The 57,671-nt window shown below is 62.3% G+C and carries 43 protein-coding genes (2 of these 43 only partly in view); 21 read left to right on the top strand and 22 right to left on the bottom strand.

The features are described from left to right. Positions 1-243 carry the 5' portion of a beta-N-acetylglucosaminidase domain-containing protein gene (locus tag EHF33_RS17600; RefSeq protein WP_124874612.1) on the bottom strand. 1,005 nt of this gene lie to the left of the window's left edge, so only the first 243 of its 1,248 coding nucleotides appear in the window; it begins with the start codon at positions 241-243; its stop codon lies off the left edge, out of view. A gap of 152 nt (positions 244-395) precedes the next feature. Continuing rightward, on the bottom strand, positions 396-1,460 hold the full coding sequence (locus EHF33_RS17595) for a tyrosine-type recombinase/integrase (protein WP_241191395.1): 1,065 nt from the start codon (positions 1,458-1,460) through the stop codon (positions 396-398). A gap of 98 nt (positions 1,461-1,558) precedes the next feature. On the opposite strand from EHF33_RS17595, the gene EHF33_RS17590 reads away from it, so the two are divergent. The 4 genes from EHF33_RS17590 (at position 1,559) to EHF33_RS17575 (ending at position 8,844) form a co-directional block, all read left to right on the top strand. Then, entirely contained in the window at positions 1,559-2,692 is a 1,134-nt protein-coding gene (locus tag EHF33_RS17590) for a PQQ-dependent sugar dehydrogenase (protein ID WP_124874610.1), read from the top strand. Positions 2,693-2,859: 167 nt separating this feature from the next. After that, complete coding sequence (locus EHF33_RS17585; RefSeq protein ID WP_164473594.1) at positions 2,860-3,633, top strand: DUF1175 family protein; 774 nt, start codon at positions 2,860-2,862, stop codon at positions 3,631-3,633. Between the two features lie 127 nt (positions 3,634-3,760). After that, complete coding sequence (locus EHF33_RS17580) at positions 3,761-8,203, top strand: alpha-2-macroglobulin family protein (protein WP_164473593.1); 4,443 nt, start codon at positions 3,761-3,763, stop codon at positions 8,201-8,203. Continuing rightward, complete coding sequence (locus EHF33_RS17575) at positions 8,200-8,844, top strand: hypothetical protein (protein WP_124874604.1); 645 nt, start codon at positions 8,200-8,202, stop codon at positions 8,842-8,844. The genes EHF33_RS17580 and EHF33_RS17575 overlap by 4 nt, the downstream gene beginning before the upstream one ends. Positions 8,845-8,903: 59 nt before the next feature. Here the strand turns inward: EHF33_RS17575 and EHF33_RS17570 are convergent, their stop codons facing one another. Beyond that, the gene (locus EHF33_RS17570; RefSeq protein WP_124874602.1) at positions 8,904-11,177 is read right to left on the bottom strand and encodes a heavy metal translocating P-type ATPase; all 2,274 of its coding nucleotides are present in this window, start codon (positions 11,175-11,177) and stop codon (positions 8,904-8,906) included. 170 nt (positions 11,178-11,347) lie between these two features. On the opposite strand from EHF33_RS17570, the gene EHF33_RS17565 reads away from it, so the two are divergent. The 8 genes from EHF33_RS17565 (at position 11,348) to EHF33_RS17530 (ending at position 21,341) form a co-directional block, all read left to right on the top strand. Next, positions 11,348-11,890: a gluconate 2-dehydrogenase subunit 3 family protein gene (locus EHF33_RS17565; protein ID WP_124874600.1), complete on the top strand. Its 543-nt coding sequence runs from the start codon at positions 11,348-11,350 to the stop codon at positions 11,888-11,890. Next, positions 11,880-13,406, top strand: a complete 1,527-nt coding sequence (locus EHF33_RS17560) for a GMC family oxidoreductase (RefSeq protein ID WP_124874598.1) — start codon at positions 11,880-11,882, stop codon at positions 13,404-13,406. Before EHF33_RS17565 ends, EHF33_RS17560 begins: the two co-directional genes overlap by 11 nt. Next, positions 13,403-14,110 carry an alpha/beta fold hydrolase gene (locus EHF33_RS17555; RefSeq protein ID WP_241191394.1) on the top strand — a complete coding sequence of 236 codons (708 nt, stop codon included), beginning with the start codon at positions 13,403-13,405 and terminating at the stop codon, positions 14,108-14,110. Before EHF33_RS17560 ends, EHF33_RS17555 begins: the two co-directional genes overlap by 4 nt. Before the next feature lie 82 nt (positions 14,111-14,192). After that, a complete protein-coding gene (locus EHF33_RS17550) occupies positions 14,193-14,534 on the top strand; it encodes a hypothetical protein (RefSeq protein WP_124874594.1) in 342 nt (113 codons plus the stop codon). Continuing rightward, a complete protein-coding gene (locus EHF33_RS17545) occupies positions 14,531-16,639 on the top strand; it encodes a transglycosylase domain-containing protein (RefSeq protein ID WP_124874592.1) in 2,109 nt (702 codons plus the stop codon). Before EHF33_RS17550 ends, EHF33_RS17545 begins: the two co-directional genes overlap by 4 nt. A 28-nt stretch (positions 16,640-16,667) precedes the next feature. Further along, complete coding sequence (locus EHF33_RS17540) at positions 16,668-17,363, top strand: VWA domain-containing protein (protein ID WP_124874590.1); 696 nt, start codon at positions 16,668-16,670, stop codon at positions 17,361-17,363. Further along, positions 17,360-18,829, top strand: a complete 1,470-nt coding sequence (locus tag EHF33_RS17535) for a hypothetical protein (RefSeq protein ID WP_241191393.1) — start codon at positions 17,360-17,362, stop codon at positions 18,827-18,829. The genes EHF33_RS17540 and EHF33_RS17535 overlap by 4 nt, the downstream gene beginning before the upstream one ends. A 235-nt stretch (positions 18,830-19,064) precedes the next feature. Then, positions 19,065-21,341, top strand: a complete 2,277-nt coding sequence (locus EHF33_RS17530; protein WP_124874588.1) for an HD domain-containing phosphohydrolase — start codon at positions 19,065-19,067, stop codon at positions 21,339-21,341. A 152-nt stretch (positions 21,342-21,493) separates the two neighbouring features. Here EHF33_RS17530 and EHF33_RS17525 read toward each other — a convergent pair whose 3' ends face one another. Together EHF33_RS17525 and EHF33_RS17520 are read right to left on the bottom strand one after the other, a co-directional pair. Beyond that, positions 21,494-22,960 (bottom strand): glutamate synthase subunit beta, encoded by a 1,467-nt coding sequence (locus tag EHF33_RS17525; protein WP_124874586.1) that lies wholly within the window; start codon positions 22,958-22,960, stop codon positions 21,494-21,496. A gap of 61 nt (positions 22,961-23,021) precedes the next feature. Then, positions 23,022-27,899: a glutamate synthase-related protein gene (locus EHF33_RS17520; RefSeq protein WP_124874584.1), complete on the bottom strand. Its 4,878-nt coding sequence runs from the start codon at positions 27,897-27,899 to the stop codon at positions 23,022-23,024. Positions 27,900-28,140: 241 nt separating this feature from the next. Between EHF33_RS17520 and EHF33_RS17515 the strand changes: the two genes are divergently transcribed. Then, positions 28,141-31,377 (top strand): diguanylate cyclase domain-containing protein, encoded by a 3,237-nt coding sequence (locus EHF33_RS17515; protein ID WP_277425557.1) that lies wholly within the window; start codon positions 28,141-28,143, stop codon positions 31,375-31,377. A gap of 28 nt (positions 31,378-31,405) precedes the next feature. Here EHF33_RS17515 and hpaI read toward each other — a convergent pair whose 3' ends face one another. The 9 genes from hpaI to hpaE form a co-directional block, all read right to left on the bottom strand. Beyond that, positions 31,406-32,212, bottom strand: coding sequence for a 4-hydroxy-2-oxoheptanedioate aldolase (hpaI, locus tag EHF33_RS17510; protein ID WP_124874580.1), 807 nt, complete (start codon positions 32,210-32,212; stop codon positions 31,406-31,408). Between the two features lie 8 nt (positions 32,213-32,220). Continuing rightward, entirely contained in the window at positions 32,221-33,027 is an 807-nt protein-coding gene (hpaH, locus tag EHF33_RS17505) for a 2-oxo-hept-4-ene-1,7-dioate hydratase (RefSeq protein ID WP_124874578.1), read from the bottom strand. Between the two features lie 10 nt (positions 33,028-33,037). Beyond that, a complete protein-coding gene (locus EHF33_RS17500; protein WP_124874576.1) occupies positions 33,038-33,421 on the bottom strand; it encodes a 5-carboxymethyl-2-hydroxymuconate Delta-isomerase in 384 nt (127 codons plus the stop codon). Beyond that, positions 33,421-34,206, bottom strand: coding sequence for a fumarylacetoacetate hydrolase family protein (locus EHF33_RS17495; RefSeq protein WP_124874574.1), 786 nt, complete (start codon positions 34,204-34,206; stop codon positions 33,421-33,423). The genes EHF33_RS17500 and EHF33_RS17495 overlap by 1 nt, the downstream gene beginning before the upstream one ends. A 28-nt stretch (positions 34,207-34,234) precedes the next feature. Further along, the gene (locus EHF33_RS17490) at positions 34,235-34,741 is read right to left on the bottom strand and encodes a flavin reductase family protein (RefSeq protein ID WP_124874572.1); all 507 of its coding nucleotides are present in this window, start codon (positions 34,739-34,741) and stop codon (positions 34,235-34,237) included. 175 nt (positions 34,742-34,916) lie between these two features. Then, positions 34,917-35,903, bottom strand: a complete 987-nt coding sequence (gene hpaD / locus EHF33_RS17485) for a 3,4-dihydroxyphenylacetate 2,3-dioxygenase (protein ID WP_124874570.1) — start codon at positions 35,901-35,903, stop codon at positions 34,917-34,919. Continuing rightward, positions 35,896-37,401 (bottom strand): 4-hydroxyphenylacetate 3-monooxygenase, oxygenase component, encoded by a 1,506-nt coding sequence (hpaB, locus tag EHF33_RS17480; RefSeq protein ID WP_124874568.1) that lies wholly within the window; start codon positions 37,399-37,401, stop codon positions 35,896-35,898. Before hpaB ends, hpaD begins: the two co-directional genes overlap by 8 nt. 1 nt (position 37,402) lies before the next feature. Continuing rightward, on the bottom strand, positions 37,403-37,777 hold the full coding sequence (locus tag EHF33_RS17475; protein WP_124874566.1) for a VOC family protein: 375 nt from the start codon (positions 37,775-37,777) through the stop codon (positions 37,403-37,405). A 1-nt stretch (position 37,778) separates the two neighbouring features. Continuing rightward, a complete protein-coding gene (gene hpaE / locus EHF33_RS17470) occupies positions 37,779-39,314 on the bottom strand; it encodes a 5-carboxymethyl-2-hydroxymuconate semialdehyde dehydrogenase (protein ID WP_124874564.1) in 1,536 nt (511 codons plus the stop codon). Positions 39,315-39,429: 115 nt separating this feature from the next. Here hpaE and EHF33_RS17465 point away from each other — a divergent pair, with 115 nt between their 5' ends. Continuing rightward, positions 39,430-40,629, top strand: coding sequence for a PucR family transcriptional regulator (locus EHF33_RS17465; protein ID WP_124874562.1), 1,200 nt, complete (start codon positions 39,430-39,432; stop codon positions 40,627-40,629). Positions 40,630-40,664: 35 nt separating this feature from the next. On the opposite strand, the gene EHF33_RS17460 is transcribed toward EHF33_RS17465, so the two are convergent. Further along, entirely contained in the window at positions 40,665-41,177 is a 513-nt protein-coding gene (locus EHF33_RS17460; protein ID WP_124874560.1) for a YciE/YciF ferroxidase family protein, read from the bottom strand. Positions 41,178-41,347: 170 nt separating this feature from the next. On the opposite strand from EHF33_RS17460, the gene EHF33_RS17455 reads away from it, so the two are divergent. The 3 genes from EHF33_RS17455 to EHF33_RS17445 are packed head-to-tail and all read left to right on the top strand — an operon-like array spanning position 41,348 to position 43,501. Continuing rightward, entirely contained in the window at positions 41,348-41,548 is a 201-nt protein-coding gene (locus tag EHF33_RS17455) for a hypothetical protein (protein WP_124874558.1), read from the top strand. 10 nt (positions 41,549-41,558) lie between these two features. Further along, positions 41,559-42,299, top strand: a complete 741-nt coding sequence (locus EHF33_RS17450) for an SRPBCC family protein (RefSeq protein ID WP_241191392.1) — start codon at positions 41,559-41,561, stop codon at positions 42,297-42,299. Beyond that, entirely contained in the window at positions 42,296-43,501 is a 1,206-nt protein-coding gene (locus tag EHF33_RS17445; protein ID WP_124874556.1) for a zinc-dependent alcohol dehydrogenase, read from the top strand. The genes EHF33_RS17450 and EHF33_RS17445 overlap by 4 nt, the downstream gene beginning before the upstream one ends. 73 nt (positions 43,502-43,574) lie before the next feature. Here the strand turns inward: EHF33_RS17445 and EHF33_RS17440 are convergent, their stop codons facing one another. From EHF33_RS17440 to paaA, 7 genes are all read right to left on the bottom strand, one after another. Then, entirely contained in the window at positions 43,575-44,963 is a 1,389-nt protein-coding gene (locus tag EHF33_RS17440; RefSeq protein WP_124874554.1) for an alpha/beta hydrolase family protein, read from the bottom strand. 138 nt (positions 44,964-45,101) lie between these two features. After that, positions 45,102-47,180 carry a phenylacetic acid degradation bifunctional protein PaaZ gene (paaZ, locus tag EHF33_RS17435; protein WP_124874552.1) on the bottom strand — a complete coding sequence of 693 codons (2,079 nt, stop codon included), beginning with the start codon at positions 47,178-47,180 and terminating at the stop codon, positions 45,102-45,104. An 85-nt stretch (positions 47,181-47,265) separates the two neighbouring features. Then, positions 47,266-47,619 (bottom strand): endonuclease domain-containing protein, encoded by a 354-nt coding sequence (locus EHF33_RS17430; protein WP_124874550.1) that lies wholly within the window; start codon positions 47,617-47,619, stop codon positions 47,266-47,268. 82 nt (positions 47,620-47,701) lie between these two features. After that, positions 47,702-48,199: a 1,2-phenylacetyl-CoA epoxidase subunit PaaD gene (paaD, locus tag EHF33_RS17425; protein ID WP_124874548.1), complete on the bottom strand. Its 498-nt coding sequence runs from the start codon at positions 48,197-48,199 to the stop codon at positions 47,702-47,704. Next, on the bottom strand, positions 48,193-48,951 hold the full coding sequence (paaC, locus tag EHF33_RS17420; protein ID WP_124874546.1) for a 1,2-phenylacetyl-CoA epoxidase subunit PaaC: 759 nt from the start codon (positions 48,949-48,951) through the stop codon (positions 48,193-48,195). Before paaC ends, paaD begins: the two co-directional genes overlap by 7 nt. Beyond that, a complete protein-coding gene (locus EHF33_RS17415; RefSeq protein ID WP_124874544.1) occupies positions 48,948-49,541 on the bottom strand; it encodes a phenylacetic acid degradation protein in 594 nt (197 codons plus the stop codon). The genes paaC and EHF33_RS17415 overlap by 4 nt, the downstream gene beginning before the upstream one ends. Next, positions 49,541-50,518: a 1,2-phenylacetyl-CoA epoxidase subunit PaaA gene (paaA, locus tag EHF33_RS17410; RefSeq protein ID WP_124874542.1), complete on the bottom strand. Its 978-nt coding sequence runs from the start codon at positions 50,516-50,518 to the stop codon at positions 49,541-49,543. Before paaA ends, EHF33_RS17415 begins: the two co-directional genes overlap by 1 nt. Positions 50,519-50,995: 477 nt before the next feature. Here paaA and EHF33_RS17405 point away from each other — a divergent pair, with 477 nt between their 5' ends. The 4 genes from EHF33_RS17405 to EHF33_RS17390 form a co-directional block, all read left to right on the top strand. After that, entirely contained in the window at positions 50,996-52,522 is a 1,527-nt protein-coding gene (locus tag EHF33_RS17405) for a SulP family inorganic anion transporter (RefSeq protein WP_124874540.1), read from the top strand. Between the two features lie 146 nt (positions 52,523-52,668). Then, on the top strand, positions 52,669-55,776 hold the full coding sequence (locus EHF33_RS17400; protein WP_124874538.1) for an alpha-mannosidase: 3,108 nt from the start codon (positions 52,669-52,671) through the stop codon (positions 55,774-55,776). A 50-nt stretch (positions 55,777-55,826) separates the two neighbouring features. After that, positions 55,827-57,134 carry an AMP-binding protein gene (locus EHF33_RS17395; protein ID WP_124874536.1) on the top strand — a complete coding sequence of 436 codons (1,308 nt, stop codon included), beginning with the start codon at positions 55,827-55,829 and terminating at the stop codon, positions 57,132-57,134. Beyond that, positions 57,135-57,671, top strand: the 5' portion of a protein-coding gene (locus EHF33_RS17390) for an enoyl-CoA hydratase/isomerase family protein (RefSeq protein WP_124874534.1). The gene runs 300 nt beyond the window's last position; the window shows 537 of its 837 coding nt (coding positions 1-537); the start codon lies at positions 57,135-57,137; its stop codon lies off the right edge, out of view.

Below are 57,671 nucleotides of genomic sequence, written 5' to 3'. Positions count from 1 at the left end.
CGGAGCCAGCGCGTAGACAAAGTCCACGCCGCGCTGCTGGGCCGCCTCGACCAGTTCACCCAGCGAAAGCCGCTCGGCTTCGGGGTACGCTTCACGCCAGCGGGCGCGGTGGTACAGATCATCTTTGGGCGCGTAGAGATACGTGTTCATGCCCCAGCCCTGCATCCAGCCGAGCAGCCGAGAGCGCTGAAACGCCGTCCAGGGGCGGCCATAAAAGCCTTCAATCACGCCGAGCAGTTGCATGGTTCGTTCCTCCTCGATAGCTTTGTCCACCTGCACTGTGGCGCTTCTGAGAACACCGTCCAACTAGCAGCGCTTCACGGAGTCTTAAATGCTGAGAGTGGGCGCTAAAGAATATATATAATAGTATTCAATAGTCTGAGTACACTCCCCTCTCACCAGTTTTCCAACTCATTCTTAAGCCCCTCATCCGCCCATTTCGCATAAATCTCCGCCGTCGCCACCGAAGCGTGGCCCAGATGGCGGGCCACATCTTGGAGTGAGCGGCCCGATTTCACGAGGCGGGTACCCGCGCTGTGACGCAAAGCATGGAGTGACAAGAAAGGAACATTCGTCTGCAGACAAACGCGGCGCAGACGCAAACGAGCCGCTTCAGGTGTGCCGCCGACAACAAGAAGGTCAGCCGATTCGGTTCGCCGCTCCAGCAGAGCCCGCTTGAGTGAAGCCGAAAGACTGACCCAACGCCGCTTGTTGCCCTTGCCCAGCACCTGTAAGCGACTGGCTTCAAGTTCTACGTCACTCCATTTGAGCTTGACCATCTCTGAAGCCCGCAGTCCAGCATGTGCACCGAGGAGAACGGTCACACGGTGGCGGGCATCACCAGTTTGCAGCAGCGCTTCGATAGCAGGTTGCGGGTACGGAAAGCGTTTATCCCAGCGGGCCACCTGATCGGCCTTGACCTTCACGTCACGGAAAGGGTCAGCGTCCGTGGCATCCGCCCAGCGCAGCGCCCGGTATAGAGCCCGCGCTCCGGCTAAATACACATTGACCGATGACGTAGACAGTGGACGCGGCCCGGACGCTGGCGTGGCGCGGCTGGTTGCCAACTTAGCATCCACTCTAGTTTTACGCTTCCGCTCAAGCACCAGCAACCCCGCCTCCAACTCGCGGGCAAACAATGAGCCTTGATCAGCTTTGGGGCGCAGCAACCCCACCGCATGCCGCTCAGTAAACAGTAGCCAGAACCGCAGACCATTGCGGTAAGTTCGCAGGGTGTGACGACTGCCTTGGCTGCTGTGCAAAGTGTGGTGGGCCACCGTCAGTGACCACAGGTTCACCAGATCACGGTCACGGGCAGCCCGCACCGCGTCGCGGCGACGTTGCTCCGGCTCCAGCCACAACCGGGCTTGACTCAGCGGCTCAGTTTCCGATAACACCAGACTGAGAGATGCAGAAGGCCGATCCGCTTGAAGTTCAAGCCAGAGATCAGGGTCGCTCATCGTTTTTGATAATAACACTTATCAAACGTCGCAGAAAGCACAGACGAAAGTATTTCCCTAAACCGACATTCAATCCCCAAGCTGTCAAGCTGGACGAGATGAATAAACGAACCTCGTACTGGCAGCGTGGCTGTCTTCTGGTCGCCGCACTCGCTATCGCGCCAGCTTTAGCTCAGAGCGGTAATCAAGTACAACTTCTCAAAGTCGGCAGCGGATTTGAGCGCCCCACCAGTATCACCAACGCTGCGGACGGTTCAGGGCGGCTGTTCGTGGTCGAACAAGGTGGACTGGTGAAGGTGCTGCGCGGCACTCGAGTCGAAGCGCAACCCTTTTTAGATGTACGCAGCTTGACCCGTGCAGGCGGTGAGCGCGGCTTACTGGGACTGGCTTTCGATCCCAAATTCAGTCAGAACGGCAGACTTTTCGTGGACTACACCAACCTCAACGGCGACACTGTTATTGCGCGGTATACCGCCGTGGGTGGCAAAGTGAATCCCGCCTCAGCCAAAGTACTGCTCACCATCAAGCAGCCGTACAGTAACCACAACGGCGGGCAGCTCGCCTTTGGGCCAGACGGCTTTCTCTACGTTGGCATGGGCGACGGCGGCAGCGGTGGCGATCCACAAAACAATGCCCAGAATCTGGGCAGTCTACTCGGCAAACTCTTGCGGCTCGACGTGCGCAGTGGGAGCTACACCGTGCCTAAAGACAATCCATTTATCAACACAGCTGGGGCACGCGGAGAGATTTTTGCTTACGGGCTGCGCAATCCTTGGCGCTTCAGCTTCAGCTCGGCCGGATTACTGATCGCCGATGTGGGCCAAAATAAATACGAAGAAATCAACTTGCTTCCAAAAGGCAGCGCGGGCGGTGAGAATTACGGCTGGCGTTTGAAAGAAGCTGCCGCTTGTTATGAACCCGCTTCCAACTGCAACTCAGCCAAAACGAAGTTACAAGACCCCATCTTGAGTTATGACCACACCCAAGGCAACTCGGTAACAGGCGGTTATGTCTACCGGGGCCAAGGTTTACCAGCCCTGCGTGGGCAATATATTTATGGCGATTTTGGCAGCGGCACCATCTGGGCTGCCGTGCCGAGCAGCGCAAAGTGGAAGACCAACAAAATGCTGGACACCGAACTGAGCATCTCGACTTTTGGGGAAAGCGAGGCAGGCGAATTATATTTGGCCGATTATGTGTCAGGGACGGTCTATCAGTTTGTGGCGAAATAAAAGGAAAAAGCGGGTACGGTGGGTGGTGAGTTAGAAAGTTTTACGGGGTAGAACCATGAGAGTTATAGGCGTGAGTGTATATATTCTAATCGAGACGTCTTCACCACTGCGCTGCCTCGCAAAAGCAGATAGCGGCCGCTGGCCGCGCGAAAAGGCATAATAGCCGGGTGATTCAGCGTCTGAGGAGCCAACTTTGGCCGGTGTGTTGCCTCGGTGTACTGCTCGGTTTGGGCGGCGGGGTCAGTGCTGCCGATCCCATTTCTACCGGCACGACGCCGCTTTCCGTGAGCAGCGTAGCCGACTCTGACCGCGACGGCTATCCCGACGCCGCCGAATTGGTGGGCCAAGACCGTGAGCGCTTCGCCGATTGGTTTGCGTCCATTGCCCAGAGCCAGTATTACGGCATGAACAAAGACTGGCTGCCCGCTGACCGCGACTGCGGCGGGCTGCTGCGCTACGCTTTCATCAATGCCCTGATGCCACATGACGCTGTATGGCGCTCCAAATTCAAGTTTCTGCCGCGTCCCCAATCGGGCGACGTGCAGGCTTTCGGATACCCTCTGCCGATCATCAGCCGCTCGGTGTTCCGCACAGCGGGCGGGGCTTATCAGGTGGGCGACATCGAAGCGGGCAAATTGGTCGGCCGCACGGGAGTGCAGTACCTCGCCAACTACTCGATGGTCAGGGTTTCGCGGGAGATGGCGGCGGCCAAACGCGGCGACCTGCTGATTTTTATTCGGCCCGACTTGCGCTCGTATCACAGCATGGTCTACTTGGGCGGCGGCAACGTCGTCTACCACACCGGGGCCAGCCCAGCCGAAGGCGGCGAGGTGCGGCTACTGACCGTGCAGAGCTTGCTGAGATATGCCGAGCGGGCTTTTCATCCAGCCAGCAGCAACCCCAACTTTCTGGGTGTATACCGCTGGAAGATTTTGAATTGACGCAGCAAGCGGATTCTCACGCCCTCTGAAATAAAGATATGAGATAAAGACTTGCTTAAGAATGCGGCGCAAGACACGCTTGGCTTACACTGAGAAAAAGCACTTCACACCGCTCAAAGGGGCAAGCATGCAAGGCAGACAGGTACAGCGCAAATGGCTCACCGGTGTTCTCCTCTCCACGGCTCTGGTGGCGGGTCTAGCGCCCGCACAGCGCAACGTATCGATTTACGGCGGCGTCTTTCAGGGGGGCCAGGCTGTCAAGGTGGAAGTCTACGCGCCTGCTGGAACGGTCTTCACTGTGCGGCGGGTACTTGACCCGGCCAGCTTGTTTGCCGCCTCGCCCGACCCGCACCAGCCCAAGCTCAGCGCTTCGCAGCAGTCCGCGCCGATTCGCAGCGTGACCTTGCGGCGCAGAGACGATTCGCTCAACCTCGGCACACTGCCCAGCGGCGTTTACACGGTAGGCACCGGCAACCTCGCCGCCGTGGTGGTGGTCAGCAATCTGGGCTTGGTCGTCAAGCGCGACCAGAACCAAGTCTTGATTTATACCGCTGACCGGGAAAGCGGCCAGACGCGGGCAGCCCAGATCAATTTGCTCGGCAGCAAACAGAGCGTGCAGGCCAGCGTGGACGGCGTGGCCCGCTTGACGCGCAAGGCCGACGCCAACAGCGACAAGGAGACCTACCTCGCCCATATCGGCAACGACTGGGCCATCAGCGGCGCGAACTGGAACAGCTACGCCGCTCCGCTGGTGCGCGGCTACGTCTACACCGACCGGCCCGTCTACCGCCCCGGCCAGCACGTGGATTTCAAGGCGGTGCTGCGGCAGGCCGGGAGCCTTAAAGCACTGGCGGGTACTTCGGTGCGGGTCGTGGTCAAGTCGCCCAACGACGACGAGGTGTTCAGAAAAACCCTGATGACCGACGCCTTCGGTTCGCTGAATGCCGGACTGGATTTGCCTGCCGGAGCCAAGCTGGGCGAGTATTATTTTTCCCTGTCACCCGAAGGAACCGACGACGACCAGACCGACATCAGCGGCAGTTTTCAGGTGGAAGCCTACCAGAAGCCCGAATACGCCGTGACCATCCAAGCCGACCGCAAAAGGGCGGTGCAGGGCGACAAGGTCAATGTCCGCATCTCGGCCCGTTACCTGTTCGGGGGCAATGTCAGCGGAGCGATTGTCAATTACAACGTGACCCGCGCTCCTTATTATCCGCCCGGCTTTGACAGCGAGTATCTGTCGCCCGACAGCGAAGGCACGGATTACGGCTCGGACTTGGTGATTCAGGATCAAACGCGGCTCAACGCCAACGGTGATTTGGATTTGACCTTACCACTGGAAAAAGACGCGAGCGGCAACCCGGTCAGCTACCGCATCGAAGCCGAGGTGGAAGACGAATCGCGCCGCACCGTCAGCGCCCAGACCCGCGTGATCGCTTTTCCGGCCAGCTTGAACGTGGAAGCCGACACCGACGGCTATGTGTACGGTGTCAACAAGCCGATTGGCATTTCGCTCGATACCCGCGACCTGAAAGACGTGGGCCGCGCCGCGCCGGTCACGTTGGATCTGGTGCGGCAGAGTTACGACTACGACAAGAAGAAAAAGACCTGGGTGCTCTCTGAAAAACGGCTCTCGCGCAGCCAGGTGCAGACTGGCGCAGACGGCAGAGCGGCCACCACCCTGAGTGCCCCGCGCGGCGGCGGCTACTTGCTGCGGGCCAGCGTCACCGACTCACAGGGGCGCGTCAGCACTTTCGAGAACTTCGTATGGGTACTCAAACCCGGCGAGGATTACGGCTGGAACTACCGCGACCTCTCGGTGAGGCTGGACAAAAAGAGCTACGCGCCGGGCGACACCGCCACCGTATTGGTGGGCAATCCGAAGCCAGGTGCGCCCGTTCTGGTGACGCTGGAAGGCGACAAACTCAGAAGCTCCACGGTGCTGCGCGGCACAGGCGCGGTGCTGACCTACTCGTTTCCGGTCACGGCGGACATGGCCCCCAACATCTACGTGGCAGCGGCGGCACTGGGTGACGGGCAACTGTATAGCAACGACGCCCACGTCAAAGTTCCGCGTGTGGGGTCGGCGCTGACGGTGAAAGTCACGCCTGCCAAAGCCCGCTACGCCCCCGGCGACACCGGCAAGCTCAGCGTGGACGTGAAGGACGCGGGTGGCAAAGGCGTGGCGGCTAATCTGGCGCTGGGCGTAGTGGATCAGGCGATTTATCTGGTGCAGCCCGACAACGCCACCCCGATTGCTCAGGTTTTTGACGCCCTGCGCGACAACGCGGTGGGCACCAATTCCAGTCTCAATTTTTATTTTTCACAGGTGGGAACCACGGCGAACGCGCCCAAACCGATGGCCATCAAGCCCGCCTTTGCTCAGGACAAGCAGGCCCGCGCCGCCGACGCCAGCACCGCCGACAGCGTGACGCCGCGCCAGGATTTCAAAGACACGATTTTGTGGCTGCCCAACCTCATCACCGACGCGCAGGGCCACGCTGAAGTGGACGTGAAATTCCCCGACAACTTGACCACCTGGATCGCCACCGCCCGCGCCCAGACCCAGCTTCCGCGCTTCGGGCAGGCGACCGCCAGCACCATGACCACCAAAGACGTGATCGCCCGCTTGACTCTGCCAACCTTTTTGGTGCGCGGCGACACGGTGACCCTTTCGGGAATCGTCAACAACACGCTGGGCAGGCCCGTGATGGGCAACGTCAGCGCTGTTTTGAATGGACTGACCCCGCTCGGCGGCGCGGCGCTGACCCCAGCTGGCGCGGCCATCAACGTGGCGGCCAACGGGCGTACTCGCAGCGACATGCAGGTGCGGGCGGGCAATGTCGGCACGGCGGACGTGACCTTCACGGCCCGGACAGGTTCCGGCAATGACGCATTGAAATTACCGCTGCCGATCAAAGCTCGCGGTTACGAGGTCAGCCAGACAGCGGTGGGCAGCGCCTCTAAGCCCAGCGTGACGCTCAACATTCCGGTGGACACCAACCTCAGCACGCTCGATCTGAGCCTGAGCCTGACGCCCTCGCTGCTCTCGGCGGTGTCGCCCGCACTGGAATATCTGGTGGGCTATCCCTACGGCTGCACCGAGCAGACCATGAGCCGCTTTTTGCCCGCGCTGCTGGCCAAGCAAAATCTGGGCAGCGCCGCTCTGCCGCAGAGTGTGACCAAGAACCTGCCGGATATCGTCAGCAGCGGCTTGGCAAGGTTGCAACTCTTCCAGCATGAAGACGGCGGCTGGAACTTCTGGCAGTGGGACGACAGCACACTGGAGATGAGCGCTTACGTGGTGGAGGGCCTCCTGCGGGCCAAGCAACTCGGCGCGGCAGTGGACAACACCATGCTGGACAATGGCCTGAAGTACCTCACTAAGAATGCCAGCAACCCCAAAGCGCGGCAAGCCGAGCGGGCCAGCGCTTACCGCGCCCTCGCGGACGCTGGACGGCTGGACTTGGCCGGACTCAACACCTTTGCTCGCCGCAAAGACCTCGCGCCCTACGCACTCGCCGAAACCGCTCTGGCGCTGCAAAAGCTGGGCCAGACTCAGGCCGCCAAAGACGTGCTCGACCGCCTCAAGGCGCAGCGCATCGGCAGCAACAACGGCTCGCTGATCCACTGGGAAACACCCAAGCGCGGCAAGACCTACTGGTACGACTTCTGGGATGACAACAGCGTGCAGGTCACGGCCACCGCCCTAGAAGCTTTGGCGCAACTGGAACCGGGCAGCCCGCTGATTCCTAATATCTCCCAGTGGCTGCTCAGCAACCGGCGCGGCCCCAAGTGGCTCAGCACCCAAGACACCACCAGCGTGATTATCGCCGCGCTCGCTCTGAAGCCGCCCGCACCCGTCAGCAGCGAAGTCAAAGTGACGTTGGACGGCCTCAGTGCCGGAAGCGCCACGCTCAGCGGCACCGAGGCGGCCACCTTGAAACTGAACACCGGCGGCCTCAAAGCCGGGCCACACACCGTCACGATGCAGGGCGCTCCGGCGGGCCTGACCTTCAGCAGTCAACTGAGTTTCAGCCGCGAACCCGCCGAACTCCACGCCGACGCCAGCAAAGGCTTTGAGCTTCGCCGCGAATACCAAAAACTCACCCCCATCTGGGACGAGAAAGGCAAGCGCTACACCTATCAGCGCACGCCACTCCTAAAGGGCGGACAGATGCAACCCGTCACGGTGGGCGACCTGATTCTGGTGACGCTGACGGTTAAGCCGTCGCAGCAAAGCGCCCGCTATCTGCTCATCAGCGATCCGATTCCGGCAGGCATGAAAGCCCAAGACGAACGCAGCCTCGCGATTGCCGGCCTCAAAGACCCTGACGAATACAACTGGGAAGATTGGAATTACTGGTACGCCGGACGCGACCTTCTCGATGACCGGGTAGACCTCTATGCCGATTACTTGTCGGGCAAGCAGACCATGACTTATGTGCTGCGTGCCCAGACGCCCGGCACCTTCACCGCCCTGCCCACCCACGCTTTCTTGATGTACGACTCCGACGTGGAAGGCTACGGCTCGGCAGCGACGTTCACGGTAAGAGACCGGGGGGAGTGAGGAGGGGGTGGGTCAAAGCGTCGTCCAAACCAAATAGGCTTATCCAGACGCTTCTCTTCGCTCTGCTGCTCTCCCCCACCGCTCAGGCCTTTCAGGTACAGCACGGCGGCCTGAGCGTCAGTTACAGCGACCCGCGTGACCGCCTGCAACTCGGCACAGTTTTTAAGGCTTGGGACGCGGCAGCCAGAGACTTGAAGGCCCTCGGGCTGCCACCGCCCACTCAGGTGCGAATTGAGGCAGCCAGCAGCGCGGCAGATTTTGCCCGGCGCACCGCCGAACCGGCCAACATTGCCGCCAGCACACAGGGCGCAGTCATCTCTACCCAGCGGCTCACCGCTTTGGCGCTCAGCGGACGGCTGCCCCTGACCATTCGCCACGAAGCGTTTCACACCGCTCAGCCTGCCGGAATCCCGCGCTGGCTGGCCGAGGGGCTGGCCCGCACGTTCAGCGGCGAGGCGGCGAGCGACCCGCAGGGGCCGACCGGACTGAGCCGCTTGAGCAGTGACGCGCTGAGTGAAGAACTGCTGGGCCGCAACCCCACTCGGCTGGCCGCCGCTTATGTGGAGGCGGCGCGGCGGACAGGGCAGTTGGTCAAGCGCAGAGGATGGAAGGAGGTTATCAAGGAACTGGGAAAACTTTGAAGGGAGCGTTTTGAATTCTGCTTCAAAAGCTCAGGAGCCAAACCGAACCTGAACTTTTATCAAGCCCCGCTGTGTAAAGCTGGGCCGCTGACGGGCACAGTCGCCGCGTCCTCTTTGCCTCGCCAACCCAGCAAACGCAGGGCGTTGGCAGTCACGATGGCAGTGGCCCCAGTGTCGGCCAGAATCGCCATCCACAGATTGGTGTAGCCGAGCAGAGTGGTGACCAGGAAAATGGCTTTGAGACCCAGCGCAAAGCCGATATTCCAGCGGATGTTGGTCATGGTGTCGCGCGAAAGCTGCACCAGATCGGCCACGCCCGAAACCCGTCCACGCAGCAAGGCGGCGTCGGCAGCTTCGAGGGCCACGTCGGTGCCGCCTCCCATGGCAATGCCGACATCAGCTTTGGCAAGCGCCGGAGCGTCGTTGATGCCGTCACCGACCATCGCCACATCGCCGTCTTGGCGCAGCTCGCCAATTAAGCGCAGCTTGTCTTCGGGAAGCAGTTCGGCCCGCACGTCCAGGCCCAACTGAGCGGCAATGGCTTTGCCGGTGCGGGCATTGTCGCCGGTCAACATCACAGTCTTGACACCCATCGCTTTGAGGCGGGCAATCGCCTGCGCCGCGTCGGGTCTGGCTTCGTCGCGAATAGCCACCACACCCAGCACCTGATCCGAACTGTGCAGCACCACCACGGTTTTCCCGGCTTCTTCAAAGGCCGTGAGGCGTTGCTGAAGATCTGGCGCGAGGTTTAAGGTGCTGGCGACATGCTTGGGCGAGCTGACAAACAGGGGGCGGCCTTCCACGGTGGCCGTCACGCCTTTTCCGGCGAGGGCGGCGGCGGCTTCAGCAGCAGGCACACTCAGGCCCGCCGACTTGGCCGCGCCGCTGATGGCCTGCGCCAGCGGATGCGAGCTTCCAGCTTCCACGGCGGCGGCGAGGCGCAGCACTTCCGACTCTGACAAGGCCGCGCCCAGCACGTCGGTGACGCGCGGCTGGCCCGCCGTCAGGGTGCCGGTTTTGTCGAAGGCCACCGTTTTGACACTGCCGATGGTTTCCAGCGCCGCGCCGCCCTTGATCAGCAGTCCGCGCCGGGTGCCCGCGCTCACGGCGCTGGTAATCGCGGCGGGCACGCTCAGCACCAAAGCGCAGGGGCAACCGATCAGCAGCAAGGTGATGCTCTTGTAAAGCCACAGATGCCACTCGGCCCCCAGCAGCAGCGGCGGAATAAGCGCCACCAGCGCCGACACCAGCACCACGCCCGGTGTGTAGAGGCGGCTGAAGCGGTCGATGAAGCGGGCGGTGGGAGCCTTGCTGCCCTCAGCTTCCTCGACCAGGTGAATGATGCGGGCGATGGTGTTGTCGGCGGCGGCCTTGTCGACCTTGACGGTCAATACACCGCTGCCGTTGATGCTGCCTGCGAACACCGCGTCGCCCACGTTTTTGTCCACCGGCATACTCTCGCCGGTTACGGGGCTGTCATCTAAGCTCGATTGACCCGCCGTGATGCTGCCGTCGGCGGGCACCCGGCTGCCGGGGCGCACCTGCACCATTTGCCCGACTTCCAGGGTGTCGGCGGGCACTTCGCGCATCTCGTTGCCGTCCATCAGGAGCGCTGTCTTGGGCGTCAGGGCCGAGAGCGCCTGAATGCCCGCCCGCGCCCGGCCCGCCGCCACACCTTCGAGGAGTTCGCCCACCGCGAAGAAGAACACCACCACCGCGCCCTCCGCCGCTTGCCCGATCAGCACCGCACCGATGGCCGCGAGTGACACCAGCAAGTTGATGCTGAAAAAGTCGCCCAACCGGGCACTCGCCACCGCACTTTTGGCCAGTGGCCAGACGCCCAGTAAGGTGGCGGCCACGTAGCCGTAGAGGGCGAGCTGAGGAGCCACGAAGCCGAACACCCACGCCAGCGCCAGCAGCACACCCGAGGTCAGCACCAATTTGCCCTGAGTGCCTTTGTACCAGAGGGTGTTGGGCGGCAGGACTTCATGGGTGTGGCCCGCGTGATCCTGTCGAGCATGGTCATGCGAGTCGTGGTCGTGGCCCGCATGACCATGCTCGGGGCTTTTGGGTTGAACGGGAGCAGCCCGCAGCGTCGGCGTGTAGCCGAGTGAACGCAAATGGGTTTCCAGGGTCTGGCGCGGAGTCTGGGCTTCGTCAAGTTCAAGGATCAGGGTCTGCTTGGTGAAACTGGTCTTGACTTCCCCGGTGCCGGGCAAACGCCCCACCACCCGCTCGACTTTTTGCACGCAACTGGCGCAGTCCATGCCCTCCACGAAGTAGGTCAGGCTAGAAGCCTCGGAGACGGAAGGCAAGGAAGGAGGACGGGTCATGTCTCAGTATACCTGAATGACTGCTCATATGTTGGTTTGAGCGTGGAAGGCCAGGTCAGCACCCGATAGCAGCCAAGATTACCAAGCGCCGCTGCAAGGTTTGACACGTTGAAGCGGATGAAAGCCTTGATTCCGTTTCCACTCGTCCAGAACCCGAAAGCGGGCCAGCCATGAGCGCCCAAGAACGCGCCGCCGTGATCGCCGCCCTCAACGGGCCAGCCGTAACAGCTCCGACCCGCGCCACCCTGCTGGAGCGGCTGGACGCCCGCTATGAGCGGCAATTTCTGAGCGAAACAGAGTTCGCTCGGCTGCGAGCGGTGGCCGTCCGACTGGTGCCGCACGACCCCGCCGAGATGGACTTGAGCGGCCTAATCGACCAGCGTCTCCACCAAAACTTATCGGACGGCTGGCGCTACGCCGACACCCCCGCTGACGGCCCGGCGTATCAGGGGCTGCTGGCGGCCTTGCCAAGCAACTTTGAAACGCTCTCCGGTGACGAGCAGGACGCCGCCATTCACGAGTTGCAAGCCAGTCAGCCGCACCCGTTTGAAGACCTTCTGGCCGAGCTGACCGAAGGTTTTATGGCCCACCCCTTGACCCAGTACCGCTTTGGCTACGCCGGATTTATGGACGCGCCGGGCTGGCCGAGGGTAGGGCCGAATGAATTGGAAGCGCGGGAGATCGCTTACGGGGAGTCCGGAAATGACCAATAATCCTGAGCTGGACGTGCTGGTGATCGGCACCGGAGCGGGCGGAGCGCCGCTGCTGGCCCGCCTGGCCGCCGCTGGGCTGCGGGTGCTGGCCCTCGAAGCGGGCGTGCGCCACCGCCCCGCCGAGATGCCCACCGACGAAGTGGCGCAGGCCGGGCTGTTTTGGATGGACGAGCGGCTGTCGGCGGGCAAAGACCCGGTGGGCTTCGGGCGCAACAACTCCGGGCGCGGAGTCGGCGGCAGCACCCTGCACTACACTGCTTACACTCCCCGCGCCCAGCCCGACGACTTTGAGCTGCTTAAGGAATTTGGTCAGGGCGTGGACTGGCCGCTGAGCTACGCCGACTTGGAACCGTATTACGACGAGGTCGAGCAGTTCCTGGGCGTGTCCGGCCCCAGCGAGTACCCCTGGGGGCCGCCCCGTCAGCGGCCTTACCCACACCCGGCCTTGCCACTCAACGGCGCGGCGCTGCTAATGGAGCAGGCCGCCCAGCAAAGCGGCATCCGCACCTCGGCGGCGGCCAACGCGGCGCTGAGCCGACCCCAGGAGCAGGAAGGTTACGGTCTGCGCCCGGCGTGCAGCAACCGGGGTTTTTGTCAAGCGGGCTGCTCCACCGGGGCCAAAGCCAGTCTGGACGTAACCTATCTGGCGCTGGCCGAGGCGAGGGGCGCAACCATCTGGGAGGGGGCACAGGTCACCAAGCTGCTGATGAAGGGAGGCCGTGTCAGCGGAGCAGAATTCGTGCGCGGCGGCAAAACCCAGACCCTGCACGCCCGGCAAGTGGTGCTGGCGGCGGGGGCCATCGAAACGCCCCGGCTGCTGCTGCTCAGCGGCGTCGGGAATAGCAGTGAGCAGGTCGGGCGCAACTTCATGGCCCACGTCGGGGTGCAGGTCTGGGGCCTGGTGGACGACGATCTGCGGCCCTATAAAGGCATTCCCGGCGGCCTGATCAGCGAGGATTTCCACCGGATACCGGGGCTGGTCGGCGGCTACCTGCTGCAATCGCTGGGCGTCATGCCAGTGACCTATGCCACCCAGTACGCACGCGGCACCGGCAAATGGGGCGCAGCCCTCAGCGAGCACCTGAGCCAGTACAACCACGTGGCGGGCATCAATGTCTTGGGCGAATGCCTGCCTTACGCCGGGAATTTCCTCGAACTGTCCAGCGAACTCGACGAGCGCGGGCTGCCCAAACCGCTGATTCACTTCAGCTTCGGTGAGAACGAGCACCGGATGGCCAAACACGCCGAAACGGTGATGCGTGACCTCTGGGCCAAGATCGGCGCACGCGAAGTCTGGGCGCTGCCCCGCGCTGCACACACCATCGGCACCGCCCGGATGGGCCACGACCCGAGCAGCAATGTGGTGGACGCCTTCGGACGCTCTCACGACACGCCGGGATTGTGGATTTGCGACAACTCCACCTTTCCCAGTTCGCTGAGCGTCAATCCGGGCCTGACCCAGATGGCGCTGAGCCTGCGAACCGCCGACGCCCTGATTGCCGAGTTGAAAGCGTGAGCGAACCGCGTCTGGTGCTGGTTCACGGCTTCGGCACTTCTGCGCATTTGTGGCGGCGGGTTCGCGCTGGGCTCGCCGCAGAGCCGCTGACCCCAGATTTGATGGGCTTCGGGGACGCGGCGGCGCTCGGAAAGCTGGGCCAGACCACCGGAGACATGGCCGGGCAATTGGCGGACGTGTTGCAGGCCGCAGGCGGCGGGCCATTCAAGCTGGTGGGGCACTCGATGGGCGGCAAAGTGGTGCTGCTGCTGGCCGCCCGATTTCCGGCGCTGGTGACCGAACTGTTGTTGGTGGCTCCCTCGCCGCCCACACCGGAGCCGATGACCGAGGAGGGCCGCGCTGAATTGCGCTCGGCTTACGGCGACTCGGCGGCGCTGGACGCGCAGCAAAAGCACATCACGCTTGAGCCGCTGGCCGAGCCAGACCGCCAGCAATTTATCCAAGACGGCCAGCGGGCCAGCCGGGACGCCTGGCAAGCCTGGCCAGACGTGGGCAGCCGCGAGGACATCAGCGGCGAGATCAGCAGGTTGACCCTGCCCATTCAGGTGCTGTTTTCGGAGGACGATCCAGCGATTGACGCAGACACCATCCGCTCTCAGGTGCTGGCGAACTTACCGGGAGCGCGGGCCACTGCCGTGCGGGGCTGCGGACACCTGATGCCGCTGGAAGCGCCGCAGCATGTCTTGACCGCTTTGAACGGCTGAACAGCGCCCCTCACGCCCTTTATGGGAATATCATCAGAAAGGCGGACGTAAAACTCAGAATTGCTTCTCTAGACTGAGCGGTATGCGGTTTGTTCGGAAGCCTAAACCTTACACCAGCGGCCCCCTGAGCGGCCTTAATTGGGGTGGCCTGAGTTCGCCTCGTTTTCAGCGCCGTGCCCAGCCACACTCCACTCAGCCCCGCCTGTCTCCGGGCAAAGCGGGCAAGCCGCGCCCCCTGTCTCAACCGCGTCCGGCCCGCGCCAGTCGGACGCCCGCCCATTGGGGCCAGCGGAGCGTGACTGCTCTGGCCGCCCTCGGCACAGTGGTCGTTTTGCTGATCGGCGGCTCGGCCCTCTACAACCAATTCAACCGCGAAGCCCAGTTCGCGGCGGTGGCGACTCATCTGGCGGATCTGGGGCGTTGAGCGTTTCTCCCCTGTTCACTTCGCCGCGCCGCCCAGCCCTGATCTGGCGGCTGCTCAGATGGCTGCTGGCGGGCGTCGGCATTGTCACGGTGCTGACTTTGCTGACCGGGCTGGCAGGCGCGGCGCTGACCGGCTCGCTCTCCAAAACCTGGAATCTCAAAGACCAGATCGAGCCGATCCGGGTGCTGGACAACAAAGGCAACGATATGGGCGTGATCGACCACTGCGACGAGGTGCAGGGCCAGCAACCCAGCAACCCGGTACCGTGTCGCGAGACGCTGACCCTGCCACTATCCGCCGTCTCCAGGGAATTTTTGCTGGCGTATATCAGCAAGGAAGACGTGCGCTACTTTGGGCACCCCGGCATCGATCTGGGGCGCATTCCCAAGTCGCTGCTCAGCCGCGCGGGGGGCAGCACCCTCACCATGCAGCTGCTCAAAAACAACGTGCTGGCCGGGCACTTCGACTACGATACTGGTCGCACCGGTGTGAGCCGCGACGTGGCGGGCATTTTCAGAAAAGCCGCCGAGTACGTGCTGGCCCCGCTGCTGAGCCTGCGCTACAGCAAGGCTGAGGTGCTGGAGATGAGCGTCAACAGCTTGCCCTGGCTGGGCATCGGCCAGCGCAAGGGCATTCACGACGCTGCCCGCATCATGTTCGGGGTGCCTGCCAGCGATCTGAGCCTGGCCCAGAGTGCTTTTCTGGTGGGATTGCTGCCGCGCCCCAGCACTTATCTGGTGACGGATAAAACCCCGCTGACCGACTCCACCGAACGGTTCCGGGCCATGCGGGCGCAGCAGCTTCTTACGCTGGGGCTGCTGCACACTCACACCCTGATTACCGACGACCAGTACGCGCAGGCAGTGGGCGAGCAGGTGCAGCCGAGCCTCTGGCGGGTGGACTACGCTGGATACGGTCCCAACCTGATGGTGGCGCGGGCCAGCCGCAACCCCGATTACCGCAGCGACCCCGATCCAGCCTGGACTTTGCAGGCCCTGGTCAAGCGCGAGTTGCAGCAGAGCGGCATTTCGCCCGCCCGCGCCGCCACCGTGACCCTGACCATCGACGCGCAGGCCCAGCGCGATCTGAATGCCCGCGTCAGCGAGAACCGGGCCAACGTGGGCGAAGGGGCCGCCGTCATCAACGTGGCCGACGGCGGGATTCTGGCCCTGGCGAGCAGCACCGGCGGCAACCTCAGCGGCGAGTCGGGCCAGCAGTGGGCCGTCAGCGCCCGCCGCCCGGTGGCCAGCACCGTCAAACCGCTGCTGTATTCCGCCGCTTTCGGGCAGGGAGCGGGCAGCCTCAATCAGCTCAGCCGCTTCCGCGATCAGCCGACCAGCTATTATGGGCAGGCGATTGGCAACAACACCGGCACCTTCCTGAACCAGAGCGTGACCGTCCGCGAGGCCGACACCCGCTCGCTCAACACCGTGGCGGTGCAGGTCGGCTTGCAGTATCAGCAGCCGCTGACAAGGGCGCTGAGCGCGGTGGGCTACACCAAAGACGCGGCCAACACCTCCAGCCCGGCCCTCGGAACCTGGCGGGCCTCACCGCTGCAAGTCGCGGGCGCGTATGCCAGCTTCGCCAACGGGGGCAGCTGGTGTCCGCCGCATCTGCTGGCGGCGGTCTACGACGCTTCGGGGCGGCGCTTGCCGTTGCCGCCGCGAAGCTGCGTTCCGCTGTGGGACAGCCGCGTGGCGTACCAGACGTTTGACATGCTGACCGCAGCGGTGTCGGGTGACGCTTCGCACGTCAAGTTTTTGCGGCCATCCTTTTTTTCGGGCCTGCTGGGCAGCGCGGCGCAGCTCGGGGCCAAGTCCGGCACCAGCGACAACGTGAACGACACCTGGTGCGCGGGCGTCACGCCGGAATACGCCATGGCCGTCTGGCTGGGCGATCCCAGCGGCGTCTCAGCCGTGCCCACCGACCTCTACCGCCACCAGGCCGCTTGCCGCGAGATCAGTTTTTTGCGCCAGCTGCCGCACACCCTCACCGAATTGCCGATGCCCACCGGACTGCGGCGCGTGGACGGCGCGGCGGTGCCGGAAGCGGGCATCGTGCTGCAAAACCCACCGCAAAATCCCGCGCCGACTTCCTCACCTTAAAACGATTTTCAACGTGGAGACTTCTTTTATGACCAGTTTTGCCCTGTTTCCTCTCCTTTCCAGCTTGCTCGTGCCCACCCCGCTCAGCGCGGCCTCGGTGCTGGGGCTGAGTTCTCCGCCCATCCACATGGTGATCGCCGTGGACATGACCGGCAGCAGCAAAAATCCGGCGTTTCAGTACGCGCCGCAGGCCCGCCTCATCGCCCAGAATGTCATGCTCAATCAGGTCAAGAGTGGCGACAGCGTGACCTTGCTGCAAGTCTGTAGCGGCGTCAAGACCATCGCCGATTTCCAGTACCAGGGGGCCAACGGCGCTCGGATGCCCAAGAGCGATATTTTGCGCTATTCCAACGCCTTGACCGCTCCCTGCAAGGGCAGAGGCAGCGCCATTACCGCCGGGTTCAGCGCTGCCACTTCGGCGGGGCAGCGCACCAAAGACGCCAAGACCGTGGTGGTTTACTTTACCGACGGAGCCGTGCTGGACGACCCGCAGCGCTCGACTTTGCCCAGCGTGTTCAGCAAACTGCTGGGCCGCAGCACCGCCACCGTCTTTATTGCGGGCCTCAGCCCCGAGGCTGACGCCACGGGCAGCAGCATCCGCGACAGCTTCACGGCCCAGCTCGGCAAGGCCGCCAACGACAAACGGGTGATTCTGGCCGGAGCGTACGACCTCGCCAACGTGTATCCGAGCTTTGCCGCCGCTGTCAAGGCAGACCGCCGATGACCACGCTTGATCCTAATCAAATACAGCCAGATCAGATGGAGGAAAACCAAACCGAGACGGCCAGCGAGACTCTTTCCCCTCCCTACGGGCAGCTAAATATGGTGTTCGATGCTGTGCAAAATGAACAGCCGCCCGCCGATCCCGCTGTCGATCAATCTCATCTGGCCGCCCTGCCCACGCCCGAAGCGCTCAGCGCCCAGCAGTTCATGCCGGTGCTGCCGCCCGCCGAGCTGGAAACGTATCTCAGCGATGTGCAGCGTGACATTCAACTGATCGACGACGAAGCCCAGCGCTCGGATTTGCTGCGCCGCGCCCGCGTCCTTGACCTGGGAGTGCGCCAGTACGAAGTCAATTACAATGTGACTTACGCGGCCCTGACCCGCGCTCTGGCCGAAACGGGAGTGGGCGTGCGGCAATCCTGGTCGCGCCAAGAGCAGCACCTCAAGTTCATGAACGATTCGAGCAGCGCCAGCGAGCGGGCCTACACTCAGGCCACCGAAGCGATTGAGCAGGCCACCCAGCAGCGCTTCGACGCTTTGATCGAGCAAGGCGTCAGCCCGTACACCCGCGACGCCGACGACCTCTACGGACAAGCGGCGCTGGCCTCGCTCGCCAAAGAAGGCCAGCCCTACCGCCCCGAGCCGGACAAGTCGCTGAGCGCCAAAGCCTTTTCGTTTTTTGCGGTGTTCAGCAAATTTTTCGTGGGCCTGATCAGCGGCATCAGCATCAATTTGCTGTTCAACCCTGACAATCTGCTGTATATGACCATCATTGCTCTCAGTGCTGGCGTGATGTTCAGCGTCTTGCTGCTGTGGCTGCTCGAAGAACTGGCTTACCGCACCCAGCTCAGCGCCACGCGGCGGAGCGCGGCGTCTCTGTTGACGGCTATCCTGCTGATCAGCTCGCTGTATCTGGTGGTGGAAGGCTACCTCAACTGGGACGGCATCTTAAGAGTCACGCAGCAACTCGCCGCCAACGCCGCCCAGAGCAGCACTTTGCAAGACCTCTCGGCTCCTAGTTCAGACGTACCGACCACCCCGCAACACTGGTCGCTGCTGGCCTTTACGGTCTCGCTGGTCAGCATGGCGATTGGGGCCGCTCTGATTCAGGGCCGCAATCGCGCCCACCACCAACAAGAAGACGAGCGCCTCAGCCGCCGGGTCGCCGACCTCAAGACCAGCGGCGACCTCCGTAGCGCCGCCCACGCCACCACCTTACCGGCGCTGCTTGAAGACGCCCGCAGCCGCATTCAGCCGCCACGCGACATCAGCAGCCCCAAACACGCCAAGCTCAATGAGCGGGTGCTCAACTGGTGGGAAAAAGAGCGCGATACCCAGATCAGCGAACTGAGCAGCGCCATCGTAAGTGAGGCGCAAGGACTTCAAAAAGCGCTGGAAACGCTGGCCCAGGACGTACAGCGCTCCCGTTTTCCCAAAACGCGGCGCGGCTTGGCAGGGTTGTTTTAGTGGGGTTGGCCCTGTTTCGGCTGAGCGAACAAGCTCGGCCAAACAGCACTCCGGTGTGGCTCCATTCCCCACGCCACTGCGCTATTGTGATTTAATTCTCAGAGCACCAGTAAACAGCTTGAGAGGGCGGGGATGGTCTGCACGTTGAGGAAAGCCGCATGAAAGCATTGAAATCAAATGGGCGCTCCAAAGCGGCGCTTGGTCTGTGGCTGGGCGGCTGGCTGCCGGAGCGGGGATGACGTTTTCCATGCTGCTGTCGCTCACCGATAGTCTTTTCTTTGCGCTGATCTTGTTTCCGTCGTTTGCCATTTTGGTGAGCCTGAGCTTTTCCGCCGAGCAAAATTGGAAGACCAAAGTCTTTCGCGGCTTGGTGTATTTGGGCGCGGGCCTCGCCTGCTTGATGCATACCCACACGTTTGCGCCGGGCTTTTACCTTGATTTCAGGGAAGTTCCGGTGGCGCTGGCCAGCAGCTTCATGGGCACGCCCTGGGGAGTGCTGATCGGCGCAGCACTCTCCCTCTATCACTGGCTGATTTTGGGACAGCAGGGCGCGGCAATCGCCAGCTTGCAACTGGCCAGCGTGGTGGGCATAGCCGCTCTTTTGCGCCGCAGCAAGATCAAAATCGGCCAGTCTCTCAAACAAAGGGCCGTGTACGCCGCGCTGCTGTTTGTGCCGAGCAGCGCCGTCTTGCTGCTCAATTTTGTGCGGGCCCCGCAGGCATTCAGCGTGGCCGCCGAACTGTACATCATCAAAGTGGTCTTTAGCATCACCGGCTTTTGCTTGTGGGCCGCGCTGGTGTCGCTGGCCCGGCAAACCGTGGTCAGCAACCGCCGCTACCAGCGCCTCGCCACCCGCGACGCCCTGACTGGCCTGCACAACCGCTACGCTTTTGAAGAAGATCAGCCGCCGCTCAGCCCGAACCACCCCGAGGCCCGTTTTTTGCTGCTGCTCGACCTCGACCATTTCAAACGGGTCAACGACGAACACGGCCACCTCTACGGCGACCAAGTGCTTAAGCAGTTCAGCAAGGTGCTGAGTGCTCACCTCAATGAGCGCAGCCGGGCTTACCGGGTGGGCGGCGAGGAATTCGCGGTGCGGCTGAGCGTCAAGCACGCAGAAGCTCAGCACACCGTGCAGGCCTTCACTCAGCAGCTGCAAGCGGCTTTGGCCGAAGTGCAGCGCAAGCACTTCAGCAGCCTCAATTTTGCGCTGACGGTATCCGGCGGCTTGGTCGCTGAGGGCGAACAGGCCTTTCAGCGGGCCGATGAGCTGCTGTATTTGGCCAAGGGAGCCGGGCGCAATCAAATTCTGGCCGAGTGGCAACCGCGACCAGAAGCGCTGCCGCCTTCACCGTTTAACGACGCTTCTCCCGGCGCGGCCACCATCCGCTCGCTGCTGAGATTTCTGGCGGAGCAGGGCAGCGACGAGCCAGACTTGCCGGGCCTGCTCAGAGCCGCCATCCTCTGCGTGCCGGGGGCCGAAGCCGGCAGCTTGTCGGTGCGCGACGGTGAGGAGTGGGTGGTGCGCGGCGAAGTGGGATACGGCGAAGCGCTGCTCGGCGTCCGGTACACCTTTTCACAAATGCAAAATTGGCACGGCGACCTTAAACAGTTGCAGCAGGGCCAGCCGCGCCTGCTGACCGGCGAAGCCCTACAGCTCCATTCCCAGCGTGATGTGGAGCCGCCGGATATCCCTGCTTCGGTCAGGCGCATCCAAGAAATCAAAGCCAATTTGCTGCTTCCGATTGTGGTGCAGGGCAAAGTGGTCGCCGAACTCAATCTCGACAATCTGCACGATCCGGCGGCCTTTGGTTCCACCTCACTGGAATTGGCCAAAGAATTCGCGCTGTGGGCCGCCGCTGTGATGGCCGCCCACGAACGCCGCCACCAGCACCAAGCCGATCAGGAAAGCGCCCTGCTGATGCTGGGGCTGGCCCTAGAGACCCGCGACGGAGCCACCCAGGGGCACACCCGCCGCGTCGTAGAGCTCTCCAGCGCACTCGGCCAGCACTTGGCCCTGAGTGACGAGCAACTCGGAGCGCTCAGGCAGGGCGCTTACCTCCACGATCTGGGCAAACTGCAAGTGGCTGACCGCGTGCTGCTCAAATCCGGCCCCTTCGACGCCGAAGAAGAAGCGCTGATGCAGCGGCATGTCGAGCTGGGCACGCAACTGGCCGAGCATTTTCCCAATGTCTCGCCCGACGCCTGCAAGATCATTGAGTTTCACCATGAACGCTGGGACGGTGCCGGCTACCCCAGGGGCGTCTCAGGCAAGGACATCCCGCTGCTGGCCCGCATTTTTGCAGTGGCCGACGTCTACGACGCCTTGGTGAGCGAACGGCCTTATAAAGCCGAATGGACGCCGGAAGCCGCCATTTGGGAAATCGTCGCCCAGCGCGGCGTGCAGTTTGACCCTGAAGTGGTGGACGCCTTCGTGGAATTGATGGACGACCCGCACAGCCGTGAGCCGTCTCACTGGGCTGCCCCAGACACCGCTCAGCCCCACTCCTGAACGCAGTTTTGACCTGAAAGTGGTGAAAGCAACGTTGCCCCTAAAAACTCCCCTTGAAGCCTGACCATCTGGGTCACGGCTTCGCGGGGAGGTGCGCGGCGCTTGAGGGCAAGCGTTTGGTTGTGGTGCCGGGAATGGGAATAGCCGAGTGTTTATCTGGGCAAAAGAGAAGTGCCCATCAAAAAGCGGTCGATTTCCCGCGCCGCTTGCCGCCCCTCACGGATGGCCCAGACCACCAACGACTGACCGCGCCGCATATCGCCCGCCGCGAAAACGCCCGGCACATTGGTGAAGTAGCCGGTCTCGTCGTCGGTTCCGGCCTGAGCGTTGCCGCGTCCGTCGCGCTCCACGCCGAATTTCTCTAAGATGCCGCCCACCGGACTCATGAAACCCATCGCCAGCAGCACCAGATCGGCGGGTAAAAATTCCTCGCTCCCTTCCACTTCCACCATCTTGCCGCCTTCCCACTGCACCCGCACCGTGCGGATGCCCGTCAGCTTGCCGTCTTCACCGACAAATTCGCGGGTGGCGATGGCAAATTCACGCACGCCGCCTTCCTGATGGCTGCTGCTGGTGCGCAGGCGGTAAGGCCAGTAGGGCCAGCTCAGCGGCTTGTATTCTTCTTCTGGCGGCATCGGCATCAGCTCGAACTGGGTGACACTTTTCGCGCCCTGGCGGTGGCTGGTGCCCATGCAGTCCGAGCCGGTGTCGCCGCCGCCGATCACGATCACGTTTTTGCCCGTTGCCAGAATCTGCCCGTCACTTGGCCCGCCGTGATTGACTCTATTTTGCTGCGGCAAAAATTCCATTGCAAAATGCACGCCGCTCAGCTCGCGCCCCGGCACCGGGAGGTCGCGGGGATGCTCGGCCCCGCCGGAGAGCAGCACGGCGTCAAATTCTGCTTTCAGGTCGTCCGGATTGACCGTCTCGGTGTGGTGCGAGGTGACCTTGAGCTTTTCTGGCAACTCGCCCACCAGCACGCCGGTGCGGAACACCACGCCCTCTGCCTGCATCTGCTCGACCCGGCGGTCGATCTGGTGCTTTTCCATTTTGAAATCGGGGATGCCGTAACGCAGCAGACCGCCCACCCGTTCGTTTTTCTCGAAGACCGTGACGGCATGCCCGGCGCGGGCAAGTTGCTGCGCGGCGGCCATTCCGGCGGGGCCGCTGCCGATGACCGCTACTGTTTTGCCGGTCACAAAAGCGGGCGGCTGCGGCGTAACCCAGCCTTCTTGCCACGCCCTATCGATAATGGCCCGCTCGATGCTCTTGATGCCCACCGCGTCGTCGTTGAAATTCAGCGTGCAGGCCGCCTCGCAGGGCGCGGGACAAATCCGCCCGGTGAATTCGGGAAAGTTGTTGGTGGAATGCAGCACGTCGATGGCCGATTTCCAATCGTTTTGGTACACCAGATCATTGAAATCGGGAATGATGTTGTTGACCGGGCAGCCGTTGTTGCAAAAGGGAATGCCGCAGTCCATACAGCGGGCAGCCTGCTGCTTGGCGTCGCCTTCTTTGAGGGTGTGCACGAACTCGCGGTAGTGCCGCAGGCGGGCGTCGGCGGGTTCGTAGGTGTCACTGACGCGGTTGTATTCTAAAAATCCGGTGATTTTTGCCATTGGTGAATTCTCCTGCGGGTGGGGATAAGGTCATGAGCGCCAGCGAATAAAGTACTCTGCTCTACTTCGTGTGCGTGGCAATCCCCGCCGCCACTTCGCCGGGAATGGTGCCCGCCGCTTCGCTGACCTGAAGGCTGTTCATCTCGCCCAGCGCCCGGCGGTACTCGTGCGGGTAGACTTTGACGAATTTGCCCAGCGCCGCTTCCCAGTGGTCGAGCAGGTCGCCGGCCCGCAAGGAACCCGTCCAGGCGTGGTGGTCTTCGATCAGCTTGCGGAGTTGCTCTTCGTCGGTCAGGCCTCTGTGGAGGTGACCGTCGCCCTGGCCGAGGCGCAGTTGTTCGAGCTGAGCTTCGCCGGACAGCAGCGGCACCATCTCCACCATCGTGGTGTTGCAGCGGTGCTTGAAGGTGCCGTCCTCGTCGTAGACGTAAGCCACGCCGCCCGACATGCCCGCCGCGAAGTTGCGCCCGGTCTGACCCAGCACCACCACCGTGCCGCCGGTCATGTATTCGCAGCCGTGATCGCCGGTGCCCTCGACCACCGTACTGGCTCCGCTGAGCCGCACCGCGAAGCGCTCGCCCGCCACGCCCCTGAAAAAGGCCTCGCCGGAAGTCGCGCCATACAGCACGGTATTGCCAGCGATCGTGTTTTTGGTGGCGTCGCCCCTGAAGTCGATGCTCGGGCGAATCACGACCCGCCCGCCTGACAGCCCCTTGCCGGTGTAGTCGTTGGCATCGCCGACCAGGTAAAGCGTGATGCCCTGCGCCAAGAACGCGCCGAAGCTCTGGCCGCCGGTGCCTTCCATCCGGACATGAATGAAGTCGTCCGGCAGGCCTTCCGGGCGCAGGCGAATCAACTCGCCCGAGAGCATCGCGCCCACCGTGCGGTTGACATTGCGGGCCGGCTGCAAAATCTGAATCGGCTCGCTGCCGTTAAAAGCGGCGCGGACTTTTTGAATCAGCACGTGATCGAGCGCCCGCTCCAGGCCGTGATCCTGCCCGCTTTCGTGGCGGCGCAGATAATCACCTTCGGGCCGGTAAAACACGCGGCTGAAATCCAGACCCCGCGCTTTCCAGTGCTCGATGCCGCTGCGGGTGTCTAGAAGATCGCTGCGGCCCACCAGGTCTTCAAATTTGCGGACGCCGAGTGAGGCCATGATGGCGCGGACTTCCTCGGCCACGAAGAAGAAGAAATTGATGACGTGTTCGGGCTTGCCTGCGAACCTTTTGCGGAGTTCAGGGTCTTGGGTCGCCACGCCCACCGGACAGGTATTGAGGTGGCATTTGCGCATCATGATGCAGCCCTCGGCCACCAGCGGCGCAGTGGCAAAGCCGAATTCGTCTGCGCCGAGGAGAGCGCCGATCACCACGTCGCGTCCGGTTTTCATCTGGCCGTCGGCCTGCACTCGCACCCGGTCACGCAAGCGGTTGAGCACCAGTGTTTGCTGCGTTTCGGCCAGGCCCAGTTCCCAGGGCGTTCCGGCGTGCTTGATCGAGCTGTACGGAGAAGCGCCGGTGCCGCCGTCGTGTCCGGCGACCACGATATGATCGGCCTTGGCTTTGGTGACGCCTGCCGCCACCGTCCCGATGCCGACTTCCGACACCAATTTGACCGAGATGTCGGCTCTGGGATTGACATTCTTGAGGTCGTGGATGAGCTGCGCCAGATCTTCGATGCTGTAGATGTCGTGGTGCGGCGGCGGCGAGATCAGGCCCACGCCCGGCACCGAGTGGCGCAGCATCCCGATGTATTCGCTGACCTTGCCGCCCGGCAGTTGGCCGCCCTCGCCGGGCTTGGCTCCCTGCGCCATTTTGATCTGAATCTGGTCGGCGCTGACCAGATACTCGGTGGTCACCCCGAAGCGGCCCGAAGCCACCTGCTTGATCTTGCTGCGCAGGCTGTCGCCATCTTGCAGTTCGTAGTCGGCCAGCAGTTGGCCCGCGCCGAGGATGTCACCGACTTTGGTTCCAGCGCTGATGGTGTTGCCCCTGCGCTCCTCGCGGTAGCGGGCCGGGTCTTCGCCGCCCTCGCCGGTGTTGCTCTTGCCACCGATACGGTTCATGGCGACGGCCAGCGTGGTATGCGCCTCGGTGCTGATGCTGCCGAGCGACATCGCTCCCGTCGCAAAGCGCTTGACGATCTCGGAGGCGGCTTCGACTTCTTCCAGTGGAATAGCAGCCGCCGGATCGGTTTTAAGCTCGAACAACCCACGCAGGGTCATGTGGCGCTTGGACTGGTCGTTGATGATGCTGGAATATTCGCTGAAGGTCTTGGCCTGGTTGGCCCGGACGGCGTGCTGGAGTTTGGCCACCGCGTCGGGCGTCCACATATGCTCCTCGCCCCTGGCCCGCCAAGCGTACTCGCCGCCCACGTCCAGCATGTTGGCCAGCAGCGGATTGTCTCCGAAAGCGGCTTCATGGGTACGAATGGCTTCTTCCATCACTCCAAAAATGTCGATGCCGCCGACCTGGGTACTGGTGCCGGGGAAATACCCGTCCACAAGGTCGTGCGACAGGCCCACCGCTTCAAAAATCTGCGCTCCGCAGTAACTCATGTAGGTGCTGATGCCCATTTTGGACATGATCTTAGAGAGGCCCTTGCCGACGGCTTTGATGTAATTGTAGATGGCCTGCGCACTATCGACGTGGGCGCTGTCGCCCTGCCCGTTGGGATCGGCGTGCAGCGAAATCAGGGTTTCGAGGGCCAGATACGGATGGATGGCCTCCGCGCCGTAGCCCGCCAGCACCGCGAAGTGGTGAATCTCGCGGGCGTCGCCAGTTTCGACGACCAAGCCCGCCGAAGTCCGCAGCCCCTCGCGCACCAGGTAATTGTGAATGGCTGACACCGCCAGCAGGGCGGGCACTGCCACGCGCTCGCGGCTGAGTCTGCGGTCAGAAATAATCAGGATGCTGGCCCCGCCCTTGATGGCGTCCACCGCCTGAGCACGCAGCGAAGCGATTTTGGCTTCCACGCCCTCGCGGCCCCACTCTGCCGGGTAGGTGATGTCGAGTTCATGCGGCTTGAATTTGCCGCGTGTGTGCTCGGAGATGGCCCGCAGCCGCGCCATATCATTGAAATCCAAGATCGGCTGCGAGACTTCTAGGCGCATGGTCGGATTGGCCGCGTTGATATCGAGCAGGTTGGGCTTGGGGCCGATGAAGCTGCGCAGCGACATCACGACGGCCTCGCGGATCGGGTCAATCGGCGGGTTGGTCACTTGAGCGAACAGTTGCCGGAAATAGTTGTAGAGCGGTTTACTCCTGCTGCTCAGCACCGCCAGCGGCGAGTCGTTGCCCATGCTGCCGATGCCCTCTTCCCCGAGCGCGGCCATCGGCCCCATCAAGAATTTCAGGTCTTCTTGGGTGTAGCCAAACGCCTGCTGACGGTCTAAACGGCTCTCGGCGAAGCTGCCGACCTCACCGGACACGTCGATCTGGCTGAGGTTGACCCGCACGTTGTCGATCCACTGGCGGTAAGGCTTGGCTCCGGCGTACTGGGCCTTGAGTTCGTCGTCCTCGATGATCCGGCCCTGATCAAAGTCGATCATGAACATCTTGCCAGGTTGCAGCCGCCACTTGCGGACAATCTGGCGCTCGGGAATCGGCAGCACGCCCGATTCGGAGGCCAGCACCACCAAGTCGTCTTTGGTGACGATATAGCGGGCCGGGCGCAGGCCGTTGCGGTCGAGCATCGCACCGAGTTGCCGCCCGTCGGTGAAGACCATCGCGGCGGGGCCGTCCCAGGGCTCCATCATGGCGGCGTGGTACTCATAAAAAGCGCGGCGCTGCTGATCCATCAAAGCGTTTTGCTCCCACGCTTCGGGAATCAGCATCATGGCCGCCTGCGCCATCGGGTAGCCTGCCAGTGTCAGCAGTTCGAGCGCGTTGTCGAAGGTGGCGGTATCGGACTCGCCCTCAAAGCTGATCGGATACAGCTTCTTGAGATCGTCGCCCAGAATCGGGCTGCTCATCACGCCCTCGCGTGCCCGCATCCAGTTGAAGTTGCCCTTGACGGTGTTGATCTCGCCGTTGTGGGCCACCATCCGGTAGGGGTGGGCCAGCGGCCACTCGGGGAAAGTATTAGTCGAAAAACGCTGGTGAACAAGGGCGAGGGCCGAAACGACCCGCACGTCTTTGAGATCAAGGTAATATTGACCCACCTGAGTCGCCAGCAGCAGGCCCTTGTAAATCACCGTGCGGCACGACATCGACGGCACGTAGTATTCGCTGCTGTGGGTCAGGTTGAGGTAACGAATGGCGTTGGAGGCCACTCGCCGGATGATGTAGAGTTTGCGCTCCAGCGCGTCGGGCACCAAAATGTCGGGGCCGCGCCCGATAAAAATTTGCCGGATGACCGGCTCTTTTTCACGTACGGCGGGCGACATCGGCATGCTTTTATCAACCGGCACTTCGCGCCAGCCCAGTACGACCTGTCCCTCGGCGTGAACGGCCCGCTCGAGTTCCTGCTGACAAAACCTACGCGAGGCGGCTTCTTTGGGCAAGAAAATCATCCCGACGCCGTATTCGCCGGCGGGCGGCAATGTCACGCCCTGAGCCGCCATCTCAGCCCGGTAGAATTCATCGGGAATCTGAATCAGAATCCCCGCGCCGTCGCCCATCAGCTTGTCTGCGCCGACTGCGCCCCGGTGATCCAGATTCTCCAAGATCTTGAGGCCCTGCTCAATGATGCTGTGGGCCTTTTTGCCTTTGATGTGCGCGACCATGCCGACCCCGCAAGCGTCGTGTTCGTTGGCCGGGTTGTATAAGCCCTGCTGAGCCGCCTCAGCCCGCGATTCGTCGGTATAGATATCTGCCGAATTGGTAGATGAAGGATCACGCCTTAAATCTTTATGCAAATCAGATTCTACCGTTTCGGCAACCGGCGTATCTTGATTTTGAATCTCGACTTGGCTTTTCTTTTGCTCCTGCTGATCCTGCATAGCGGTTCCTCCAGTGCTGCCGGACTGAGCCGGGGCGTTGCTGTGCGTACCATAGCGAATCTAAAAGCAGGCTCCGAGGGGTATGTTTATGCATCTCGGGGCCCGCTCACATTGTGGAATATGCTGAGGACGGCTTCAGACTGTCCGTGCAGAGTCTGCCTGACCACATTTCTTTGAGTACTGGGGATCAAACGTGAGAAAATCTTGAGCGCCGCAGCGTTTAATTTGTCACAATGGCTTTGTGGTTTCTGCTCCAAGGGAAAGTGAGAAAGGATTGAGGCCGGCCATCCGCGACGATTTGACTCTTCTGCCTCTCCGGGCAGCTTTAACGTTTGATTTTTTGCAGTTGGGCGGCAAACGGCCCGCCAGCTTGCTGATGTGCGACCTCGACCACCTCAAGCTCATCAATGACACGCTGGGCCACGCGGCTGGAGATCAAGCGCTCAGAACCCTCAGCGCTGCGCTGGACAGCCATCAGCGCCCAGACTGGCAGGCTTACCGCCTCGGCGGCGACGAATTCGCTCTGCTGGCTCCGGTGCCTGCCGCCGAACTGCATCTCTGGGCGCAGCACTTGCTCAGCAGCGTGCAGCGGGCCAGCTTACCTATCAGCGTCAGTGTCGGTATTGCCGAAGTCGCGCAGAATGCTGACCTCGGGCAGGTCTTGGCCCAGGCCGACCAGCGCTTATATGCCGCCAAGCGGCGCGGCAAAGCCCAAATCATCAGCCAGGACGTGGAAAGTCCTTTTGAAATGCCGACACCGCGCCTTTTGGAACGGGGGCCGGCCTTGGATCAGGGCACTCAGTTTCTGCGGGCGGCCTTTCAGGGCCAAGCCGCCGAACTCCTCGTCCACGCGCCGCCGGGCGGCGGGCTGAGCGCTTTTTTACAGCATTTGGAAGTGGTGGCCCGCACGCTGGGCTACCAAACCCTGCACCTGTCCGGCAGCGCCGCGCGGGAATGCCAGCATTACGGCGTTTGGGATCAGGCCACCTTGAACGGGCAGCGCCTCAGCGGCCAGCACCTGACCCCCGCCGCCCAGCCCTTGGCCATCCTCCTTGACCGGCCTGAGTGCTTTGACGCAGCCACTTTATTAGCTCTGCAACCGCTGCTGCGCACCGCTCAGGTGGTGCTGCGCGGGCAAGCGGGAAAACCCGCGTCCGCCGCACTCACCGGGCTGAGTTCCAGCCAGATCACTTTGGAGCCGCTGAGCGAAAACGCGCTCGGTGAGCTGCTAGGCCGCGAACGGCTGGAGCCGCAGACGCGCCGCTGGCTTTATCAGCGGGCGGGCGGCTTACCGGCACCGACCCTGCGCTGGCTGGCCGCCCTGCGGCTCGAAGCTTCGCTGCGCCGCGAAACGCTGACCCACCTGCTGTCGAGTTTGACGAGCGACTGGGAAACAGCCGTTGCCTATCAGTTGACCCAGCCGCTGCTGTGGCCCCGGCCCCTGCTGTATGGCCGGCGTGCAGAACTGCAAGAAGCAGTCAAGCGGCTGAGTCTGGGCCACCTGCTCACCATCACCGGGCCAGCCGGACGCGGCAAAACCCGCTTGGCCGAGCAACTCTTGGGCGAGTTGGGCAGTCATTTCGCCCGCGTTCAGAGTGTCAGCCTCAGCGGCACGCTCGGGCCTGAGATGGCGCTCTCCCGCCTCGCCGAAGTGCTGTTGGGCCGTCCCAGCGAACGGGTCGATTTGGCCAGTCTGGGCCGCTTGCTGGCGCGGCAACCCACCTTGCTGCTGCTTGATGAACCTGCCGAGCAGCAGTTGAGCGCTCAGATGCTCGAAACGCTGCTTTCCTCCGCGCCGCTGAGCCGCATTATCGTCACGGCTCGGGCTCCGCTGGGCGCACAGCACGAAAGCGTCTTGGCTTTGGAGCCGCTCAGCGAGCAAAGCGTGACGGCGGCCCTGCAAGAGAAAAGCCGGAGCCGCCTGAGCACCGCGCAGCTCAGGCAAATGGCTGATTGGATCAGCGGCGAACCGCTGCGCTTGTCGGCGGCCGCCGCGCTGCTGAGCGCTGATCCGGCCAGTGCCGCCCAGCGCCTCGGGAGCGGGGAGCCTTGTCCAGCTTGGCTTTTGCTGGGCGGTTACGAACGCCGGGTGCTGGCCGCGCTGAGCAGCGTCAGCGGCCCGTTTGAACTGAGCTGGGCAGAAGCGCTGTCGGGCGCGTCACCGTTTTTGTTGGGAGCGCTGCGCGATCAGCAGTATCTTCAGGCGGTAGGCGGCGGCCTTTACCGGCTGGCTGGCGCTCTGGGCGCGGGAGCACAGGCCATTTGGCACACTTCACCTGACCTGCGCCGCCAAGTTGGCCAGCGGGCGCTGAGGCAGCTTCAGCAGCTCCTCGGCGCTCAACCGGAAGGCAGCGCCGCTTGGTACATGCAACTCGATCAGCATTACCCGACGGTGAGGGCGGTGGTGGCCGGTTTGCTGCTGCGCCCCGCTCCGCCAAGCCGCGAGCTGGCCGAGGTGCTGCTCAGCTTGCTGCCTTACCGCTTGTCGCGGGGCTACTTGCCCGAAGCCCGCGCCGAGCTGGAACTGGCTCTCCAGCGCGGCGCGGCGATGGACGTGGGTTGGCGTCAGCGCCTTGGACTGGCCCTCGCTTCGGTGGCCCAGCAGTGCGGCGACCACGCGGCGGCGCAAACGTATCTCAGCGGCCTGACGCAGCCGAACTCGCTGGCCGAAGCGTCGCTCATCGAAGCCCGCTTGCTCCACCGCCGCAGCTTGTATGTCCAGAGTCACGCGCTTTACCGGGCCATCGGCGCTCAGCCGGACTTGCCGCTGCGCCTGAGGGTAAAGGCGATGGACGGCCAAGCCCGCGCCGCCGTTTATTTGGGTCAACTGAACGAAGCTCAGCACCAAATCGGGATTGTGGTGAACCACGTCGAGCGTCACCTTGAAGAATGGGGCGAACTCCTGCTTAGCGACGTCCTGAACACGGCGGCGTTGGTGGCCACCGAGCAGCGCCGTCTCAGCGACGCCAAAGCGTTGTTTGAGCGGACGCTGGAGATTCATCGCCGCTACGGGCACCGCGCTGGGCTGACGCTCAATTTGACGGGCCTGGCCTGGGTCTTGCTGCTCAGCGGCGACTTCCAGCGCAGCGCTGAACTGACCCGCCAAGTGCTGCGCCAAGCCCAAGACGCCGGACGCCTGTGGGAAGAAGCCAACGCCCTGATCAATTTGGGCCACGCCTTGACCCGCAGTGGCGAGCTGGCGCAAGCCCGCCAAACCTACCGGCAAGGCGGCACGTTGGCGCTGCAACACGACGCACCTTCTTTGGTGGCCGAAGCGCTGGGCGGCCTCGCCGAAGTGCTGAGCGGCGAAGGTCAGCAAGGACTTGCCCGCAGCGTGCTGAGCGCGGCGCTCGCGCACGCTGGGTCAAACGCGGAGATGCGCCAGTATTTTTCTGCCCTGATCGCCAAGCTCGGGCCGCTGCCGGTATTCACTGAACCCGGCGGGTCGGCAGATTGGAAGCAGTGGCTACAGAGTTAAGGAAAAAAGATGGCAGGAAAAGTGCTGCTCAGTACACCGCTCCGCCCCGTTCCTCCGCTTGATCGGACGCGCCCGTCAGATCAGCTTTGAACTTGCTGGCGAGTTCCCGCGTCGCCCTCGCCAGCAGCGAAGTGTCTACTCCCACTGCCACGAAGGTGCAGCCCAGCTCCAGATACCGCCTCGCCTGCGCTTCGTCGCTGGTCAGGATGCCCGCCGCCTTGCCCGCCGCCTGAATGCGGGCAACCGCGTCCTCAATGGCGCTGATGACTTCGGGGTGGTTGGGGTTTCCGAGGTGGCCGAGACTGGCGCTGAGGTCAGCGGGGCCGATGAACAGGCCCGCTACCCCTTCTACGGTGGCGATTTCGTCTAGGGCCGCCAAGCCGGAGCGCGACTCGATTTGCACCAACAAGCAAATTTCAGCGTCGGCCCGCGTCACGTAATCGGCCACGCGGTTCCAGCGCGAAGCACGCGCCAGAGCGCTGCCCACGCCGCGAATGCCCTGCGGCGGATAGCGGGTGGCCCGCACCAGCTCACGGGCTTGCTCGGCGCTTTCTACCATCGGCACCAAAATGGTCTGGACACCCAAATCGAGGTACTGCTTGATCATCCAGGGTTCGCCGCTGGGCGGGCGCACGATCGGCGTGACCGGATAAGCCGCCAGCGCTTGAAGTTGGCGCAAGGTACTGCGGACGTCATTCGGCGCGTGTTCGCCGTCAATCAACAGCCAGTCGAAGCCCGCTCCGGCGCTGATCTCAGCGCAGTAGGAATCGGCCAGGCCCAGCCACAGCCCGATTTGCGGCTTCCCGGCTTGCAAGTGCAGGGCAAAGGTATTCACGAGGTTGCTCACAGGGAAAACCTGAACCCAATGCCGCCCAACTCGCCGTAATCGGCGTGGAAGGTGTCGCCCGCCGCAGCGTCTACCGGACGGGTAAACGAACCGGCCAAGATGGTTTGCCCTGCCCTGAGCGTCACGCCGTGCGGGTGCAGTTTGTTGGCCAACCACGCCACGCCGTTGGCCGGGTGGTTGAGCACACCAGCCGCCACGCCGGTTTCTTCGATGACGCCGTTGCGGTAGAGCAGAGCGCCCACCCAGCGCAGGTCGACAGCGTCAGGACGCACGGGACGGCCCCCCAAAACGATGCCCGCGTTGGCGGCGTTGTCGCTGATGGTGTCATAGACTTTGCGGGTTACGCCGGTTTCTTTATCGGTGCGCTCGATACGGGCGTCAATGATTTCGATAGCCGGAACGACGTAAGCTGTGGCCTTCAAGACATCAAAGACGCTGCAATTGGGGCCGCTCAAGTCGCTTTCCAGCAAAAAGGCCAACTCCACTTCCACTTTCGGCTGAGTAAACCGTGAAATAGGCAACTCAGAACCCTGATTAAACACCATATCGTCAAGCAGCACGCCATAATCCGGTTCGCTGATATTGGATGACATTTGCATAGCGCGGGAAGTCAGACCTATTTTGTGGCCGTAAATACTGCGCCCCTTGCTGACTTTGTGGGCCACCCAAGCGGCCTGCACGGCGTAGGCATCTTCAATGGTGATTTCGGGATATTGAAGCGAAAGTTGACGAATTTGAACGCGCGTTTGCTCGGCTTCGTGGAGCCTGAGCACCGCGTCCTGAATTTGATCGGGCGTCAGCATTTTTGCTTCCTCATAGCGCCGCCTGCTTATACCGCTGGTGGATGTTGTTTTGCTTCCACATTTCCACTTCGCCGATTTCCAGCGACAGCGCGATTTTCCTTGACGAAAAGGCGTCGGCAAAATGTTCTTTCAGCACATCAAACAGCTCATCGCCGGTAATCTGCTTCATCTCCTCGCTCCGGCCCGTGCCGATTTTGAGGGTGACATGCACGAAAGCGTCGTCGTGTTGGCCGTCAGCGACGACGTATTCGGTCAGCTTGACGGCGCGGGCGCGAATGCCGCCGATGGGGTAAACATCGCCCCTCGCCATCAGAACGGCGTTTAAGCTGGACAAAAGCTCACGAATACGCGGCTCTTTAAGGTTATCGGTGTATTCCACCGTTAAATGAGGCATTACGTCCGAGCTCCCTCATCGGCAATGAGCGGTTCGGCACTCTCATCTTCCCATTGAATGTCATTTTCTAAGGCTTCTAGGCCGTCAATCTCCAAGCGCATCACGTCGCCGGGCCCCACGTGGCTGACCCCTTTGGGCGTGCCAGTCAAAATGACGTCGCCCGCTTCCAGAGTCATGAAGCGTGACATAAATTCAATCAGTTCGGGGGCTTTTAAAATCATGTCGCGGGTGTTGCCTTCTTGTCGCAACTCGCCGTTGACGTAGGCCCGCAGGCCCAGGTTGTAGGGGTCGGGCACTTCGTCGGCACTGACCAGATACGGCCCCAGCGGCCCGAAGGTGTCCCAGCCTTTGGCCCTCATCGGCGGGCGGTAATAGTTGGAGACGTAATCGCGCACCACCAAGTCGTTGGCGATGGTGTAGCCGCCCACGTAGTCTTCGGCATCCTTGGCCTTGACCCGCCGAGCGTCACGGCCAATCACGATGCCGAGTTCGACTTCATAGTGCATAAACTTCGCGCCGCGCGGGTAAATCACCGTTCCGCCGTGCGGCAAGAGGCTGGTGTTGGGCTTGAGAAACATCACCGGCTCCTCGGGGGCCTTGAAACCCAGTTCGGCCACGTGGTCGGCGTAATTGAGAGCCAGCGCGATGACTTTGCCGGGCTTGAGCGGCAGCAGAAATTGCACGTCCTCGGGGCGGTGCGTTTCGCCTGCCGCGTCATAGAGCAGGCCATCTTTGAGAACGCCGTTGTGCTGGCGGCCTTTTGAAATGAATCGGGCGGTTTTCATGAATTTGATCTTTCCATTGGTTGTTTTTTCATAACAGGACTCCCATTTTTTCTACTTCCGGCGGCAAGACGTCGGTCAGACCCCTGTAGGTGCCCCCAAAGTAAGCCAGCGGCACTTTGTCGCTAATGTAGGTGGCCTGAACTTCGCCCACGAACAGGGTGTGGTCGCCGCCTTCGTACGTTTGGTATTTGGAGCAGGCCAACTGCGCTGCCGCGCCGCTAAGCACCGGCAGGCCGCCGAGCTCGTTCCACGCAATGTTGAGGCCCGCGTCCGGACGGCCCGCGAAGTGGTTGCTGAGAAGCTGCTGACTTTGCGAGAGAATGTTGACCGCGAACGCCTCGCCCTCTTCCAAAACGGCGTGCATCACGGCCCGCTTATCCACGCTGATGAGAATCAGCGGCGGATTCATGCTGACCGAAACGAAAGCGCTGGCGGTCATGCCGCGTTTTTCGCCGTCTTGTAGGGCGGTGATGATGGTTACGCCGCTGGCAAACCTGCCAAGCGCGGCGCGGAACTCTTGGGAGGAGATGGGCATTCGGCTCCTTTTGGGTGCGGGTGATGAAAGAACGATAACCGTATGGCCCGTAGCTCGTGGGACATGATATTTGCTGCCCTCTATTCGGCAAAAGCCGTTCGTCAGGGGCGGCGACGTGAAGAGAGCGGTGGACAACATGAACTTGTTTTTTTCGGCAAGCTGCACGCCAGCCTTCTCAGATCACATGCACCGGCAAGCCCACCAACTCGCCCGCCTTGGCCTCCACCCAGCCGCCTTTGAAGGCTTCCAGCGGCGCGGCTTCTTCAAACCAGCTTTTTGGTGTTTTTGCGCCCCATAGGGTCTGGCGGCGCGGATCATCCAGCGCCCAGCGAATCGGCTCGAAGTCGGGGTCGGCGGTGACGTAATCGCTGGTGTACAGCTCGATGCGGTGGCCGTCAGGGTCACGGATGTACAGGAAAAAAGCGTTGCTGACGCCGTGTCTGCCGGGGCCGCGCTCGATGGATTCGGGCATCCGCGCTCCAGCCAGAATGTCGCAGAGGCGAATAATGCTCTGCATATCGGGCATCCAGTAGGCAAAGTGGTGCAGCCTCGGCCCGGTGCCGTTGGTGAGCGCCAGATCATGCACGCTGCCCCGGCGCTGAATCCAGGCGGCCCAGATGCGGCCCTTGTCGTCCTCGGTAAATTCGCTGAGCCGAAAGCCCAGGTTGTCCATGTACCAGCGCATCACGCCTTCCACGTCGGGCGTCATGATGTTGATGTGATCAATGCGCTGAAGGCCCGCGCCCCGGTGCAGGTGGTAATCCTGGAGGAGCCACTGGTGCTTGACCGACTCAGCATAAAAGGCCACCGGCACGCCAAAGGGATCCTGAAAACGCAGCAGCTTGGGACGATCCAGCTCAGTTTCCCAGCGGTAGGGAATGCTTTGCCTGTCCAATAACGCAGTCATGGCGTCCAGATCGGCAGGCGTGCCCACCCGGTAGGCCAGATGCTTGACGCCCGCTTCCGGCGCGAGTTCCAGCTTGAGCGTCCACTCACGGTCCTCGTTGCCGCGCAGATAGAGTGCGCCTTCGGTTTCGTGAAGGATGTTGAGGCCCATCAGATCGACGTAGAAGTATTTGGAACGCTCCAAATCGGTGACGTAAAAAATACCGTGAGCGATGCGGATGACATTCGGCTGCTGAGCTGAAACAGGTTCAGTCATCAGCGCTCACCGGCTGCGGCACCGCTTGATTCGGCACATCCTGATTGAGAAAAGCCTGAATCCGCTCCACGAACGGCTCTTTGTCGTAGACCTCGTACAGGGCGCTGGCCATCCGGATCGGGTCGCCGAAAAAGTGCTTCTCGTAGAGGTTTTGCCGCGCCCCGAAACTGCTCAGCGTCATGTCCCAGGCCAGGCGGAAGAGTTTGAGGCGCTCCTCGGCGGTGGCGTTGGCTGCCTGCAAATGCTTGTCGATGAACGCGCCCAGCGGCCCCTCGCGGTCGGCTTTGCTCGGCATCATGATGATGCCCGACGCGCCCAGCAGCTGAATAATCTCGTTGAGGCGCGGATAGATCGCCGGGTAGTAATTGCGGGCAGCATCCAGCGGGCCACGTGCCGGAGTCATCACGCCGTACTGGTTAAGTGCCGCGCCCTCCACCGCCGCGACTTGCAGAGCTTTCATGACTTCCAGCGTCACGATGATCTCGCTGACTTTTTGCTGAACGTGCTGGAACTGGCCGCTGCCCACTGTCTGCACGATGCTCTGGGCCAGGCCGAGAAACGCGCCGGTTTTGGCAATTTTCTGGTTGACCACTTGGTAAGCCATCTGCAACACGGCGTCGGTTTTGGAGTAGGCCTGATTGGCCAGCGTCATGTCGTACATCAGGAAGACGCGCTCCCACGGCACCAGTACGTCGTCAAAGATCACGAAGGCGTCCTGCTCGTCAAAGCGGCTGCTCAGCGGGTGGTCTTCGGTGTCGCGGCCCAAGTCGAACGGCTCGCGGCACTGGAAGTACAGGCCCGGTGTGTTGGTTGGCAACCCGAAACCCATCGCGTAGCGGCTCTTGTCGCCGTTTTCTTTGATGACGGTGGACGGGAAAATCAGGATTTCGTCGGCAATCGGTAGGGTCGCCAGCATCCGAGCGCCGCGCACGATCACGCCTTCCTCAGTTTCGCGCACGATGCCCATGGCAATGTACGGGTCGGGCATTTCCGAGGCCTGCTTGCTGCGGTTGACCTGCGGATTGGTCAGCGAGTGGGTCAGGCACAGGTCATTTTCGCGCACGTAGTCGTAGTAGTTCCGCATATTCTCGGCAAAGTTGCGCCCGCTGCCAATTGCGCCGCTGCTCTCGCACTCATCGAAGTAAGCGCTGGCCATGCCCGCCGCCATCACGTTGGTGTTCATGTAATCGGGAGCGCGGCCCAGCGTGCCCAGCGAGTAATCGGCCCGGATGCGGTGCGCCTCGCCAATTTGACGCAGATCGTCTTTGGTTCGCGGCACTTTGAAACTCATGGCGTAGCGCTGGCCACCGTCCTCGTAGGTCAGTTTGTCCTTAAACTCCGGCGCAAGCTGCATGTCGTAGAGGCCCGCCAGCGAGTGGGCAATATTTTTGGTGGCGGGGTGGGTGGTCGGGTCGGTGACGGCTGCTCCGTCAATGTAGAGGTTGGGCGGATTGTGGCGAAGGCGGTCAAGGAACTGTTTTCCGGTTCTGGCTGGCATGTCACTCCTCCTGATTGTGGTACTTGAAAACTTTGATGAGATAACCATCGGGGTCGGTCACGAAAAAGCCGTAAGGCCCAGTTTTCTGTCGGTAGTCTTGACGCATATCCTGAACGCCGGAAGATTGGTCTGTCAGAGAAGCGATCAAGTCATCGACCTCGCATTCAGAATCAAGTTCCAAGCCCAGATAAGTCAAAGCAGAGGGGTCTGGAGCCGTCGCAACTGCGTCGAAGATGAGCCGACTGCCGCTGCTGAACTCAGCAAATAATCTACGTCCCTCATCATGGCGCGAGATCACCGCTCCCAGTGCCTGATAAAAATCTGCGGTACGTTCCAGATTGAGAGCCTTGAGAGCAACATGTTCGAGCGCGGCCACTTTAATTTCCTTTTTCTGATCGCGGCTGCTCCACGCCCAATTTCGCCGCCCGGTGCCCGTCCAGATTCACGGCGATATTCTTCGTTTCCATATAAAAATCAAAGCTGTAATCGCCGCCGTCGCGCCCGATGCCGCTGGCTTTCATGCCGCCGAACGGGCTGGGCAGGTGCCGCACATTCTCCGAGTTGACCCAGATCATACCCACGTCCAGGCCCTGCGCGAACCGGTGGGCGCGGGTCAGGTCGTTCGTCCATAAGTAGCCCGCCAGACCGTAAGGCACGTCGTTGGCGATGCGGAGGGCGTCGGCTTCGTCTTCAAAAGGAATAACCGTCAGCACCGGGCCGAAGATTTCTTCCTGAGCAATCCGCATGTCGCTGCGGGCGTTGGTGAACAGCGTCGGGCGCACATAGTTGCCCACTGCCCCGATGCGCTCACCGCCCACCGCCACCGTCGCGCCGTCTTGCTTGGCGATGTCGAAGTAACTGCACACTTTCTCGAACTGGCGCGGGTGAATCAGCGGGCCAACCTCGGTGGCAGGGTCGAGCGGGTCGCCCACTTTGATATTGGAGACGCGCTCAGCCAGCTTCTTTACGAAGTCGTCGTGAACGCTGCGTTCCACCAACAAGCGGCTTGAAGAGGTGCAGCGCTGTCCGTTGAGGCTGTAGAGCATGAACACGGCGGCGTCCAGAGCGCGGTCTAAATCGGCGTCGGCAAACACCACCACCGGATTCTTGCCGCCCAGTTCCAGATGCACCCGCTTGAGGGTGTCGGCCCCCTGCTTCTGAATCAGGCTGCCAGTGCTGCTCTCGCCGATAAAAGCAATCGCCTTAATGTGGGGATGCTCGGTGAGCGCCTTGCCCGCCGTTTCGCCGTAGCCGTGGACGAGGTTGATGACGCCCGCCGGAATTCCGGCTTCGTGCATGATCTCGGCCAGCAGCGTGGCCGTCACCGGACTCCATTCGGCGGGCTTGTGAACCACCGTGCAGCCGGACGCCAGCGCGGGCGCGATCTTCCAGCTCGAAAGCATAAAGGGCGTGTTCCAGGGGGTGATGATCCCGACGGGGCCAATCGGCTGGCGCAGGGTGTAATTCAAAAATCCGGCGGTGGGCAGGCTCAGCCCGTCCTGGGCAGCCTCTGCGCGGTCAGCGAAAAAGCGGAAGTTCTCGGCGGCCCGCACGGCTGCCGACTTCATGAAGCGGATGGCCTGGCCGGTGTCCATGCTCTCGGCCAGCGCCAGCTCCTCAGCGCGTTCTTCTATCAAGGCGGCGACTTTATAGAGCAGTTTGCGGCGGGCCTTACCGTCCAGCGCTTTCCAGGCGGGAAAAGCGTCCCAGGCGGCCTGTGCGGCGCGGTCAATGTCGCGGGCGTCTCCGCTGGCTGCCACCGTCAGCAGGGAGTTGTCGGTGGGCGTGTGGACTTCAAACGTCTCACCGCTGGCAGAGTCTTGCCACTCGCCGCCGATGAAGTGCTTGAGGCGGCGCTTGAAAAGGGTTTGGCGCAGTTGCTCGGCGGGCTTGGGGGAAGGTACGGCAGTCATTGAACCTCCTGAGTTGAACGAAGCAAATTGTCTTTGGCTCACTTTAAGCGCCCATCCCAACCTGTACAAGGGCTGAATCAACAAAAATCAGCGCTCAGTTTGTAGAATTCAACCAATGCCCAGCCTCAATGCCCTGCGCTCAGCCCTCTGCATTCCAGCGGAAGAGGAAGCCCATTTTCAAACGCTCGAAGAAGCCCAGAGGCTCCTGCCAAGCGCCCCCAGATCGGCCCTGAGAGCGGCTGCCTTGCGCTTGCTGGCACAGGAAAGCCTTCAAAGTCTGCCCGCCGCCGCTTCGCTGCTGACCTCGCTGGCAGCCACGTTGCAAAGCCACCGCCCAGAGCGGGAGCTGGTGCAGTGGCTGGCACTGGTCACGGGTGGGCAGGCGGAGTTGCGCTCAAGCTGGGGCGATACGGTGGCCAGAGCCGGAACGCCCAGCGGTGACCAGCACTTTGAGCAGCGCCTGACGTATGAAGGGCGCTCAATCGGCAGCCTGCATCTTTGGGCCGGTGCCGAGTGGCCAGTTCTGTTTGGACTGACGGCGGAGTTCGCCAAACTGGCCCGCCTGCAAGCGGCGGCGGCGGGCGCGTCTCGGCGGCGGGTGGGCGAGCGGGTGCTGGAAGCGCTGCTGTCGGGCGACGTGAGCGGCGCGTCTGTGCATGAGCCGTGCACGCTGGCGGCGCTCAGGCTCGCCCAGCCGCTCCCCCGCAGCGAGCGCAGCCGTGAAGCGCACATCGCAGCCCTAGACATCCTGTGCGGCGTGGGCGAGGGCTACTTCCGGGAAAGGGGGCTGAAGTGCTTGACGACGGTGCGGGGCGACAAAGCCATCTGGCTGTGGGACAGTCAGGGCTCGGCGGGGGAAGCAGCGGGCCTGCTCAGCGCCCTGCGAGCCGCCACCGAAACGGATTTCCGGTTGGGCGTCAGTGCGGCGCAGGCGAGTCAGGCGCGGGCGAGCACTGCTCTCGAACAAGCCGAACAAGCCCTCAGCAGCGTGCGGGCGGCGCGGGGTCTGATCGTATTCGAGCGGCTCGACCCACTCCAGGCATTGCTGGACGGCGCTGAAGCGCAGGCGCTCGCGGGGCAGCTGTTGGCCCAACTGCGGGGAAGCGATCCGGGCGGCAAGTTGGAAGAAACTTTGCGACGCTACCTGAGTTTTGCCGGTTCACTGGGTATGCTGGCCACCGAACTCAACATTCATATCAACACCCTGCGCTACCGCCTGAGCCGAATAGAAGAGGTACTGGGCGGTAAACTCGGTGAACCGGCATTTGTGGCGCGGGTGTTCTTGGCGCTCTCAGCGGTAGAAAAAGGGCACTGACCTCTCTAAGCCAGCGCCCTGAAACACAAAACTCTTTAAGCCGAGGCCGCTTCCAGATTGATCTGCTTGGAGAGCTGGGTCAACTTCTGATCGGTGTCTTTTTCTTCTTGTTCGCTGGCCGCCAGCAAATCGGCGTGCTGCCCGAAGCCCAAAACCTCGGCGTAGGTGCGGACGGTGCCGTATCCGGCGATTTCGTAATGCTCCACCCGCTGCCCAGCGGCGATCAGACCCGCGTCTTTGACGGCAGACACAGCTTTTTCTTTGATCATGTCGTTGCCTTCAGCGACCAGACCCTGCATGGCCTTGCAGGTGCGGCCGGTCGGGTCTTCGCCGAGGTCGGCAAAAATGCTCTCTAAGCGCTGAATCTGCTGCTGGGTTTCGACCAAGTGGTCGGTGAAGCCCTGCTTGAGTTCGGGCGTGCTGGCGGCGTCGGCCATTTTGGGCAGCGCCTCGGTGAGTTGCGTTTCCGCCGAATACAGACCTCGCAGTTGCTCAACGTACAAGTCCTTGAGGTCGTTCATTTTCATCCCTAATCCGAAGAGTGCCATTGTTTCCTCCTGAAGCGCTCGGTTGATCTTGCCCATTGTGCAGAAAACTGGCCGAGAAGCCGTGGGAAGCGGCTCAATTTTTGTTGAGCTGGCGTTGAGGTAGGGCTGAATTCTGAGCAGAGCTTCATCTGAATTTGGAAAAGCATAACGGCATCTAAGCAGGCGCTTGAATGTCCCTTCAGAGAGTGGGAGAACTCGCCTTTTGGGGGGCGGTCAGGCGGCTCAATATTCGGCATGACCTAGACAAACTCCAGCCACCGTTCCCGCCGCTGAGGTGGCGACCTGCTTATGTGCTTTGGGTATCGGACGATTTGAGCCAGATCAGTGAGCAGATGCTGCATCCCGACGGCGGCGAAGTGGTGAACGGATGAGGAGCTTACTATGACCAATATTCAGAAGAGCGGTTTTCAAGAAGCGGCCCGCAAGGCCTTTTTTCAGGGCGGCAACGGCGGCCAGATGCAGGACACCGAGCGGGTCGCCGTCGGTGCACTGGGCCTTGGCCTGCTGATTTTGGGCTTGGGCGGCGGCGCAGGGCGCAGGCTGCTGGTGGGAGGGCTCGGCTTGGGCCTGACTGCTGTGGCTGTACGCGGCAGCAATCCGCTGGCGACTGCCATCAAGGTGGAGCAAAACAACGCGGGCCAAACTTTGATCAGCGAGGCGGTCACGGTGAACAAGAATGCGGCCGAGTTGTACGACGTCTGGCGCGACCTCGATAAGCTGCCAAATTTGATGAGCCACCTTCAGAGCGTGGTGGTGCTGAGTGAGAAGCGTTCGCGCTGGACGGTCAAGGCTCCGCTGGGCAGCGTCAGTTGGGAAGCCGAGATCACCGCCGACGAGCCGGGTAAGCGGCTGGCTTGGGCCTCGCTGCCGGGTTCCAGCATCGACAACAGCGGCGAAATTCTGTTTAGGCCCGCACCGGGCGGACGCGGCAGCGAAGTGGTGGTGCGGCTCAAGTACCGTGCGCCGCTGGGCACCGCTGGGGTGGTGGCCGCCCGCATCGCCGGACAGGAACCGGCTCAGCAGCTCAGAGACGATTTGATGCGCTTCAAGCGCGAGCAGGAACTCGGTTTTGCGCCCACCACCCAGGGACAAAGCAGCGGCAGAGCGGGAGGCGCGAAATGAAAGCAGTTCTCTGGCAAGGCACCAACCACGTCAGCGTAGAAACCGTTCCCGACCCCACCTTGCTATTGCCCAGCGACGCCATCGTGCGGGTCAGTTCGACGGCCATCTGCGGCTCGGATCTTCACCTGCTCGACGGCTTTATTCCCAGCATGGAAAAGGGCGACATTCTCGGCCACGAGTTTATGGGTGAGGTCGTGGAAGTGGGCCGCGATGTTAAGACGCTCAAGGTCGGCGATAGGGTCGTCATTCCGTTTAATATCGCCTGTGGAACTTGCGATTACTGCCAGCGCGGGCTGTTCAGCGCCTGCGACAACTCCAACCCCAATCACCGAATGGCAGAGGCCCTCTACGGCGCGACCAGCGGCGGCGGCCTGTTCGGCTACTCGCACCTCTACGGCGGCTACGCGGGTGGACAGGCCCAGTACGTGCGGGTTCCGTTTGCCGACGTGGGCGGCTTCAAAATTGAGACCGACTTGCCCGACGAGCAGGTGCTGTTTTTGACCGATATCTTCCCCACCGGCTATCAGGCTGCCGAGAACTGCAATATCGTCAGGGGGCGCGACGTGGTGGCGGTGTTCGGCGCGGGGCCAGTCGGCCAGTTCGCCGCCCGCAGCGCCCAGATGCTCGGGGCGGCCAAGGTGATTATCGTTGACCGCTTCCCTGAGCGCCTGCGGCTGGCGGCCGAGGCCGGAATAGAAACCATCAATTACGAAAAAGAGGACGTGCTGATCGCCCTCAAGGAAGCCACCGGCGGGCGCGGCCCCGATCACGTCATTGACGCGGTGGGCTTGGAAGCGCACGGGCACGGCCCCGGAGCGCTGCTCGACACCGCCCAGCAGAAGATGAAACTGACCTTTGACCGCATTACGGCGCTGCGCTGGGCGATTTTGAGTTGCGCCAAGGGCGGAACCGTGAGTATGCCGGGCGTCTACGGCGGCCTGGTCGACAAATTGCCGCTGGGCGCAGCGTTTGCCAAGGGCCTGACCTTCAAAATGGGTCAGACGCACACCCACCGCTACATCAGGCCGCTGCTGGCGCACATCGAGGCAGGCGACATCGACCCCAGCTTCGTGATTACCCACCGGGCCGCCCTGGCCGACGCGCCGCAGCTCTACAAGACCTTCCGCGACAAGCACGACGGCTGCATCAAGGTGGTGCTCAATCCGTGGGGCGAGGCAGCGCAAGGGGTGAAGCAGGCTTAAATTAGGTAGACAAGAAGCAGGGTATCCCCTTTCGAGGAATACCCTGCTTCTTATTTTGAGCTGGCGAGCGCCCTTATTTGGCGTTCAGGTGGTACAACTCGATCCCCAGCGCGGTGCGGTTGAGGAACCCCTTCCAGTAGGTGTCGTCGGCTTTGAGCGTGCCGTCGGCGTTGCGGCTGTACTTGCCGTCCTGGGCAATCGGAGTGGGCACGTTGAGGTAAGCGGCCTCGTCGGTTTTGCCTTTCAGGCGGTAATCGAGGAAGGCCGTCACGAAATGCTCGTTGAGGTTGTTGAGACGCTGCATATCCCAGACCGCTTCGGAGTAATGCGTATAGTCGTCGATGCTGCTGTAGCTGGCCGCAGGCGGCGGATTAGGCGCGGCATTGTGGCGGGCATTTTGGTAGACCACCATGTAACGGTCGGAATTGACAGCATTTTCAAACAACGGCTTGACGCCGTTCTGGTAGTAAGCCACGTCATCTTGGCTGCCCACCAGAAACAGGGTCGGCACCTTGACAGCGGCGAGCCCCTCTTTGTTCCAGAAGCCGAACTCGGCCCCGCTGTTGACTCCAATGCCTTTAACGGCGGCGTCTCCACCCCAAGGTGCAAAGGCCACCACCGCTTTGAGGCGTGGGTCAACCGTGAACTGGCCGAGCTGCCGAGCTGTGAGCGCGTTACCGGGCACGAAGCCCAGCACCTGATCGGCAAAGCCCGCACCCGCGAAATTGAGCGCACCGTAGCCGCCCATGCTATAGCCGAGCAGCGCCATGTTATTGGCATCCACCAGATTGTTCAGGAAGCCGCTGCCCGAAGTCGAGAGGGCTGCCACGGCGTCCAGCACGGCCTGGTCGTCTTGCGGGCGGTTGAGCAGGGTGCTGGCGAACGCGGCCTTGTCGGCGTTGGTGCTGTCGGTGTGGTCAATCGAGGCGACCACGTAGCCCTTGCTGGCGAGGTTCTCGGCGAGGTAGCTCATCAGGTAGCGGCTGCCGGGGTAACCGTGCGAGAAGATGACCAGCGGGTATTTGCCGCCTGCCGCGTTAGGAGCGGCGTCGCGGGCGGCGTGGCCTGGAAACTGAAACGCAACCACGGGGTGCTTGGGATCGCCGGGGCCGCTGCCGAGGTAATCGGTGTAGCTGGTCATCTGGCTCTGGTCAGCAGCGAGGGTGGCCGGATACCAGACTTCCACCGTCAGCGGTCGGTCATAGCGCGGCAGGGGGTTGGGCGCAGGACTGACAGCGGCAGCCTTGGCAATGTCGAGGACATCTTTGCGGACGAGCGAAATGGTTCGCACACCCACCGCGTACTGACCGCGTGCGCTGAGGGCTGGAGCGTCGGGGCGCACCTCGCCGGGGTAAGACGCGCTGCCCATAACGGGAGCGGTCTGGGCCAAGCTGACACTGGCCGAGCAAGTGAGCAGGACGGTGAGGACCAAGGCGAACGGGCGTTTGAGCGTGTGAGCCATAGCGAGAACCCTCCAAAGAATGGGAAGGCCGTAAGCGCAGCAGACGAAAAGAGACGCCGCGCTCACGGCAAGGTTAAAAACGTGCCGCAGTTTGAACTCGGTTCAACTTATTCTTGCTTGGACAGCATAACGCACAAATTAAATGGCAGGCCCGTTTGCGCTCCGCGCCACCAGAGTCAGGATGCTGTAGGTCGCCACCAGCACATCATTCTGGTTGGTCACGTCCACATGCCACTTGACGACTCCAGTGGGCGTCTCGCCTTCGCGCGTTTCCTTGGCGGTCTTGCTCTGCACCGTCAGGCGGGCGCGGATGGTGTCGCCAAAGCCGACGGGTTCGGTGAAGCGGAGTCCTTCCAGGCCGTAATTGGCCAGCACCGGCCCCACGCCGGGATCGACGAACAGGCCCGCCGCCGCCGCCAGCACCAAGTAGCCGTGCGCCACCCGCTTGCCGAACAAGCTGTCCTTAGCCGCGATCTCATCGGTATGGGCGTAGAACCTGTCACCGCTGAGGCCCGCGAAGGCGCTCACGTCCGACTCGGTGATGGTGCGGCGCGGGGTCAGCAGGCTGTCGCCCACCTTCAGCTCGTCGAAATTCTTGCGGAACGGGTGAACGCCGTCGTCGGTGACGGCTGCGCCGCGCACGTACTCGCCAGTGATGGCGGTCAGGGTGGTGGGATCGGCCTGAATGGCAGTGCGGATCAGGTAATGCTTGACCGCCCGCAGTCCGCCCAGTTCCTCGCCGCCGCCCGCTCTGCCGGGGCCGCCGTGCTTGAGCTGCGGCAGGGGTGAGCCGTGTCCGGTGGATTCCTTGGCGTCGTCGCGGTTGAGAATCAGAATGCGCCCGTGGGTGGAGGCCATGCCAAAAAACAACTCGCGGGCTTCGGGCCGGTCATGGGTGACGATGCTGGCGGCCAGAGAGCCGCGCCCCAGGCGGGCGAGTTCGGCGGCCTCGTCCAGGTCGGCGTAGGGCATCAGCGTAGCAACCGGGCCGAACGCTTCCAGTTCGTGGGCGGTGTGGTTGGTGAGGGGCTGGTCGGCCAGCAGCAGGGTCGGGGCCATGAACGCGCCGCTGTCCCAGTCGCCGCCGAGCAGTTCGGGACGCTCATCTCCGATCAGGACTTCGGATTCGGCCTTGAGTTGACGCAAGACCTCGGCCACGTCGTCGCGCTGGGACGCGCCCACCAACGGCCCCATCCGCACGTCCTCGCGGCTGGGGTCGCCCATCGTGATGCCGCTGAGGCGCTCGCGGATGGCCTGCGTTACATCTTCCACACGTTCACGCGGCACGATCACCCGGCGGATGGCGGTGCATTTCTGGCCCGCCTTGCTGGTCATTTCGTTGACCACCTCGCGCACGAACAGGGCAAATTCCGGCGCGTCGGGTGTGACCGTCTGGCCCAGCACGATGCAGTTGAGGCTGTCTGCCTCGGTGTTGAACGGCACGCTGCGGCGCACGATGTTCGGATGGACTTTCAGCTTGCTGGCGGTGGCCGCCGAGCCGGTGAAGGTCACGGTGTCCTGCTCCTGCAAGTGTTCGAAGAGGTCGCCGGTGCTGCCGCTGATAAGTTGCAACGCTCCTTCCGGCAATAGGCCCGATTCGTGAATGGCCCGCACCACCGCCTCGGTCACATAGGCCGTCTGCGAGGCGGGCTTGACGATGGCCGGAACCCCCGCGATCAGGTTGGGGGCGATCTTTTCCAGCATGCCCCACACTGGAAAGTTAAAGGCGTTGATGTGCACGGCCACGCCCTCGCGCGGCACCAGCACGTGGCGGCCAATGAAGCTGCCGCCCTTGCCGAGCAGATTGATATCGTCTTCCAGCACGAACTTCTGGGCGGGCAGGTCGCGGCGGGCCATGCTGGAATAGCTGAATAGCGTGCCGATGCCGCCGTCAACGTCGACGAGGTTGTCGCGGCGGGTGGCTCCGGTCAGGTGCGAGAGGGCGTTGAACTCGGCCTTGCGCTCGTTGAGGTAGGCCGCTAGAGAGCGCAGCAGCCGCGCCCGCTGGTGAAAGTCCAGCTTGCGGAGGTTGCGCCCGCCGACATCGCGCCCGTATTTGAGGGCTGCCGCGAAGTCCACACCTTCCGAGGATACATAGGCGATGGGCTGGCCGTAAGCGGCGTCGCGGATTTCCTGCCCGCCTGTTGCGGCGTGCCACTGCCCCTGAATGAGCGAGGCGACTTGGATAGGACGGGGGAGCGTGGGGGATTGGGTCATGAAAGTTCCTCTTTGAATGGGGGATTATTCGCTTTGCTCACTCACCCCCTCCCAGCCTCCCCCCTCAAGGGGGAGGAGTAAAGGATTATGGGCGTTTGGCTTTGATGGACTGCTGGATTCGTTCTAAGACACCGTTCATATTTTCTCGCACTTCGTTATTCCAGAATCGCAGCGTCTCAAAACCGTGTTCAGCCATGTCTGCATCCCTAGTTTTGTCTTGCTCGCTGTTGAAATGCTGGCTGCCATCAACCTCTACAATTAAGTCACATTCATAGCAAACGAAATCCGCCACATAACGGCCCATCGGCTCCTGGCGGCGGAATGTGACACCGAGCTGCTTGCTCCGCAAATGTGTCCACAGCACTCGCTCTTCCGGCGTCAAATCCCGCCGTAATCTACGAGCGATTTCAACAGAAGGGCTCGTTCTAGGCGAGTACACGTCCGTATTCTAACGCCCTTGATCTGTTTACTCCTCCCCCTTGAGGGGGGAGGCTGGGAGGGGGTGAGTGAACAAAGCGAATCTAAACCGACTTCATTCCCTCGAACGGTTCTTTGCACGCGTTGCACACGTACATCCGCTTGCACAGCGCCGAGCCGAAAGAAGCGGTCATGCGCGTGTCGAACGAGCCGCAGCGCGGACAGCTGACCGGACTCAGTTCCAGCGTCACGAACGGGTCGCTCTCGCCAGCCGGGTCGGGCGGCGCGATGCCGTACTGCTCCAGCTTGGCGCGGGCGGGCGCGGTGATGTCATCGGTACTCCACGGCGGGTTGATGACGGTTTCCACGCTGACGGTTTCAAACCCCAGCGGCGCGACGGCCCTCTCAATGTCCTGCCGAATGACGTGCAGGGCGGGGCAGCCGGAAAAGGTAGGCGTGAAGCGCACGGTGGCCCGCCCGCCCACAATCTCCACGCCGCGCACCATGCCCATCTCAACGATGTTGACCACCGGAATTTCAGGGTCGGTGACGCTGATAAGGGCGTCCCACACAGCACTCTCAGCGGGGAATGTACTTACCATACTGTGACTTCAGCGTACTGGCGATTCACATCCTGAAACTCGGTGAGCAGCGGGGCGAGGTGTTCGGTGTGCGTGCCGCGTGCCACTGGCACAGCGTTGGGCGGAGTCAGGCCGCAGCGCTCAAAGTGGGCGGTCACCAGCGGCAGCCAACGGGCTTTGATTTGCGCGGGGTCGGGGAGCAGACCAGCGTCGATGCCCGACCGCTCGCCATCCAGCGGTTCAAACAGGCCCAACGCGTAAGGCCAGACGGCGTTGAGCGCCTCGCGGGTGCGCCACTCGCTTTCGGGCGTGCCGAGGGCCAGCCGCTCCACCCAGAGCGCCGTATGTTGCAGGTGAAAACGCTTCTCGCGCAGAGCCAGCGCTGCTGCCTGAGCCAGTGGGCCGTAAGGACTGGCTTTGGCCGCGTCTTGCCACAGAGCTTCCCAGGCGTCAAACAAATACTGCCGCACCATCGTGAAGGCCCAGTCACCTTTGGGCAGTTCGGTCAGGGCCGAGTTGCAAAACTTCTCGGGGCCGCGCCGGAAAGCCAGCACATCAGGGTCGGAGCCGTCCAATGTTTTGCGGAGTTCCAGCCAGCCCATCGCGTGCCCCAGCTCGTCCTGCGCGATATTGGCCAACGCGATGTCCTCTTCCAGAATCGGCGCGTGGCCCGTCCACTCGGCGTCGCGGTGCGAGAGCAGCAAATCGTCGTCGGCCAATGTGGTCAGGCGGGCGATCAGGGCTTGGGTTTGTTCGGCGGTGAGGTCAGTCATGCTTTTGCCTTGGGGTTGCGCTCGCTGACGTGCTTGCCCACCACGCCGTAAGCGCTCTGCTGCTTGTAGGTTTTATCTTTGGCGGGCGCGAACCAGCTTTCAACAGTTTCGGTGTCTTCTGGGCTGCCCACGAACGCTGAGGCGGGAATGATCCACCACGCCAGCAATCCATCACCAAATTGGCTTTGAGCGGCCTCCAGCGCGGCCTGCGGGCTCGCCGCCTCCAGCATGCCAAGTTCGTCCACGAAGGTCATGCTGCGCTTGTGGTTCTTTTTGCCGAAGATTTTGTAAGGCTGGGTTTCGCCGCTGGCGTCGGGCAGCCTCCCCCCGTTGTCCAATTCCTCGCGGGTCACAGAAGAAATGTCTTGTTCCCGCACGGCCCACAAGCTCACCGCCGCCGGACGCCGAGCGAATACGCTGCGGGCGGTGAAGAGGGCGTGATCGGGGTCGGTGGCGTGAACGCTGCCCACCGCCTGATGCACCTTGCTTGCCGTGTCTTGCTTGAAGATTTCCCAGCGGGGCCACTGTGTATCTGGGGTCTGGGTATCTGGAGCTTGAGCCTCTTGAGATTGGGCATCCGCGCCAGTCATTAGTCCGCCGCCTGCGCCCGTAATCGATTGCCGTACGCCAGCATCGCTTCGCGTACCCACGCGCCGTCATCGTGCGCGGCGTTGCGGGTTGCCAGCCGCTCTTTGTTCAAGCCGGTTTTGCCTTTAACGACGTCCCAGAACTCGTCCCAGTTGATCGGGCCGTGAATCCAGTTGCCGTCCGCGTCTTGGTGCAGGTCGGCGTCGGGAAGGGTCAGGCCGAGTTCCAGCAGTTCCGGCACATGCTCGTTGAGGTATTCCTGGCGCACCTGATCGTTGCTCTTGGTCTTGATGCCCCAGTTGCTCATCACGCCGCTGTTGGTGCTGTCTTTATCGTGCGGCCCCAGCATCATGACGCTGGGCCACCACCAGCGGGTCAGGGCGTCTTGGGCCAGTGCCCGCTGTTCGGGGGTGCCCGCCGCGTACTGCACGATCATTTCCTTACCCTGCTTGTGGTGGAAGGTTTCTTCCGAGCAGATGCGAACCATCGCCCGCGAGTAGGGGCCGTAGCTGCACCCGGCCAGCATGGTCTGGTTCTTGATGGCCGCGCCGTCCACCAGCCAGCCGATCATGCCCACGTCGGCCCAGCTCTGGGTGGGGTAATTGAAGATGCTGGAATATTTGGCCTTGCCGCTCAGCAGGGCGTCCACCATCTCTTCGCGTGTGGCTCCCAGCGTTTCGGCAGCGTGGTAGAGGTACTGCCCGTGACCGGCCTCGTCTTGCACCTTGGCCATCAAAATCAGTTTGCGGCGCAGGCTCGGTGCGCGACTGATCCATTCGCCTTCCGGCAACATCCCGACGACTTCGCTGTGGGCGTGCTGTGAAATCATGCGGATCAGTTGGCGGCGGTACTCGGCAGGCATCCAATCGCCGGGTTCAATCTTCTCGCCCCCAGCGATGCGGGCCTCGAAAGCGGCGTGCTGCTCGGCGGTTTCGGTGTGCTGGTCTGTATTGGCCTGAATCTTTAAGGTCGCGGTCATGGGCTGGGCCTCCTGTGTAGGCGGGTAAGAAAATTTAACTAACGTTTGTTAGGCTATTATACGCCGATTCAGCCGGGGATTCAAGCTTGATGTGAAGCCTATCAAGGTCTGGCCAGCCGTCCAGACTCGCAGCGTCCGCTTTGGCATTCCGTAGATTTGGCACTCCGCTGGCTGGGCGTAAGAGGTAGGCGGTCAGGTAATCCCACTTACTCTTAACTTGTACTGGAGGATTCCTCTAAATTCACGCCTCCCACGATTTTGGTGCCTTCTTTGGCGCGGTGGCAGGCAGAGTGTGGGTGGGGCCGGGCCTTGCCCATTGGCTCAGCTTGAGGCATACTGCACGGGCCGCAGGTGCGGCGTCCCCAGTGCGAGCCGCTGTGAGTGACGCCCCTGACGATAACCGAACTGTTTGCCGACGCCTGCTGCTTGGGCGTTCTCTTTCCTGATCCGGTTGTCACGGCACCCACTGAGGTGCAAATGACCACAAGAACACCACCCAACAAACCCGCCCGTTTTAATTTCCAGCAGTACAAGCACGAATGGCTCCTCAACCCGCGCCGCGACGTGCTGGCCGGTGTCGTGGTGGCACTAGCGCTGATTCCTGAAGCCATCGCCTTCTCGATTATCGCTGGTGTCGATCCGGCGGTGGGCCTCTACGCCTCGTTCATCATCGCCATGGTGATCGCCTTTATCGGCGGGCGGCCCGGCATGATCAGCGCGGCAACGGGCGCGATGGCTCTGCTGATGACCGGACTGGTCAAAGATCACGGCTTGGCCTACCTGTTTGCCGCCACCATCCTGACCGGCGTGCTGCAAATCGTGTTCGGCTGGGCCAGGCTGGCGCGGTATCTCAAATTCGTGCCGCGCAGCGTGATGGTCGGCTTTGTCAACGCGCTGGCAATCCTGATCTTCTCGGCGCAGCTTCCACAGTTTGTCGGGGCCAACTGGCAGATGTACGCGATGGTCGCCGCTGGCCTGGCGATTATTTATCTGCTGCCGCGCGTGTTCAAAGCTGTTCCCAGCGCTCTGGTCGCCATCGTGGCGCTGACGCTCGTCTCGGTATTTACCGGAGCCAACGTCAAAACGGTGGGTGACATGGGCGTTCTGCCCACTTCCCTGCCGCCGTTCGGTCTGCCGCAGGTGCCGCTGACCCTGGAAACACTCGGCATTATTTTTCCGGTGGCACTGACCTTATCCTTGGTCGGCTTGCTGGAAAGCCTGCTGACCGCCCAACTCGTCGATGAGCGCACCGACACCACCAGCGACAAGAACGTAGAGTCGCGCGGGCAGGGCGTGGCCAATATCGTCACCGGCTTCTTTGGCGGAATGGCGGGCTGCGCCATGATCGGCCAGAGCATGATCAACGTGACCAACGGCGGGCGCGGCAGGCTCTCCACCTTTGTGGCGGGGGCTTTTTTGCTGCTGCTGATTCTGGTGTTGCAGCCGCTGCTGGTGCAAATTCCGATGGCCGCTCTGGTCGCCGTGATGATCGTGGTCAGCGTCAGCACTTTCGATTGGAGCAGCCTCAGAACCCTGAGAGTGTTTCCCAAAAGCGAAAGTATCGTGATGCTCTCCACCGTCGCCATGACCGTGCTGACCCGCAATTTGTCGCTGGGGGTGCTGGTTGGCGTGGTGTTGAGCGCTCTGTTCTTTGCCCGCAAAATCTCGCAGCTCTCGGCAGTCACTCACCACGACGAGCTGGACGGCAGCCGCATCTACCATGTCAGCGGGCAACTCTTTTTTGTCAGCACCCACGATTTCGTGCACCAGTTCGACTTTGTTCACGACGCCGAGCAGCCTACCAGCCGCATCACGATTGACCTGACCCACGCCCACTTCTGGGACGGCTCGGCGGTGGGAGCGCTCGACAAGGTGATGCTGAAATATCAGCGCCTCGGCGTTCCGGCCAGCCTGGTGGGGCTGAACGACGCCTCGGCCACCCTGATCGAGCGCCTGGCCGTACATGACAAACCCGGAGCGCTGAGCGGCGAAGTGGGACACTGAGAGCAGATTGAGAATCGGCAAACTTAGAGAAGGGTGAACTGGATGCTGGCCTGAGCGCAGCAGATCAGGAGTAGGGTGGACTGGCTAGAAAAAGCCAAGGTCTGCCCTTCACTCTTTGTCTCTCTGCCGCAGGAGCCCCACTGACCATGACCAATGCCCTGAGTACCGAACAGAACCTGCTGCGCCTCGCCAATCGCCTCACTGAATTGGCCGCCTGGCGCGACCTCGCTGCCTTGCCGCTGGCGCTTACTTTCAAGTGGAGCGGCGGCACTCAACTGCTCAAAGAAGGTGACGCTTGGCCCGCCCGCGAGTTGCCAGTAACCTTCAGCGCGGTGCTGAGTGTGCCGGAGAAGTGGCAAGGCCAACTGGTTATCCTTGACCTGGCACTCGGCGGCGAAGCATTGGTGCTGCTCGGCGGGGTGGCGAGGGGCGGCCTCAACCCCTACCACTCCGAAATCTGGCTGGGCGAGACTGTTGAGCCTGAGCTGGAACTCAGGGTAGAGGCCGTGCCGCGTGGCTTGTTCGGCACGCCCACCTACGCGCCCAAAGTCGAGCGGTCCAGAGTGCTGCTGCCGGATCTGCAAGTCCGCGCCCTCTGCGAAGACCTGGCAGCAGCCCACCAAGCGGCGCTGGAATTAAATAAGCAGGGCCGAAGCGAAATTGCTGACCTGATCGTTGACGTGCTGAGTGACGTGCTGAACCAGATTCCTGTTCCACGCGGCGACGGTACGGCTTACCTGACCCGCGCTTGGCAGCAGCCGGATTTGCGAGCCACTCTCAGCAGCTTATGGGACGAATGGAGCTTCACAGGCTTGCCTCTCCCCTACCCCGACGCAGACCGCCCCGCACTGGCGGCGGCTCAGCAAGCCCTATCCGCCAAGCTGGACGCTATTCGGCAGCGCTACCCCACCGAGGGCCGACTGGCGCTGTCGGGCCACGCCCACATTGATCTGGCCTGGCTGTGGCCGCTGGCCGAAACCCGCCGCAAAATTCGCCGCACCTTCGCTACCGTGCTCTCCCTGATGGAGCGCTACCCCGATTTCACCTTCAACCAGTCCTCGGCTCAGATTTACGCTTACCTCGAAGAGGATGATCCGGCCTTGTTTGAGCGCGTCAGAGCAAGGGTGAAAGAAGGCCGCTGGGATGTGGTCGGCGGCATGTGGGTCGAACCCGACGGCAATTTGATTTCCGGCGAGTCGTGGGCACGGCAGCTTCTGTTAGGTCAGCGCTATTTCGCTTCACGCTTCGGGGTACAGGCGCGGGTCTGCTGGCTGCCCGACACCTTCGGCTACGCCGCCAATTTGCCGCAATTGCTGCGCGGCGCGGGCATTCCGTACTTTTTTACCACCAAGCTGACCTGGAACGAAACCAATACTTTTCCCTACGACCTCTACCGCTGGGAAGCGCTGGACGGCTCGCAAGTCCTGGCCCACAGTTTCCGCAACACTGGCCAGGGCTATAACGGCACGCTGGGCGCACATGACACGTTGGCCACTTGGAAGAACTTCAGGGGCAAGCGGCAGCACGACACCAGCCTGTTCAGCTTCGGCTGGGGTGACGGCGGCGGCGGCCCCACGTTTGAAATGCTGGAGCGCTTTGGCCGTCAGCGCGACTTCGCGGGCCTGCCCCAGCTCCAGATGACCCGCGTGGCTGGGTTTTATGACGAGGTGGAAGCACAGGCCAGCGCCTTGCCGGTCTGGGTGGGCGAGCAATACTTCGAGCTGCACCGGGGCACCTACACCACCCAGGCCCGCATCAAGCAGCTCAACCGCGCTCTGGAACACGCCCTGACCGACGCCGAAACTGCCGCGAGCCTGGCCTTTAAGGTGCTGAATCGGCCTTACCCGCGTGAGACATTCGGGCCGCTCTGGGAAGTGCTGCTCCGAAACCAGTTTCACGACATCTTGCCGGGGTCGGGCGTCAAAGCCATTTACGACGACGCCCGCCGCGAGTTGGAAACCGCCCTCAGCGCCGCCGAGCAGCAGCGGGACAGGGCGTTGCAAGCCCTCAGCGACGCGCACGGCAGCGGGGAGCGGTTGGTCGTCTGGAATCTGAGTTTTGACGAGCGACCTCTGTCGCTAAGCTTGCCCTTTCAAACTGGCATGAAGCTCAGCGCCCCAGATGGCAGGCCCATTCAAACTGAGCGGCAAGGCGACGCGCTGATCGTCTGCGGCGAGGTGACGGTGCCGGGCTTGGGTTATCTCTGCCTCCAAATAGAAGGGCAAGAAGCTTCGGAAATCCCAATACCCAGTCACGATCTGACGCTGGAAAACGAGCATCTCAAGGTCGTTATCAACACTGACGGCAGCTTGGCTTCGGTGTACGACAAAGCCAGCGGGCGAGAGAGTTTGGACGGCGCGGGCAACCAACTCTGGCTGTATCCCGACGTGCCACGTGAGTGGGAAGCTTGGGAGCTGGACGCCAGCTACTCACAGGGCGGCGAGCGCTTGACGGCTGCCGAAGTTCCCGAACGCTTGGCGGGCCAACTCGAACAGGCTGTGCAAGTCCGCTATAACGCGCAGGGCAGTCTCATTACACAGACTTACCGCTTGAGGCACGGCTCACGGCGTTTAGAGGTGGACACGCGGGCCGAGTGGCGGGGCCGCCGCTTGCTCCTGCGCTCGCTGACGCCGGTGCAGGTGCGGGCTGCTCAGGCCAGCTTCGAGACGGCCTTCGGCACGGTTCAGCGCTCCACGACCAGCAACACGTCCTGGGAAGCGGCCCAGTTTGAAGTGCCGGGCCACCGCTTTGCCGATCTGAGCGAGGCCGACTTCGGCGTGAGCCTGCTGACCGATTCCAAATACGGCTACAGCGTCAAAGGCAACGTGCTGGGCCTCAGCTTGCTGCGCTCTCCAATCAGCCCCGATCCCAGCGCCGACGCCGGAGTGCATGACTTTACCTATGCGCTTTATCCGCACGCCGCCGACTGGCGAAACGGCACGCTGCGCGAGGCCCACGACCTCAACGCGCCGCTGCTGGCGTTCAGGAGTTCGGCAAGAGGCGCGGCAGATCAGGCCAGCGCTCAGCTGCTGAGTGTGGGTCACCCCGCGCTGCGTCTGAGCGCCCTCAAGCTCTGCGAGGACAGCGACGCCTTGCTGCTGCGGGTGTATGACGCGCACGGCACACGCGGTGAAGTCAGGCCGCAGGGTTTGGACGTGGAGAAATGGACGGCGGTGAACTTACTGGAAGAAGTGCGAGGAGACGGGTTGAGCTTCACACCCTACCGGGTGGTGAGTTTGAAGAGCGAGCCTTAAACTGGGGTCGCGCTCCCAAAATTGACCTTCTCCCAACCTTGTGAGGTTTTATGTCTTCTCATTCTTTATCTGCCGATTATTTCAATCCTGCCGCCGAAACCATGCCCGTTCCCGAGTTGCGGGCGTTGCAACTCGCCCAGCTTCAGGCCACCGCCGAGCGCCTGAGCGAACGGGTGCCGACTTACCGCGCCAAGTTCGCGGCGGTGGGCGTCACGCCGGGCGACCTGGGCAGCCTCAGCGATCTGGACCGCTTTCCCTTCACCTATAAGAGTGATTTGCGCGACACCTACCCGTTCGGCCTCTACTCGGTGCCGAGAACCGAACTGCGCCGCATTCACGCCAGCAGCGGCACGACCGGCAAGGCGACGGTGGTGGGCTACGATCAGCACGACCTCGATATTTTTTCCGAAGTAGTAGCCCGCAGCCTCCACGCAGCGGGAGCACGGCCCGGCATGCTCTTTCACAACGCTTACGGCTACGGCCTGTTTACCGGCGGACTGGGCACCCACGCGGGCGGCGAGCGGCTGGGCCTCGGGGTGGTGCCGGTGTCGGGCGGCAACACCGACAAGCAGGTGCAGCTCATCGAGGACTTTGAGCCGGAAGTGATCGCCTGCACGCCGAGTTACGCGCTGGTACTGGCCGACGCGCTGGCCCGGCGCGGCCACACGCCCGAAACCATCAGCCTGAAATACGCCGTGCTGGGCGCGGAACCCTGGACCGACACCATGCGCCGGGAAGTGGAGCGGCGGCTAGGCCTGAGGGCCACCAATATCTATGGCCTGTCCGAAATCATCGGCCCCGGCGTTGCCAACGAGGACGTCAGCGAGCAGAGCGGCAGCTACCTCTGGGAAGACCATTTTTATCCAGAAATCGTTGACCCGGAAACCGGCGCAGTCTTGCCCGACGGCGAGTTCGGGGTATTGGTACTGAGCAGCATGACCCGCAGCGCCATGCCGGTGCTGCGCTACTGGACCGGCGACATCACCCGTTTGCTCCCCGCTGACAACTCCACGGGCCGCACCCTGCGCCGCATGGACGGCATTCAGGGCCGCAGCGACGACATGCTGATCCTGCGCGGCGTCAACGTCTACCCCAGTCAGCTCGAAGCGGTGCTGGCCCATTTTACCGAGCTGCGCCCGCATTATCAGCTCGTGCTCTCGCGCAGTGGAGCGATGGACGAACTGCTGCTCAAAGTGGAAAGCGGGCGACATGACCCCGTCCTGAGCCGTGAGGTGGTCATTCGCATCAAAGCCCAGGTCGGCGTCAGCGTGACCTGCGAGCTGTGCGAAGACGGCAGTTTGCCCCGCAGCGAGGGCGGCAAGCTCAAACGGGTGCTGGATTTGCGGGCGGTGCGTTAGGTGACCGCGCTTGTCCCCGCGCCTGACCTCGCGCCCTACCAGACGCAGTTTCCCTCGCTGAGTTTCGCGGCTTACGCAGGCGGCCTACTGGAACTGATTTTGTCCAACCCCAAAACGCTCAACTCGGCAGACGCCACTATGCACCGCGAGCTGGCCAACCTCTGGCCCGCTGTGGACGCCGACGCGGGCGTGCGGGTGGTGCTGGTGCGCGGCGCGGGCCGGGCCTTTTCGTCGGGCGGCGATTTGGGCTTGGTGCAGCAGATGGCCGAGTCGTGGGACGTTCGCACGCGGGTCTGGAAAGAAGCCCGCGACCTCGTCTACAACATCATCAACTGCTCCAAGCCCATCGTCAGCGCCATTCACGGGGCTTGCGTGGGAGCGGGTCTGGCCGTCGCGCTGCTCTCCGATATCAGTATTGCCGCGCCCAGTGCCAAAATTCTGGACGGCCACGTGCGGCTGGGCGTGGCGGCAGGCGACCACGCGGCGATCATCTGGCCGCTGCTGTGCGGGCTGAATAAAGCCAAATACCATTTGCTG

Source organism: Deinococcus psychrotolerans, assembly GCF_003860465.1.
In the GTDB taxonomy this organism is placed as follows: domain Bacteria; phylum Deinococcota; class Deinococci; order Deinococcales; family Deinococcaceae; genus Deinococcus; species Deinococcus psychrotolerans.
This window is presented reverse-complemented; position numbering and strand designations above follow the sequence as displayed.

Coding starts and splice junctions, on each gene's coding strand:
- EHF33_RS17495 (WP_124874574.1), bottom strand. CDS start 34,206: ATGAAAACCGCCCGATTCATTTCAAAAGGCCGCCAGCACAACGGCGTT.
- hpaD (WP_124874570.1), bottom strand. CDS start 35,903: ATGACTGAACCTGTTTCAGCTCAGCAGCCGAATGTCATCCGCATCGCT.
- EHF33_RS17450 (WP_241191392.1), top strand. CDS start 41,559: ATGACCAATATTCAGAAGAGCGGTTTTCAAGAAGCGGCCCGCAAGGCC.
- hpaE (WP_124874564.1), bottom strand. CDS start 39,314: ATGACTGCCGTACCTTCCCCCAAGCCCGCCGAGCAACTGCGCCAAACC.
- EHF33_RS17525 (WP_124874586.1), bottom strand. CDS start 22,960: ATGGCAAAAATCACCGGATTTTTAGAATACAACCGCGTCAGTGACACC.
- hpaB (WP_124874568.1), bottom strand. CDS start 37,401: ATGCCAGCCAGAACCGGAAAACAGTTCCTTGACCGCCTTCGCCACAAT.
- hpaH (WP_124874578.1), bottom strand. CDS start 33,027: ATGCTGACGCCCGATCAAATTCAGGACGCGGTGCTCAGGCTCCACGAA.
- EHF33_RS17580 (WP_164473593.1), top strand. CDS start 3,761: ATGCAAGGCAGACAGGTACAGCGCAAATGGCTCACCGGTGTTCTCCTC.
- EHF33_RS17465 (WP_124874562.1), top strand. CDS start 39,430: ATGCCCAGCCTCAATGCCCTGCGCTCAGCCCTCTGCATTCCAGCGGAA.
- EHF33_RS17415 (WP_124874544.1), bottom strand. CDS start 49,541: ATGACTGGCGCGGATGCCCAATCTCAAGAGGCTCAAGCTCCAGATACC.
- EHF33_RS17395 (WP_124874536.1), top strand. CDS start 55,827: ATGTCTTCTCATTCTTTATCTGCCGATTATTTCAATCCTGCCGCCGAA.
- EHF33_RS17460 (WP_124874560.1), bottom strand. CDS start 41,177: ATGGCACTCTTCGGATTAGGGATGAAAATGAACGACCTCAAGGACTTG.
- EHF33_RS17520 (WP_124874584.1), bottom strand. CDS start 27,899: ATGCAGGATCAGCAGGAGCAAAAGAAAAGCCAAGTCGAGATTCAAAAT.
- EHF33_RS17595 (WP_241191395.1), bottom strand. CDS start 1,460: ATGAGCGACCCTGATCTCTGGCTTGAACTTCAAGCGGATCGGCCTTCT.
- paaC (WP_124874546.1), bottom strand. CDS start 48,951: ATGACTGACCTCACCGCCGAACAAACCCAAGCCCTGATCGCCCGCCTG.
- EHF33_RS17540 (WP_124874590.1), top strand. CDS start 16,668: ATGACCAGTTTTGCCCTGTTTCCTCTCCTTTCCAGCTTGCTCGTGCCC.
- EHF33_RS17550 (WP_124874594.1), top strand. CDS start 14,193: ATGCGGTTTGTTCGGAAGCCTAAACCTTACACCAGCGGCCCCCTGAGC.
- EHF33_RS17560 (WP_124874598.1), top strand. CDS start 11,880: ATGACCAATAATCCTGAGCTGGACGTGCTGGTGATCGGCACCGGAGCG.
- paaD (WP_124874548.1), bottom strand. CDS start 48,199: ATGGTAAGTACATTCCCCGCTGAGAGTGCTGTGTGGGACGCCCTTATC.
- EHF33_RS17445 (WP_124874556.1), top strand. CDS start 42,296: ATGAAAGCAGTTCTCTGGCAAGGCACCAACCACGTCAGCGTAGAAACC.
- paaZ (WP_124874552.1), bottom strand. CDS start 47,180: ATGACCCAATCCCCCACGCTCCCCCGTCCTATCCAAGTCGCCTCGCTC.
- EHF33_RS17405 (WP_124874540.1), top strand. CDS start 50,996: ATGACCACAAGAACACCACCCAACAAACCCGCCCGTTTTAATTTCCAG.
- EHF33_RS17400 (WP_124874538.1), top strand. CDS start 52,669: ATGACCAATGCCCTGAGTACCGAACAGAACCTGCTGCGCCTCGCCAAT.
- EHF33_RS17565 (WP_124874600.1), top strand. CDS start 11,348: ATGAGCGCCCAAGAACGCGCCGCCGTGATCGCCGCCCTCAACGGGCCA.
- EHF33_RS17440 (WP_124874554.1), bottom strand. CDS start 44,963: ATGGCTCACACGCTCAAACGCCCGTTCGCCTTGGTCCTCACCGTCCTG.
- EHF33_RS17500 (WP_124874576.1), bottom strand. CDS start 33,421: ATGCCTCATTTAACGGTGGAATACACCGATAACCTTAAAGAGCCGCGT.
- EHF33_RS17455 (WP_124874558.1), top strand. CDS start 41,348: ATGTCCCTTCAGAGAGTGGGAGAACTCGCCTTTTGGGGGGCGGTCAGG.
- EHF33_RS17530 (WP_124874588.1), top strand. CDS start 19,065: ATGACGTTTTCCATGCTGCTGTCGCTCACCGATAGTCTTTTCTTTGCG.
- EHF33_RS17590 (WP_124874610.1), top strand. CDS start 1,559: ATGAATAAACGAACCTCGTACTGGCAGCGTGGCTGTCTTCTGGTCGCC.
- EHF33_RS17535 (WP_241191393.1), top strand. CDS start 17,360: ATGACCACGCTTGATCCTAATCAAATACAGCCAGATCAGATGGAGGAA.
- EHF33_RS17570 (WP_124874602.1), bottom strand. CDS start 11,177: ATGACCCGTCCTCCTTCCTTGCCTTCCGTCTCCGAGGCTTCTAGCCTG.
- EHF33_RS17490 (WP_124874572.1), bottom strand. CDS start 34,741: ATGCCCATCTCCTCCCAAGAGTTCCGCGCCGCGCTTGGCAGGTTTGCC.
- paaA (WP_124874542.1), bottom strand. CDS start 50,518: ATGACCGCGACCTTAAAGATTCAGGCCAATACAGACCAGCACACCGAA.